The organism is Bradyrhizobium sp. USDA 4449, assembly GCF_054056275.1.
The window spans coordinates 6,353,859-6,409,531 of record NZ_JBSRYD010000001.1; the positions used below are offsets into that span (position 1 = coordinate 6,353,859).

Consider the following 55,673-nt stretch of genomic DNA (forward strand, 5'->3'; position numbering starts at 1 on the left):
TCAAGGTGCCCCGCGAGATGTTGCACCGGAGGCTGGGCGGCACCGAGACGCTCACAGCGATCACCTTCGGGACCGACGCGCCGCTGGAGCGGCTCGCCTATGACTTCATCGTCAGGCTTTGCCAGAGCGCGGACCGGCTGGCGCCCAACAGCGCCGCGGCCCTGTCGGAGCAGGCCGTCGACTTGCTGGCGATGGCGTTGAGCGAACGACTCGGCGGGACGTCGCTGCCGACCTCGACCCATCGCTCCGCCCTGCTGTACCGGCTAAAAGCCCACATCCGCAGTCACCTCGCCGATCCCGATCTCTCGCTTACAGAAGCCGCCGCCGCGCTCGGAATCTCCTCACGCTACGTCAACGATCTCCTCGCCGACGAGGGCACCTCGTTCCAGCGCCATGTGCTTGCCGAGCGTCTCGCCCAATGCAAACGCGACCTCGCCTCGCCCATGCTCGCCCATCGCCACATCAGCGAGATCGCGTTTGCCTGGGGCTTTAACGACCTCTCGCATTTCGGCCGCGTCTTCCGCGAGCATTTCGGGATGTCGCCGCGCGACTTCAGGCAGAGCCGGTTGCGGCACTGACCGCCATTCCACTCAGCCATCATCACGAGCCTTCGTCCTAGGCGAAGGCACGGCTCGCCAATTCCAGATTGTCAGGTGCTGCGACCTGGATCAGGCTGAGAGGTATGAGGACTCGTGGGACGATAGGTGGCTCAGAGCTGCTGCTCAGTGTGATCGCGATCCAGCTCGCCGCGCTGGTCCTGGCGGGCTGGAGCCTGACGCTCCTGCCGCGGCACGCCAACGAACCCGTCTGCATCCCTTCGTCTGCCGCAAGGATCGAAACGCAAGCTGCTGCGGTGACGGTCGGTTCGCGGGTCGCAGATGCGGCCTTCGATGACATGCGATTGCACGACTAGGCGATTCCGAAGCAAGGCGGGTATGTCAGCGCGCGATAGGACGGCGCGCCTGCTTGCATTACCATTCGCCTCCAAGGCGGCGCCAATCAATCAGCAGCCGTGAGGGAGAGCAGTTCGATGGAATACCGACGCTTGGGCCGGTCCGGCCTCATGGTACCCGCTTTGAGCCTTGGCACGGGCACGTTCGGCGGCGTCGGCCGTCTCGCGGCATGGGGGACGACCGACGCCACGGAAGCGCGGCGCCTGCTGGACATTTGCCTCGAAGCCGGCGTGTCGATGTTCGACACAGCCGACGTCTATTCGCTCGGTGAATCCGAACGCGTCCTCGGCGAAGCCATCAAAGGCCGCCGCGACAAGGTGCTGGTCTCGACCAAGGCCACCTTCCGTTTCGGCGACGGCCCCAACGACGTCGGCTCGTCGCGGCAGCATCTGCTTGCCGCCATCGACAGCTCGCTCAGCCGGCTCGGCACCGACCATATCGACCTTTTCCAGCTCCATGGCTTCGATGCCTTCACCCCGCCGGAAGAGGTGCTCAGTACGCTCGATGTGCTCGTGCGTGCCGGGAAGATCCGCTACGTCGGCGTCTCGAATTTTTCGGGCTGGCACTTGATGAAGTCGCTCGGCGTTGCCGACAGGCACGGCTTTCCGCGTTACGTCGCCAACCAGACTTATTATTCGCTGGTCGGGCGCGACTATGAGTGGGAGCTGATGCCGCTTGGTCTCGACCAGGGGCTCGGCGCCGTGGTCTGGTCGCCGCTCGGATGGGGCCGCCTGACGGGAAAGATCCGCCGCGGCCAGCCAAGGCCTGACGTGAGCCGCCTGCCGCAGACTGCCGATTTCGGGCCGCCCGTGCCCGACGAACAGGTCTATCGCGTCGTCGATGCAATCGACGAGGTCGCCAAGGAGACCGGCAAGACCGTGGCGCAAATTGCATTGAACTGGCTGCTGCAGCGTCCGACCGTTTCGACGCTGATCATCGGCGCGCGCAACGAAGCGCAGCTGCGCGAAAATCTCGGTGCGATCGGTTGGTCGCTGACGAAGGACCAGATCGACAGGCTCGATGCGGCGAGCAAGGTGACGCTGCCCTATCCGTATTGGCACCAGCGCGGGACCTTCTCCGACCGCAATCCGCCGCCGGTGTAAGCTCGCGCTGGTGAGCTGCGAAGAGCGTGCTGATCCATGCCCGGAGCGCCGGGAGGCCTGCTTCCGGCACAGGAACCGCCCGCGTCCTGCCGGGTTGCGATCAGCAGCGCAATTTCCTAATCGAGGGGACGCTCACGGCTCGACTCAAGCACGCCTACACGATGTCGTCTATCCCGATCGAGCATGCCGACGGCCTGCCGCAACCACAGCGCAATCAGGCGATCCTGACCATTGCGCTCGGCATCCTCATGGCCGTGGTCGACAGCGCCATCGCCAATGTCGCCCTGCCGACCATCGCAATCGACCTGAATGCGAGCCCGGCCTTCTCGATCTGGATCGTCAACGGCTATCAGCTTGCGATCACGATCTCACTGTTGCCACTGGCTTCACTCGGCGAGATCGTCGGCTATCGCCGCGTCTACCTGGTCGGGCTCGTGTTGTTCACGCTGGCATCGGCCCTCTGCGCGCTGGCGCATACGCTGCCGCTGCTGACGATCGCGCGCATCATCCAGGGGTTCGGCGCGGCCGGAATTATGAGCGTCAACTCGGCGCTGGTCCGTTTCACCTATCCGCGCAGCCTGCTTGGACGCGGCATCGGGCTCAACGCTCTGGTCGTCGCCTTCTCCGCGGCCGTCGGCCCGACACTCGCCGCCGGCATCCTCGCGGTCGGAAGCTGGCCCTGGCTATTCGCCATCAATGTCCCGCTCGGCGCGGTCACGCTCCTGGTCGGCCTGCGCAGCCTGCCGCATACGAGGCCGGCAAGCCATTCCTTCGACTGGCAGAGCGCGGGACTTTCGGCGATCACCTTCGGCGTCGGCATCGCCGCGATCGACAGCGTCGGTCACGGCGAGGCGACGATGACCTGCCTCGTCCAATTCGCCATCGCGATCACGGCCGGCGCGTTGCTGATCTATCGCGAAACGCACATGAAGTCGCCGCTGCTGCCGGTCGACCTGTTGCGCATCCCGGTGTTCGGGCTCTCGATTGCGACCTCGATCGCCTCGTTTTGCGGGCAAATGCTGGCCTTCGTCGCGATCCCCTTCTACCTCCAGAGCCGCTTCGGTTATTCGGCGGTGCATATGGGCTTGCTGATCACGCCATGGCCGATCGCGGTGGCATTCGCAGCCCCTCTGGCCGGCCGCCTGGTCGAGCATTATCCAGCAGGCCTGCTCGGCGGCATCGGGCTGACGCTGTTCGGCGGTGGCCTCGCCGCGCTCGCTATCCTGCCTGTGAACCCGACGCCGCTTGACGTGGTCTGGCGGATGGCGCTGGCGGGCTTCGGCTTCGGCCTGTTCCAGACGCCAAACAACCGCACCATGATCGCCGCCGCGCCGCGCGAGCGCTCCGGCGGCGCCAGCGGCATGCTGGGCACAGCCCGTCTGCTTGGCCAGACCACGGGAGCTGCGCTGGTGGCCTTGTTCCTCGGGCGCTATCCGGTCGAGGGAACCCGGATTGCTCTTCTGACCGGTGTGGGATTTGCCCTCTGCGGCGCGATGCTGAGCATGCTGCGGCTCTCGCCAGCGGGGGCGCGCGGGGCCGAACAGGTTCGCGTTCAGGACGACCAGCGCTTGAGGGGCGAGTAGCGCCCCACGATTATGATACGGGCAAACAAAAACGGCCGGCTCTTCAGCCGGCCTTCTTGTTTCATGATGCGCCGATCAAACCTTGACCAGCGGCCCCTTCGAGGTCGGCCCCTTGGAGCCGCCGGGGCCGCCCGGCTTGTTGGGCTTACCCGGTGGGCGCTTGCGGGCGCCGGGCAGCTTCTCCTGCTTCGGCGTAACCGGGCCCTCGACGAACTCGAAGCCGATCTTCTCCTTGGTCTCGTCGGCCTCGTCCTTGACCAGAACGACGCGGACATGACCACCGCCCTTGAGCTTGCCGAACAGCACCTCGTCAGCCAGCGGCTTCTTGATGTGCTCCTGGATCACCCGAGCCATCGGCCGCGCGCCCATCTGCTCGTCATAGCCATGCTGGATCAGCCAGGTCTTGGCCGGCTCGGAGAGTTCGATGGTGACGTCACGGTCGCCGAGTTGCGCCTCGAGCTGAAGCACGAACTTCTCAACCACGGTGCCGATCACCTCGACGCTCAGATGGCCGAACGAGACGATGGCGTCGAGGCGGTTGCGGAATTCCGGCGCGAACTGCCGGTTGATCGCCTCGTGGTCGTCGCCTTCCCGCTTCGAGCGCGTGAAGCCGAACGCCTGCTTGGCGAGATCCGAAGCGCCGGCGTTCGTGGTCATGATCAGGATCACGTTACGGAAGTTGACCTGCTTGCCGTTGTGGTCGGTGAGCCGGCCGTGGTCCATGATCTGGAGCAGCACGTTGTAGAGATCGGGATGCGCTTTCTCGATTTCGTCGAGCAGGACCACGCAATGCGGATGCTGGTCGACGCCGTCGGTCAACAGGCCGCCCTGGTCGAAGCCGACATAGCCGGGAGGCGCGCCGATCAGGCGCGACACGGTGTGGCGCTCCATGTACTCGGACATGTCGAAGCGCAGGAGTTCGACGCCCAGCGTCGCCGCCAGCTGCTTCGCAACCTCAGTCTTGCCGACGCCGGTCGGACCCGAGAACAGGTAGCAGCCGATCGGCTTCTCCGGTTCGCGCAGGCCCGCACGGGCGAGCTTGATCGAAGCGGCGAGCGACTCGATCGCCTTGTCCTGGCCGAACACGGTGCGCTTCAGGGTCTGCTCGAGATGCTTGAGCACCTCGGCATCATCCTTCGACACGCTCTTCGGCGGAATCCGCGCCATCGAAGCAATCGTGGTCTCGATCTCCTTGATGCCGATCGTCTTCTTGCGCTTGTTCTCGGCGACCAGCATCTGCGCCGCACCGGACTCGTCGATCACGTCGATCGCCTTGTCGGGCAGCTTGCGGTCGTGAATGTAGCGCGAAGACAGCTGCACCGCCGCCTCGATCGCCTCATTGGTGTACTTCAGCCGGTGGTAGTCCTCGAAATAAGGCTTGAGGCCCTTGAGGATCGCGATGGCGTCCTCGACGGTCGGCTCGTTGATGTCGATCTTCTGGAAGCGCCGCACCAGCGCGCGGTCCTTCTCGAAGTGCTGGCGATATTCCTTGTAGGTCGTCGAGCCCATGCAGCGGATCGTGCCCGAAGCGAGCGCGGGCTTGAGCAGGTTCGACGCATCCATCGCACCACCCGACGTTGCGCCCGCACCGATCACGGTGTGGATCTCGTCGATGAACAGGATGGCGTTGGGATGGGCCTCGAGTTCCTTCAGCACCTGCTTGAGACGCTCCTCGAAGTCGCCGCGATAGCGCGTACCCGCGAGCAGCGTGCCCATGTCGAGCGAGAACACGGTCGCAGCCGCCAGAACCTCCGGCACCTCGCTGTCGACGATGCGCTTGGCCAGGCCCTCCGCGATCGCGGTCTTGCCAACGCCGGCCTCGCCCACGAACAGCGGGTTGTTCTTTTGGCGGCGACACAGCACCTGGATCGCGCGGTTGATTTCGGAATTGCGTCCGATCACCGGATCGATCTTGCCGTCACGCGCCTTCTTGTTGAGGTTGACGCAATAAGTCTCGAGCGCCTCGCCCTTCTTCTTGCCGTCATCGCTGCCCTTGGTCTCGGTCTCCTCGTCGACGCCGCGAACGGGCCGCGCTTCGGAGACGCCCGGCCGCTTGGCAATGCCGTGGCTGATGTAGTTGACGGCGTCATACCGCGTCATGTCCTGCTCCTGCAGGAAATAGGCGGCATGGCTCTCGCGCTCGGCGAAGATTGCGATCAGCACGTTCGCACCGGTCACCTCTTCGCGACCGGATGACTGCACATGGATCACCGCACGCTGGATCACGCGCTGGAAACCGGCGGTCGGCTTGGCGTCGTCGGCGCCATCCGTCACCAGATTTTCGAATTCGGTTTCAAGATAGTTGACGAGGCTCGTTCGCAGCTTGTCGAGATCGACGCTGCAGGCCCGCATGACGGCAGCCGCATCGGAGTCGTCAATCAGCGAAAGCAGGAGATGCTCAAGCGTCGCATATTGGTGATGACGCTCATTGGCGATCGCCAGTGCACGATGCAGGGATTGTTCAAGGCTTTGGGAAAAAGTCGGCATTAGCGTCCTCTATGGCCCCCACCATCATGATCGCCATCGCCGGGTCAGGCAACAACAACCTTTGTCACATATAGTTATACAAGACCGCGGCAAAAGACCGGTTCCGCGACTCGATGAGCATTGCGCGCCTCACCGCATTCTCGATGCAAAACCCGTTCCGGTTTGGGCAAAACTACCCATTTGGGCAGGATTGGCGGCGGCGGCCGACGTCTGCGGATCATGCGGCGGTATGCGCTGACATCACACAGCGCGCGAACAGCACCAATCTCACGAACTGCTAAGTCGGACGCGGAGTTACTTCTTTTCCATCACGCATTGCAGCGGGTGCTGGTGCTTGCGGGCGAAATCCATCACCTGCGTCACCTTCGTCTCGGCAATCTCGTAGGTGAATACGCCGCACTCGCCGATGCCGTGATGGTGGACATGCAGCATGATCTTGGTCGCAGCTTCGGCGTCCTTCTGGAAAAACTTCTCCAGCACGTGGACGACGAATTCCATCGGCGTGTAGTCGTCGTTGAGGATCAGCACACGATAGAGGTTCGGCCGCTTGGTTTTGGGTTTGACCTTGGTGATGACGGACGTGTTCGGACCCGCCGGACCACCCGAACGGTTCTCGTCGTTGCTCATCCGGAGAGCGTGGGCGGCAGTCGCCGCGGACAGGTCAAATCTGGAAGTCAGTTGCGGCATGGCTCAGGCGTTCAATTCCCCACGGAAGCGTAGAAGGTAGGCCTCGCCCTTTCGGAGCTTGGGACAGGCGCGCCACCTTGTTGGATCGCCGCTTCCAACCGGTCCGGTCAGGCCCGGATCAATTGTGGGGAATATGGGCCTGCCCCCGGCTCCCTGCAAGCGTGCAACCATCCTGCCGATATGGCCAAGGCAACCCGATTCCCGGTCCAACAATCCTATCGAAGGTTAGTCAATCCGAACCGGTTTGACAAAAATTTCCGGCTGGGCCGTTTAGAAACAACCGATCAGGAACCTGCCGTCGGCGGTTGCGGCGGACATCTCCGGGTTTCTACGGTCCTATGAACTTTGTCGACCCAGTCCCAGGAGACGCCTTTGTACCAGCAAAGCTTGCATGTCGATCGCGGACCTTGGCCACCGACGGCTTTCGAGCACTGACGAAATGGTCTCAGCAAAACAAAAAAAGCCCGGCTGTTCAGCCGGGCTTTTTGATTCCAGGAGTTCAGAAAATTACTGAGCGGCCGGGGTGAACTTCGACACGACCGTCTCGACCGGCTTGAACGCCTGCTTGGCGAGGTCGCCGTAGAGGCCCGCGATCTTCTGCGATTCCGCGACGAAGGTCTCGTAAGCGGAACGGGCGAAATCGGTCTGCGCTTCCATCGCCTTGTCCAGCGACTTCACGCCGGACAGTTTCTCGACGAAGGACTTCGTGTCTTCGAACGACTTCTTGGTGTAGTCGCCATAGGCGCTGGCGATCGCCTGAAGGCCGTGCTGCACCGAGGTGGCGGAGGCAACGCACGTCTCGAAATGCTCTTTCCCGTAGTTCTGAAAGTCTTCAACCTTGAACATCTTGGAATCCTTTTCCCTGGGTCGCGTCCGGAAGCCCGGCTCCCTGACTCTGCCCACAAATAGTGCAACGCACAAAAAAGTCAATAATCTTGTGCGACGCACAAAAATCGATCCAATTTGCAGAAATTCCCCGGGTTTCCCGCAAGGGTTCTTTAAGCTTTTGGAAACCGCAGGCCCCTACCCTGATTCCCTGGACGTGTTCACCATCCGCAGACGGTCAGAAGCCGTTTGAGAACATCACCTTAGCCAGAACAGCGGCTCAGGCCCAAACGTCCCCCGCAGTGAGCACCAGCGGAGGGGCAGCCTAAGCAGGTAGTGATCCCGGGTCCGCAGGGCACAATTTCGCCTCACGAGCCGGTGATCAAGTCACAAACGGGGACGGGGTTCCATGCTTCGTAACAACTGGTCTTCTTCGCGCTTGGCGCGGGTTGGCGTTTTCGGACTTCTCACGGTCACCACGGCCGTCATCTTCACGACCGACGCCGCCGACGCACGGCACTACCGGCGTCACTCCGCGCATCACCGCGTGCATCGCGAGGCCTCCGAGAGCTACAGCCCGCAATTCGCGTCGATCATCGTCGACGGCAATTCCGGGGCAGTGCTCCAGTCGACCAGCCCCGACGGACTTCGCCATCCCGCCTCGCTCACCAAGATCATGACGCTGTATCTGCTGTTCGAGCGTCTCGAGTCCGGCAAGATGAAGCTCGATACCGAGATGCCGGTATCGCAGCACGCCGCCGACCAGGATCCGACCAAGCTCAACCTGCGGGCCGGCCAGACCATCCGCGTCGAGGACGCGATCAAGGGTCTCGTCACCCGCTCGGCCAATGACGCTGCCGTTGTGATCGCTGAGGCCATCGCCGGTGACGAGGACGATTTCGCCGCGATGATGACGCGCAAGGCGCATGCGCTCGGCATGTCGAAGACGATCTACCGCAACGCCAACGGCCTTCCCAACGACGAGCAGGTTACCACCGCGCGCGACCAGGCCACGCTCGGCCGCGCCATCCAGGAACGCTTCCCGCGCTACTATCGCTATTTCTCGACCACTTCGTTCACCTGGCGCGGCGAGCAGATCCGCAACCACAATCACCTGCTCGGCAGCGTCGAAGGCGTCGACGGCATCAAGACCGGTTACACGCGCGCCTCGGGCTTCAACCTCGTCACCTCGATTCGCCGCGGCAACCGTCATCTGATCGGCGTGGTGCTTGGCGGACGTAGCGGCGGCTCGCGCGACGCCATCATGCGCAACTTGCTCGCGGAGAACCTCGATAAGGCCGCGACCACCCACACCGTTGCCGCCGTGACCGAGCGCAATGGCGCAGAGCCCAGCATCGACGTCGCGGATGCATCTGATTCCCCGCCCCGCCCCGCCCAACAAGTTCAGGTCGCTGCCGCTCCTGCCCCCGAGGCGCCCGCGCCACGTCCCGCCTCGCGCCTGTCGACGCTTGCAGCTGCGACCGCGGCAATGCCGCCGGCTCAGCCCAAGCCTGAAGCCAGGCCCATGGAGTCCAAGATCGAGCCCGCGCCGCTCACCAATGGTGTGATCGCGAGCCAGCCGCTCTCGCTGATCCCGGGTTCCTCCGAGCCGATGAAGCCGGTGCGGGTCAAGACGGTTCAGGTCAAGGCCGGCGCTGTGAAGGTTGCGTCCGCCGCGCCGACGCAGGTCGCGCCACAGGTCACCAACACGATTTCGCCCCGCAGCGACGTCGCGGAGACATCCGGCGCCGTGGTCGCCAGGGCCGACACCATCAACAAGCCGGAGCCCAACCATGCCGAGCTGCCGCAGCAGCCGGCGGGCTTCGGCACCGGTAACGGTATCCTCGGCGTGCTGCCAGCGGCTAGCACCGCTGCCCCGGCGGCCGCCCCCGTCGCCAAGCTTGCCTCCGCCGATCCGGCACCGCAGCCGATCCAGATGGGCGCAACGACCAAGCCGGCCGTCTCCCACACCGGTTGGATCGTTCAGGTCGGTGCGCTCGAGAGCGAGAGCGAAGCCCAGCAGCGGATTGAAGCGGCTCGCAACTCGGCCCGCGGCCTGCTCAGCAAGGCTGATCCGTTCACCGAGCCAGTCGTCGCCAGGGACAACCGCAAGCTCTATCGCGCCCGCTTCGCAGGGCTCGAGCGCGACCAGGCCGAAGCGGTGTGCCGGGCGCTGAAGCACGCCGACATCTCCTGCATGACCGTGCGCAACTGAGCTCACTTACCCTTTCAAGCAAAATGCCCGCGCCTTGCGCGGGCATTTTTATTTTTGGGACGCGTTGGCGCTGGAAGCTGTTCCGCGACAACCTCTCGTCAAGAATTTACGGTTAAAACTTTGCTCAAGAGATCGACCACGCCGGCAATGGCGGGCATCGGGGCGACGGCAAACAGAGCAAGCAGAGCTCGCGCGGTACGGGCGTTTGTGGCGTGGTGCCGGAGTTAGCCGTTATGCGTACGAAGCAGAGTATCCTTGGCCTCGTTTACCCGGGCAGCGAGGTACGTCGAGCCCCCCTGGTCGGGATGCAGTTTCTTCATGAGGGACTTGTGCGCTCGGCTGATGTCGTCGCGCCCCGCCCCCGGCTGCAGGCCAAGGATCTGATAGGCCTCCTCCGCCGTCATTTTGCCGCTCGCCGCCGTGCGGCGCTGCCCCCCTGCCGCGTCGCCTTGCGCGTTCTGACGCCAAGCGGGAAACCTGCGGTCCAGATAGCTTTCAAGTAAGGCCACGCTCTCGGCGTCGAAGGCCGGGACCATCGCCAGCAGGCTTGCCAGATCGAACTCGTCGAGATTACGCCCGGCGTGAGGCCCGGCGACGATCTGTCCCGCAAGCTGGCCGGAATCGTGATCGAGCCGCATATCCAGGAATTGCGAGCGCACGCGTGAACCCTGGCCGGACGAGCGCGCCGCACCACCGCCGAACAGTCCACCGATATTGCCAAAGCCGGCATTCGCAAGCGGTGTCCAGCCGAGCAATCCAGCGCCGAATATTCCAAGCGGGATCGCCACCGCCAGTTCGCCCCTCAAGCCTATGAAGGCCGCCGCCGCGAGCGCGACCACGCCTCCGCCGAACTTGATGGCCCGCGCCAGCACCGCCGGATTGGCCGATCGGAACATCTGGAGCAACAGATAGAGCGTGATAACGGCGACAAGGCCGGCGATGAGAGTCATGGCGGGACTATAGTCGCCCTCTGGTCAAAAAGCATGGCGTCCTTCGCGCCCCGCGATTGGCACGCGAATTGAGTGAAGCGCGGCCGGGCTTGACCTGCTATTTCATTTGCCCGATCAGCTGCGCCGCACCGCTTGCTGTCTTCGCCAACTTCAGCAGCGCCTCGCGGCCGCCGGCCGCATAGGCCGCAGCAGCCCGCAGCAGTTCGCGCAGCTGCGCCGCCGCGCCAGGATCGAACCGGCACCAGGCTCCACCCGTCAGCCGCGCGATCTCGCGAAACGCCTGCTCGGCGCCCGCATCATGGCCTTCCTGAAACAGGAAGACCGGCACTTTCAACATACCGAGCTCGCCGGCCTTGGCGCACAACGCGTCGACTTTCTCCTCCATGGCATCGCCGACGAAGACCACGGCGCGCACGCCTGATGCAACAGCCTCGCGCCGCGCATCGGTCAGCACCCTGCCGATCTGGGTGTCGCCGCCGCGGCAATCGATCTTGCTCATCAGCGTCGCAAGCTTGCTGCTCTCGGAAATCCACCCGGTGGCGCGACATTCGTTGAAACCGCGATAGTAGACAAGCCGGATGTCGAGGCTGCCGAGCGCTGCAGCCTCGCGAAACATGTCCGCCTGAAGTGCGCAGGCCATGTCCCAGGTCGGCTGCCGGCTCATCGTCGCATCCAGTGCGAAGATCAGCCGGCCCTTCGCGCCGGGCGCATGCGGCGACAGCGCGCGCGCCTTGGCGACGAAGGCGGCGACGTCCTCCGACGTCGAGGTTTTTGCCTGCGGCAATGCGCCGTTGCTTTCGGCTTTGGCCGACAAGGCGTCGCTACTGCGCGGTTTGATGGAGTCGCCGGACATCTGAGGCCGCACTTCGTCTCACTCGACCAATGTGGATAGCGTGCCCGGCCCGGTCAATGAGCAAAGCCTCCGCGGGCGGGAGCCGGCGGAGGCTTTCGGGACTCGTTTCGAACGATCAACGCTTTCCGATCAGCTCTTGGCCGGTGCCATCAGAGCGACCGGACCGGGCTCCAGGACCTTGGGCGGAGCCGAACGGGTGTCGACCGGCGCGATCACGCTGTCGGTGTCGCTGAGGAACTTATCGAGCATGCCCTGGATCGAGTTCTTGGCGTCATCCGGACCGGTGTCGCGCATGTCGTTGTGCTGGAAGTCGGTCTTCACGACCTGAATTCCGTCCTTCTCACATTCCTCTTCGGTCGGGATCACGCCCGGATCGGTCTTGAACTGCGGATCATGAGAACGGAACGACAGGATCTTGAACTTGCCCCCGGTCACAAAAGGCACGCGGAGATTGTCCAGCGTCACGACCTTCTTGACCTCGTCCGGATACTGCTTGGCGAAATACATCGTGATGTCGCCGCCCATGGAATGACCGACCATCGTCACTTTGGCGTAGTCGGCATTGGGCTGAACCTTCTTCATTTCCTGCATCGCCAGATGGATATTGGCGACGCCGCGCAGGATCTGCGGCAGGCGGCCGACGTAAAGCTCGCCGGGCTTGGTCACCATCGGCGGATCGGTCGGCAAATCGTGCTGCGGGCTGACGACGAGATAGCCGCGCGCCGCAAAGATGTTGGCGAGGAATCCGTATTCGGTGTTCTTGACGGTGTTGCCGTGATTGATGACCGCAACCGGCAAGGTGATCATGCCGGCGTTGGCCTGCATTTCCTTATCGCGTCGGATCGCGATGTCGACAGGCACGGGACGGTTATCGCGCGAAGCGTCGTAGAAGGTGATGGTCTCGTGCTTGATGGCCCACTTGCTCGCCGTGAAATAGGCAACGCCGAAGAGGGCTCCGACAGAAACCAGAACGGCAATTCCACGCTTCATTTTCGTCCTCAGCCTCAGGCTCTTGCGGCCTGATCCCTGTTGAAAATCGTGTTGTTCGAGGAGCTCTTCGGCTCCCTTCGCGCCTATTCCCTAATATATGTCACAGGCGCGTGACAGAAAGGCTAAATATTGTGGTCCGGCAGCCCTTTCATTGTGCGACGCACACGTTTGGTAGGCACCCTGCTCTGCAACCGCTACAAAGGGGTGCAGATGACCATCCGACGCGACCCCTCACGATAGGGTTCAGTTTCACGGTGAATGCGCAGTGAAAACGCCCTGGGCCGTGGCGGGTTCCCGCGGGAACTCGCCGTCGTGGTCCACTGGAAGTAGCAGCGTACCGCCTAGGCCTCGAGGATGTCGTGAACCTCGAGCGGTTTGTCGATCTGGCTGAACCACTCGGCGCGATTTGCCGCACGCCGGCGGCCGCGCTCATCAAGCGGCAGCTTGAGCTGGCGGAGCAGGCTCGTGACCTCCTCCCGAGCCGTGAGATGGCCGAGATTGGGCCGCATCCCAAGCGTCGCCTCGTCGATCTCGTCCAGAGCGGTCAGCCCGCGCGGGAAGAACTCGCGATAGACGACGCGCTCGGCGAAACCGTCGACGTAGCGGAAGCCGAGCCGCAGCGACAAATCCTTCAGCCCGTCGGCGACGAGCTGCTTGTTACGCGAGCCGAGCATCGACAGTCGGTTGCGCACCACGATCCAGTCCGTGGTCGAGCCATCGAGCTGGCGGCGCTTGCGCCTGACGTCGCGCACCATCTCCGCGTAGTGGCTTTCTCCTGTTACCGCGTAAGTGGTGGGATCGACGGTGCCGAGGACGTCGAAGTCGAGGAAGCTGTCGTTGATCGGCGTGACCAGCGTATCGGCCATCGAATGGGCCAGCCGCATCAGATAGCTGTCGGTGCCGGGCGTATCGATGACGATGAAATCGAAGCTGCTCTCGACCGTCGAGACCGCCTCCATAAACTGCTGGAACTCGGAATTCTCGTTCTCGGCGATCTGCATGGTCTCGCCGAGCCTGATACAGCGATGCACCGGCAGCTCGAGCTCGAGCTTGGTGCGGCGCGCCCAGCCGGCGCGGTTGTTGATGTAGCGGGTGAAGCTTTGCTGGCGGCAGTCGAGGTCAATGGTGGCGACTCTCTGGCCGGCCTTCAGGAGAGCAACTGCGATGTGCAGGGCGGTGGTCGATTTGCCGGAGCCGCCCTTTTCATTGCCGAGCACGACGACATGCGCCGAGCCGGTTTGGCTTTGGCTAGCCTGCACAAGCATGGCGATCCTCAACACCCCTGAACAATATCTTCGAGTTGGCCGCGTCCGCGGTCAAGTGAAATGCGTGACAGGATGACGAAATCACGGTGCGCCGAATGGTCATCGTGAATCGCGTGCGGTGTCGCGTTTGCGATCCATCCCGCGATGACGCGACATCGGCGCAGCAGACGATGCTGTGCCTGATGCCGATGCATGGCGTCCAGGCCCCGCGCTTGTTAAGGTTAGCCCGCTGCGCGGTCAGCGGCGCCCACCCCCAACCCTTCCCGAGTTCTGATGTCACGAAGCCCCTTGATCACCCGCACGGTGCCCGCCCTGCGACGCGCTGTCGATCATCTTCGCGAGCGAAAGGTCACCATTGCGCTGGTGCCGACCATGGGGGCACTCCATGACGGGCATGTGTCGCTGGTGCGCCTGGCCAAACGGCGCGCTGATCGCGTCGTGGTGTCGATCTTCGTCAACCCGACGCAGTTCGCTCCATCAGAGGATTTCGGTGCCTATCCGCGGACCTGGAAGGCCGACATCGCCAAGCTCGCGGCGGAGAATGTCGACATCGTCTGGCATCCCGGCGTCGAAGCGATGTATCCGGACGGCTTTGCGACGCGCATCGTCCCGGAGGGACCGGCGCGGGCCGGCCTGGAGGACCGCTTCCGGCCGCACTTCTTCGGCGGCGTCGCAACCGTTGTCGGCAAGCTGTTCACGCAATGCCGGCCTGATGTCGCGATCTTCGGCGAGAAGGACTTTCAGCAATTGCGCGTGGTGACGCAGATGGCGCGGGATCTCGACCTCGGCGTCAAGGTGATCGGCTCCCGCACCATACGCGAGCGGGACGGGCTGGCGATGTCCTCGCGCAACGTCTACCTCTCCCCCCAGGAGCGGCAGACGGCCACCACTCTCTACCGCGTGATGAAGGACAGCGCTCGCCGGATCCAGGCCGGCGAAACCATCACGAGGACGATGACGCGCGGCGCCGGGACGATCAACGCGGCAGGCTTCGCGCTCGACTATTTCGAGCTCCGCCATGCCGAAACGCTGGCGCCGGTCACCTCGCGCAGCGACGGGCCGCTGCGGATCCTGGTCGCAGCCAAGCTCGGCAGAACGCGGCTGATCGACAATATCGCGGTCTGAAGCGCGATGAAGTCATCGCGCTTCAGTGTGTTGTTCGAGCATGATCGCTCCGGAAAACCGCACAGTTTTCCGGATCATGCTCAGAGCAATCCGAGATCGCGTAGCTCGCGCCGCATCGGCTCCGGCATCGCCGCGATGGTGCCGGCGGCGGACTTGCCGAGATCCGGCGGCACGGAATCGTCGGTGAGATAGCGCCAGCCCTGGAACGGCCGCATCGGCCGCGGCGACACCGAGACGATCTTCGGCTGCATCACGATCCGGCAGCGCCCAATGCCGTCCTTGTCGCGGAACGGCTCGATGCCGATGATCTTTTCGCGTGCGGCGATCTCGCCCTTGATGACCCAATAGAGCGATCCGCCCGCCAGAATCTCGGCGTCCCGCTTGGGCACCATGCGGGTGATGTGGATGTGGTGTTGCGGCAGGCCTTTTTTCCTGGCCGTCTGCATCCGTTCGGCGACCCACCCCTTCAATTCTTTGACGGAGTCGCAGCCGACGGCAAGCTTGATCAGATGGAGTGGCATGAGCCAGCATTAGCGGGCCGGCGATGGGTTTTCAAAGCCGAACTAGTTGTTATCCGCAGCTGCGGGAGCCGGGCTCGGCGGCGGCGCCAGCGGAACCGGTGCCGCGGCCGGCGCGCGCGCGGCCTTTGGCGCGGGCGGCCTCTTCGCAGCCGGTGGCGCAGGCGCTGTCGCCTGTGCCGCGCGTGGCGCAGCTACCGGAGTTGCGGCCGGGTTGGCGGGCGGCGCCTGACGCGCGGCCGGCTCCGGATTCATGATACTCACCGGCGGAATCGACGACGCGCTCGGGAACTCCGCATTGGTCGGCTTGCCCGTGGGCATCGACGGCGCGAGCCCGGCAATCGCACCCGTCGTCGGCGGCACCGCCGCCGGCGACGTCCAGGTCGGCGCGTAGCGCGCAACCAGGGTGTCGTAGAGATGGGAATCCATGTTGGCGGCGACCTGCTGCTGATCCGTCAGCGACCGGAACGCCGGGCAATCGAACCGCGTGCAGCCATCGCGCGCCACCAGCACCTGCGCAACGAGACCGTAGCGATCGTGCTCCAACGATCTCCTGAGAACCTTGACCTCGAGCGTCGGGCTCTTGTCTGCGGTCGCAGCATCGCCGAGCGCAGTCAGCCGGTCGATCCGAGCGGCAGTATAGGCGACAGCCGCAGCCGCCGCATCCGGCGCACCGAACAACGCCTTCTCGCAACCGATCGCCACGGCATCGCCGGCGAGGTCGTCGAGGCAGGCGAGCGCCGGAAGGGCTGCGGTCACCGTGGCTTGCGTGCGGGCTTCCGCCGTCGCGCTTTCGTGCGCCAATGGCCCATAGATTCGCATGGTGGCGGCCACCGCAATGATGCCGATCGAGAGCAGCGTGATGATGCTCAGCGCGCCGTTGGCGACCGATCTCTCGGCACGCAGCAGCGTGATCAGCAGGACCAGTCCAAAGAAGCCGCTTGCCGCCAGCGTCATCCACATGGGAGCGTCCGGCGAGCGCCAGATTTGGTCGAGCGACGAGGCCCCTACCCAGTCCATGCGCGATGTCCCCTCACGCGAGCAAAGAGCTGATGGTCAAGCGAGCACCGCGAACCGGCTACTGCCCCCGCCACCTTGTCGAGGTGAAGCGGGCTTTTTACGGCGGCGGAGCAAATTCGGCTGTGATGTCAGTGCGAGGTGCCGTCAGCGCGTTACGACAGCGCGAGCTGGCTTTCCTTGGCGACCCGTTCGAAGGCTTCGGTTGAGCTCTTGATCCGGTATTGGCAGTCGTCGCCTTCCGTCGGGAGCAGGCGGATGATCTCGTAGGAGCCGCTGGCAGCCGGGCGCGCGACGTTGCTGGCCGTGAACAATACGCGCGTTCCAATCGGGAATTTGTGCTTCAACACCCTCTCCATCACTCAAACAACGCCTGCCTCGCCCGTGGTCCCACTGCGAGGCCGGCAGGAAGCCCAGCGCGGTATATAGCACGCATGCGGCGTTTTTGACCAGTCTCATGCGAGGCTGGGAACTGCACAAATTTTGAAGTCTTTTCAGGACGATAAAGGGAACACTTGCCGGCCCGGACTACCGCTGGAACCAGGCCTCAGGCGCCATGGGGAAGATGGCCGTCGGGACTCGCCTGATCCACAGCCTTAGGTAGCTCCTGGGCCAGGATCTCGCTAAGCTGGTCGACCGGAATGTTGTAACGGGCAGCGAGCTGGCGGACCGTATCGTTGCCGAGCACGGAGCGGAGCTGGTCGGCCGAGATCGGCAGATTCTGGCCATTTCCCAGCCAGGACTTTACCTGGTCGCCGAAGCCCGCCTGCTGGAGCTTTGCGACGATCGCACCCAAGCCGCCCTGGTTGTTGCTCCCGAGCACCTCGCTCAGCACGGCCGGAAGGAGGGTCGCCCCGATTTGACCGAGCGCGCTACGCAGTGCCGGGTTGTTCTCCAGCGAATCCAGAATTCCCATGGCCGTGCCCTCTTCGTTGGTCGCTGCGATTGAGCGCCGCAAGCCAGCATGCCGTCAAGCGGCGCCAAATCACATTTTAGGCGAGCATGATCTTGTCGGAAAACCGGGTGCCCGCTTGTCCGGATCATGCTCCTGATTCAGGCAGTCTCGAACTTTTCGATGACAAGCGTTTCGGCGAGGCCATCACGGGTCCATTCCTGAAACGCCGGCATCCCCATCATCGTGTCCATATAGGCGCTGGTCTCCTGCGTCACCTCGATGGCGTAGGTCCGGAAGCGATGCACGACCGGGGCGTACATCGCATCAGCCGCGCCGAAGCGGCCAAACAGGAACGGCCCGCCGGCGCCGTAGCGGGTCCGGCATTCGCGCCAGATCTGCTGCACGCGTGCGACGTTGGCCTTGGCGTCCGCCGACAGCGTCACGGCGCGCACGGGACGGTGCAGGTTCATGCCGCATTCGTTGCGCAGAGCCATGAAGCCGGAATGCATCTCGGCGCACACCGAGCGGGCAAATGCGCGGGCCGCGGCGTCGTCGGGCCACAGCTTCTTCTCGGGGTAGCGCTCGGCGATGTATTCGATGATGGCAAGCGAATCCCACACCGTGATGTCGCCGTCGACAAGCACCGGCACCTTGCCGGCGCGGCTGAACGACAGGATCCGCTCCTTGTCGGCGGGATTGTCGGTATAGAGCGGGATCACGGTCTCCACGAACGGGATGTCGTTGGCGCGCAATGCGAGCCAGGGCCGCATCGACCATGACGAGTAGTTCTTGTTGCCGATCGCGAGCTCGAGCGCTGCCATGCCGCTGGTCCTTCCGTAGGTCTTGTCGATGCGGCTGCTTTTAACGCCATCGCCTGCCGCCAATCAATCGTTGCCGCACGCGTGCATGCATGGCAATCGTGTCGGCCGCGAGGAGACAGACATGAGCAGGCATTGGGTCGACATCACCGCCGTCGGCTTCTTCATCGTCGAATGGCTGGTCTATGCCGCCACGCTCGAGCATTCCGCCTACGGCCGCGACAGCCTGTCGGCACGGATGAACCGCTACCGCGAGGTCTGGGTTCGCCGCCTGCTCGACCGCGAGGCGCGCATGGTCGACATGCAGATCATGGCTTCGCTGCAGAACGGCACCGCCTTCTTCGCCTCCACCAGCCTGTTCGCGCTCGGCGGCGCGCTGGCGTTGCTGCATGCGACCAACGACGCCATCGCCATTCTCGCCAAGCTGCCGATCGACCTCAGCTACTCGCCCGCCCTCTGGGAGCTGAAATGCGTCGGCCTGGTGCTGATCTGCGTCTACGCTTTCTTCAAATTCGCCTGGGCCTATCGGCTCTTCAACTATGTCGCGATCCTGTTCGGCGGCATGCCGCCGGCTTCCATGCGCGACACCCCCGAGGCCGAGGCCCATGTCATCCGCACCTCGCGTGTGTTCGAATCCGCCGGCCGCCACTTCAACCGCGGCCAGCGCGCCTTCTTCTTCGCGCTCGGCTATCTCGGCTGGTTCGTGAGCCCCTGGGTGCTGTTCGCGACCACCGCCGCCGTTGTGATCGTGACATGGCGCCGGCAATTCGCCTCGCATGCATGGGCGGCGATGGCGCCGGACGGGGCGGTGGATGATGAGGGGCTGAAGCGCGGTCGTTGAGAAATCTCGTGTCCCGGACGCGCTGCCGCCTGCAGCGCAGCTGCGAAGGCAGGCCGACCCGCGCTGCATCTTGCCCGTCGACCCCCGCGGCCCGGCTACGACCTGAAATCCTGCGGCGTGAATGAAAGGTCCATGATCTTCCATTCCTCGTACTTGTCGGGCGGCAGCATCTGGTAAGGCTGACAGGCCTGCACCGCGCTCATCGCTGATTTCACGATGGCAACGCCCTTCGCGGACGGCGGCGCCTCGATCAGGATCGGCTCGCGCGCAAGCGTGCCGTCGGTGGCCAACACTACGCGCAGCCTGATGCGCACGGCATCGGTCGGCGCGACCTCCGCGGGCAGTTTCGAACAGCTCCGCAGGTGGCGGCGAAGCTCGGCGACGACCTCTGGCGGCAGCCTGGCTGCGATCGAATCCTTGGCACCGCCGCCATCATCCTTGGGGACGTCTATGGGCGTGGGCGGCAATGCAGGCGGCAGGCCCAGCACCACGTGGTATTTGACCGTGACATCCGGTTCCGGGGGCTTGTAGGCCGGAGATGCCGCCTGGGGTTGCGGCGTCGCGGCCGGCGGCTTCTGTTGCGCTTGGGATTGCTGAGGTTGTGGCTGCGCGTTGGCCTCTTGCTGCTTCGCCTCCGGCGGCTGAGGCTGCTGCTTCTGTGGCGGTGCCGCCTTCTCCGTTTCGTTCTCCGTTGCCTTCTCTTGGGCGGGCGCCGGCTTGGGCGCGGCGTCCTTCTTGTCCTTGTCGGTGAAATCCAGCTTCGGCAGTTTGAATTCGGGGAGCGGGTCCGGCGGCTTCGCTGCCTGCTCCTTTGCCTTCTCTTCCGCCTTGGCTTCCTCCTGCTTCACCTGCTCCGGCGTGACGATGTCGATCGCAACCGTCTCGGGCGGCGCAGAATGAAACGGATGGACTTCGCTGATCACGATGATCAGCGCGACCAGCGTCAAATGCGCAATCGCCGACGCCGCAATGTCCGTCCGTATGATCTTCCGCGGTTCCATCGGCCAATCTTGGGTTGCCGCTTTGCTCCTAGCACACCCAAGTCCCCCCTCAATCCCATTTCGGGGCGAAGGCGAAATCGGTCAGGCGGCCGTCCGGACTCGCCAGCGCGGCGATCCGGGCCATCTCGTCATCCGAGAGCTCGAAATCGAAGATCTCGATGTTTTCCGACAGGCGGTCGACGCGCGACGTTCTGGGAATTGCGGACACATTCTGTTGCACCAGCCAGCGCAGGCAGATCTGCGCCGGCGTCTTGCGATGGGCGCGACCGATGGCGGCGAGCGTCTGGTCGGCCTTGATGCGGCCCTTGGCGATCGGGCTGTAGGCAACGAGCGCCATCCCGTGCCGGTCGCAGGCCGCTCTCACCTTCGCCTGATCGAGGTAGGGGTGATATTCGACCTGGTTGCAGACGAGCGGCTCGTTCGAGAGGGAGACCGCCTGCTCGATCAGCGCCACCGTGAAATTGGATACGCCGATGTGGCGCGCGAGGCCCATCCGCTTGGCATGCGCCAGCGCACCCATTGTCTCCGCCAGCGGCACATGCGGATTGGGCCAGTGCAGCAGCACGAGGTCGACGGCGGGAAGCCTCAAGCGCACCAGACTCTCCTTGATCGAGCGCTCGAGGTCGTGGGGCGCAAAATGATTGGTCCAGACCTTGGTGGTGACGAAGACGTCGTCGCGGCGCACGCCGGAGGCCCGCAGCCCGTCGCCGACCGCGCGCTCATTGTCATAGACCTGGGCGGTGTCGATGTGGCGGTAGCCGAGCCGGAGCGCCTGCTCCACCACACGGGCGCAGGTCCGTCCGCTCAACTCCCAGGTCCCAAGCCCGATCGCCGGAATTCTTGCGCCATTGGCCTCGACGAACAGCATGAGGAATCCTCTCTGTTGCGGCAGTCCCTGACGTCATTATGGGCCCGGCCCGCCGGAGTGCAACGGACGCCGCGTCTGATCGTCGGCGCGATGCAACGGCAGGTTGGATCAGACCTTGGCGAGCGCCTGGAACACCGTATCGGGCGCATGCGCGATCACGGCGAGCAACGCACGGGCGGGACCGCGCGGGGCCCGCTTGCCCTGCTCCCAATTGCGGATGGTCTCGACCGGCACGCCAAGCTTGGCGGCGAATTCCATCTGGGTCAGACAGGCACGCCGGCGCAAGTCGCGCACCCCGGGCGAGCCGACCTCCGCTCGGGCGGTCCCGGCCGCCGCCTCGGCCGGAGACGGCCGGACCGGAAACTCCTGGCCGTCCCGCAACTCAACGACCCGTCCATCCGCCTTCAGCCGCAACCGCATGCTCATTCCCCCAAGCGCGGTCGATCATGCGGCAGCACGCTTAAGGTCGGATTAAAAATGGTTTCGTGCCCCCGCCCCCCGGCCCGTCATTGCGAACGCAGCGAAGCAATCCAGAGTCCCTCCACGGCGGCAGTCTGGATTGCTTCAGCGCAAGAGTTCCTCGCGATGACGAGGAGAGCTGCCCCCAAGAGCTCTACCTACTTCAACCCGAACCACAGCGTCGCGATGCCGAGGAAGGAGAAGAAGCCGACCACGTCGGTCACGGTCGTGACGAACGTGCCCGACGCCACCGCCGGATCGGCCCTGACACGTTCGAGCGCCATCGGAATCAGGATGCCGCCGAGCGCGCCGGCGATGAGATTGCAGATCATCGCGAGCCCGATGACGATGCCGAGACCCGGGATCTTGAACCAGGCCACCGCGGCGATGCCGGTAATCACGGCAAAGCCGACGCCGTTGACGAGACCGACCATCGTCTCGCGGATCACCACGCGCCAGGCGTTGGAGGAGCCGAGCTCGCGGGTCGCAAGCGCCCTCACCGCAACCGTCATGGTCTGGGTCGCGGCATTGCCGCCCTGGCTCGCGACGATCGGCGCCAGCACCGCGAGCGCCACCATCTGTTCGAGCTGGCCCTCGAACAGGCCGAGCACGGATGACGCCAGGAAGGCGGTGGCGAGATTGACCAGCAGCCAGTTGAAACGGCCACGCGCAATGGTGAGAAACGTGTCCGACAATTCTTCGTCGCTGGTGACGCCGCCGAGCGCCTTGAGGTCCTCGTCCGCCTCTTCCTCGATAACGTCGACGACGTCGTCGACGGTGATGACGCCGACGAGGCGGTCCTGGGTATCGAGCACGGGTGCCGCGACGAGGTTGTACTTGCCGAACATGCGCGCCACCTCCTCCTGGTCCTCCAGGACGGAGACGCGGCGGCGATCCTCGTCGGTCAGCTCGGTCAGCGGCACCGGACGTCGCGCGCGCAACAGCACGTCGAGCGGAACCGCGCCCTGCCAGTGCTGGTCCTTGTCGACGACGTAGATCTCGTAGAAGCGCTCGGGCAGATCGGGCGTATCGCGCATGTAGTCGATCGCCTGCCCGACGGTGAAGTCCTGCGGCACCGCGATGAACTCGGTCTGCATGCGCCGGCCCGCGGAGTTTTCCGGATAGAGCAGGCTGCGCTCGAGCGCGACGCGCTCCTGGAGCGGCAGCTTCTCGAGAATCTCCTCCTGCTCCTCCTCATCGAGGGTTTCGAGCAGCTCGACCGCGTCGTCGGATTCCAGCTCGCGGACGCCCTCGGCCACCGTCTCGGGCGGCAGCTCGTCGAGGATCTCATCGCGGACGGTCTCGTCGACCTCGTTCAGTGCGGAAAAGTCGAAGTCGGTTCCGGTCAACTCGACCAGGCGGACACGATCGTCGGGCGCGAGCGCCGCAATGAGATCGCCGAGATCGGCCTCGTGCAGATCGGCAACGCAGGCGCGCAAGGCGGCGCTGTCTGCGGCCTCGATCGCATGGGCGATTTCCTCGACGAATTCCTGCCTGATTTCGCCGTCTTCATTGCGCATCGGGACGTGGTCGAGTACCGATGTGTCGGCGGAAGCGGCGTCATCCATCCGTTCATCCATGGTGCGCCTCGCCGTTTGACAGGTTGATGGTTTGGGCTGACAGTCAGGCAATACCCGCAAGGCAATCTGGAGCGCAATGGCAAAGATAAAGCGGCCAAAATGGACCTCGATCACATGGGGCCTGGCTCTCGCCGCCCTCACCGCGATCGGCTCGGTGAAGGCTGCGGACTGCCCGCGGGAGGATGCGCTCGGCACCTCGCGGATCCTGAGCGTCGATGCCAAGACCACGCCGCGCGTCGGCCTGAAGAGCTTTCCGCAGACACTGCCGCTCGCCGATCATGAGGTGGTGCTGACATTCGACGACGGCCCCCGTCCGAAGACGACCTCGAAGGTGCTGGAGGCGCTGGCGCAGGAATGCGTGCGCGCAACCTTCTTCCTGGTGGGCCGGAGCGCCGCCGAACATCCTGAGATGGTCAGGCGCATCGCCCGAGAGGGCCACACCATCGGCCATCACACCTGGTCGCATCCGTACATGGCGCGGATCCCGGCCGATGCGGCGAGGTACGAGATCGACCACGGCATCGCGTCCGACGAGATGGCGCTGCACGGGGTCTCGACCTCGACGCCGTCGACGCCGTTCTTCCGCTTCCCCTATTTCGAATCCACGCCGGCCCAGCTCGACCTGCTCCAGGAGCGCGGCATCGTCGTGTTCGGCGCCGATCTCTGGGCGAGCGACTGGAACGACATGACGCCGGAACAGGAATTGAAGCTCATCACCGAGCGGATCACCGCCGCCGGCAAGGGCATCATACTGTTCCACGACGCCCAAGCGCGCACAGCGGCCATGATGCCGGCTTTCCTGCGGTTTTTGCGGGAGAACGGCTTCCACATCGTCCATATCGTGCCGGCGGACACATCACAAAAGGACGCCCAGGCGCGTTGATGCCGGAATGTCACGCGGGCGCAAAATGGGGTGATTTGAGCCCTATTAACACTCTGTTCATGCTACGCCATGCAATGATCGAGGGGCGGGAAAGGTCTTTGCGCCTGAACCGTTTCCGGGCAATTCCGAGCTACGGATATTGCAGCCGACGCAGATGAGGCACACGGAGTTCATGATCGGAAGTAGCGTTGTTTTTCGGACGCGATCGTGGGCCGTCCTGCTGACCGTCCTGCTCCCTGGGTTTGTGACCACGGCAGCCTTCGCGGCCGACTGCCCGGGACATCCTGATGCCCTCGGCACTTCCCGCACCCTCGTCGTCGATCCGCGCGAGCATCCGCGCGTCGGAACCATGCAGTACCGCGAGACCTTGCCGCTGAAGGACCACGAGGTCGTCCTCACCTTCGACGACGGTCCGCTGCCGAAATATTCCAACCAGGTGCTGCAGATTCTCGCCGACGAGTGCATCAAGGCGACCTTCTTCATCATTGGCCAGCAGGCCAAGGCGAACCCGGAAGGCGTCCGCAAGCTGGTCGCGGCGGGCCACACCGTCGGCACGCACAGCATGACCCATCCGCTGACGATGAACCGGATGCCGATCGAGAAGGCCGAGGCCGAGATCAACGGCGGCATCGAGTGGACCACAGCGGCGATGACGGATCCATCCAAGCTGGCGCCGTTCTTCCGCATCCCCGGCCTGATGCGCGCCGACGGCGTTGAAAATCTGCTGATCTCCCGCGGCATTCAGGTGTGGAGCGCCGACTTCCCGGCCGACGACTGGCGCCACATCTCGCCGGATCGCGTCTACCAGCTCGCGATCCAGCGGCTGGAGGCCAAGGGCAAGGGCATCCTGCTGCTGCATGACATCCAGGCGCGCACGGTGGCAGCGCTGCCGAAGATCATCCGCGACCTCAAGGCACGCGGCTATCGTATCGTGCATGTCGTGCCCGCGACCGCCGACCGGCCGGCGACGCCGACCACGCCGGTGGAGTGGCTACTGCATCCGCCGACAGAGACGACGCCGATCGCGCGCTGGCCTGCCGTGCCGAATTTCGTGTTCACGCAGACCGCGACGCTGCCGGCGCCCGGTCTTGCCGACCTCAACGCGCAGACGGCGCACCAGCCGCTGCTGCTGCCGCGCAAGACCATGGCGCAGTCGGATGTCGCGGCCACCCTGCCCGCACCCGGTCGCGATCTGTTCGCGATCCCGGAGGGCTCGGTCGAGGTGCTGCTGTCGACGACCTTGTCGCGGCGCGCCGCGACGAGACTCGCGATGGCGGCCGAGGCGCCGCCTGCCCGCAAGGGCAAGGCTGGAAAGGTGAGGACTGGGCAAAGCGCCCATACTGCGCATGCCGCACCGAAGCACGCTGCTCAAGCCAAGACCGCGGCGCCCCGCCCGACCCGCGTCGCCACCAGTGTGAAAAAACGCGCCTGAGTAAAGCCGTTACTGCCGCATGATGGCGGCGACGCAGAGCAGCACGATCAGCGCCAGGAAGAACAGGTCCATATAAGACTTGAGCTCGCCGTCGCGGCGTAGCCGCGCGACATCGACGACGAGCTGCTTGCGCCCGGCGGTTCCGCCGGCGCCGTCGTTGATCGGCGCTTGCAGGCGACGCGCCTCGGCTTCAAGTTTCTCGATCTTCTGGAAGAAGTAGAAGGCACGCAGCGTCGAGGCCGCGCGCATGCCGGTGTAAACAAGCACGAGGATCGCCAGGCCCGCCCGGTGCTCGTATTTCTCCACGTAGTTCAGGCTGAAATAGACCATCGCCAGAAACAGGAAATTGGTCAGGAAGCGGTAGACGAAGCTTAGAAAGACCATGCTGGCTCCAGCCGCGAGAGGTCGCGCAAGTCCCGTCTACGCCAACTTTGTTTCAACAGCGATATCGTCGCCCGCGCGCCGCCGCCTTTTAGCCGCACTCCGTCATAATGCAAGCGAGAGCGCGAAACTGCCCGGCGTTGTGCGAGCCACCACGCCGCGTGGAGATTTGAGTGAAGCTACGGTAGACTGGCTGCCACCGCCAGAGGTGTGCGGACTGGGATCTGCCGATGCCGAAAAAGGGAATCACGGGCCACGACGACTGGGTCCTGACCGAGGCGCTCGCGACGGCACTGGTCGCGCTGGAGCAGCTGGAGGAGAAGCACCAGCCGAGCGCGCATATGGACGACATCCGCAAGCTGCTGTCGAACGGCAAGGAGCCGGCGGCCGTGAGCCTGCACCTCGCGCAGGCCAAATGCCGCCTGTTCCCCGATCTCGACCCGCTCGAAATCTACCGGGAATACGGTATCGGCGAGGAATATGGCTAGGCACCGGCGTGCTTTGCGCGACAATCGCAAGAAGCGCTTCCTGCCCGCACTCGCCCCTGGCTACCCCGGTTCCGACGGCAATATCGCCCGCGGTTCGAGCAGACCGGACGATGAGCATAGGGATCAACGCCATCAGCTCAGTCGACGACCTCGGGCACCGAACCGATGCCCGGGCTAAGCCGGGTTCTGGTGAAACATGTCGGGTGCAGGCTTCTAATTCCGGCGAGATGTTCCAAATCGCCGCTCCGCGGTTGAGGCCGGATGACCAGGCTCTCGGCCGGCAGACGCTCAGCCGGCCGAGGCGCTGCGGGTTTCGCGCCACTTGCCTCAACCTGAGGCAACGGCGCAGTCATTGACCAGATGCTCTTGAGCATCGTTCTGTTCACCGACCACGCGATGAGACCTTTCTCCTTCAGGCGACCGACGGTAAAGAGCTTGCGGATCAACAGGTCTCGTTCAAGCGACTGAGGCAATTTGAACTGCAGCCCGGCGAGCTGGCCTCTTTGTTGCACGATCATCGCGTCGATCCAGCCCACTTGCATGATGTGTACGCGCAGTTCCTTGCTGCGAGGACAGTCGACGCTGGAATGGAGCAGGACGCCAGCGCCGGAAAGGGAAATGTTGCTCATGCGCCCGGAAAGCAGCTCACCGGTCTCAGTCTGGATCAAGACCGATTCGTCGACATCGAAGCGTTCCTCGGAGCGTCCCATCCGCGCCTGTAGCGAGGTCATGCAGACGAAGAACAGCACGACGATGTTCACAACCGACCAGAAGGCAACCATCGGCAAGGCGGCCGGATGATCGATGATGCGCCATTCCGGGATGGTGTTCAGAACGAGGCCGACGACTGTCAGCCCCATCAGGGCCGCCGAAAGCCAGAATATCTCGGCAGCATAGCTTGCGCACCGCGCGGCGGCTCCCTTGGGCGTCACCCTGAACGCATGTCCCTTCGGCTTGACGAGAGTCCCGAGCACCGTGGGTAGAATCTTGAAGCTCTGGATGGTCGCCGACACCTGAGCAGCGAGTGGAAAATGCGCGTGCGGCGCGAACCACGAGATACCCCCGTTGAGCGCCAGGATCGCGGGAAACAAATAATAGAAGACCGATTCGGGGGTGACGTCGACGACAGGCGCGAGACCGGTCCACATGAATACGATCGGAACCAGCACGACCATGAGCGCCCTCAAGCCCAATGAGAGCCAATGCGTCGGAAAGAAGAGGAGCCGATGCATCAAGCTCAGTCCGGGGCCGAGCGGGCCGGCGGCGAGATAGAGAGTCTGGATCGCGCCACGCGCCCAGCGTTGCCGTTGCACAAAAAAGGCGCCAAGGCTTTCCGGCGCCAATCCAATTGCCAGCGGTTCGCAGAGATAACGGGTGACGTAGCCTTGGCGCAGCAGGACCAGCGTCAGCAGGATGTCTTCAGTAATGGACTGGGTCGGCAAGGAATCGCCCACCGCGCGGAGTGCGGCACGACGCGTGACCGAGTTGGACCCGCAACAAAAGGCACCATCCCAGCCGTCCCGCGCGGGCATGATGGAATCGAAGAAGAAGCGTTGTTCGTCCGGCAGTCCCCTGTGCAGGCCTAGATTCGCCTGCATCGGGTCCTCATTATAGAAGGCGTGCGGGATCTGAACGATTCCGATCTTCGGATCGGCGAAGAAGCCCATTGTGCGCATCAGGAAATTGCGCTGCGGCACGAAGTCCGCGTCGAAGATCGCGAAGAACTCGCCACCGGTCATCGTCAACGCATGATTGATGTTGCCGGCTTTCGCATTCAAATTGTCGGAACGGGTGAGATACCCGGCACCCTTGTGCTCGCAGAGTTGCTTGAGCCAGGGCCTGCGACCATCATCCAGGACCCAGACCTGGAAATTCGGATAGTCCAGGCAGAGTGCACCCGTGATCGTCTTTTCCAGCACCTCGAACGGCTCGTCATAGGTTGGAATGAAGACGTCGACCGAGGGCAACTCATCATCCCGCAGGCCGCGAAGCCGACGTTCGTGCTGATCTGCCTCGCTGCGGCGATCGGTCCTGCGAAGAAAGGTCAGATAGAGAATGAACTGATCCGTGAAGGTCAGGAGCTCAACGAAGAGACAGAACCAGATCCAGCCGACCTGATACCAGGTCCCGCTTGCCGGCAGCACGGTGGTGAAGATCCGCCATTCGAGATAGCGGGCAACGACGAGCCAAACCGCGGCAAAAACGGCGACACGCGCCCAAAGGCGCGCGACTGCAAACGTCGGCGCCAACAGGTACATCGCCGCGAAGACGCCCAGCATCGGCGCGAACAGCTGGGCGAGAGACAGAGTCACGAGCTGCACGGAATCTCTCGCTCACAGGGATGACTGGTCGAGGTCCAGCCGCGCGGTCAGCCATATCAGCTTCGAGCTGACCAATCGAAGCAGCCCGTCGGCTCTGCGCTCGAAGCGTACTTCGGCCAACCGTCCGATGTCGCAGGAGCCGTTGTGGTCAGCCGCCGTCTCGTTTGGTGGCAACGAGATCTCAACAGTAATATTGCCCGGATCAGGCCGCGGCACCCGAGCCGCGAGCAGGCGATCGTCCGCGTACGCCGCCGAGCCGCGAACTTGCCGGATCTGGCCGGTCTTCCACTCTCGACTCCCGATCAGGCGGACAGTCGCCGCATCTCCGGGCTTGATCTTCTCGAAATCGCGCTCGGGCAGTTCAACGACGATGAAGCGGCGTTCGCAATCTGCAAAATCAAAGACCGATTGCCCTTCCGTGACCATCGAGCCCGGGCTGGCCGCGACCGACCAGACCACGTGAGCTGCAGGCAGCGACAGATCGTAGTGATCAAGGCGATCAAGGCGAGCGCGCTCCGCTGCGATTTCTGCGGCCAGCTGCGCGGAACGTGAGCTGTTTTGCAACAGGTCCGTCTCAAGCTCCTGGCGACGGAGAACAAGCCGCTCGCGCTGCTGTTGAGAATAGGGCACGTCATTGGCATCGCCACGAAGATAAATGCCCTTCTCGGCCGCCGCCAACTCGGTCTTGAAGCGCTGCAGGCGTTCATCGGCCATCTGGCACCGCGTTACGGTTGCCTCCTCAGAAGCTTGCGCCTCGGCAGAACGCATCTGTGAACTGATGCCGAGCTTAACGAGCTTCTCCATCCGGCCCGCGACTTCGTTCCGCTGCCGCGCCTCGGCGAGACAGCCGCCTCTTTCAGCCTCCGTTTCCCCGATCTCGTGGCTCAGGCGCGCTATCGCCCCCAAACGATAATCCTCGCTGCGCTCGCGGAGCTTGCGATCGAGCTCGGCGATTTCCCCAAGTTGCCGACGTACGAGCTCGGCGCGTTTGGTGGACATGGCGAGCTGCTGATCGAGGTCAATGAGGTGCCGGCGATCCGGCGAACGTGCCTCGACCAGCGACACGACCCGGCTGCGCTGAAAATATTCACCTTTGCGTGGAAGATCAGAGGCGAGCTGACCTGCGATCGGTGCAGTCACTCGCATGAGCTCGGCGTTGACAAAGGCGGAGGGAGCAATTCTGTAGGTCACATACGGCAACAGGGCCCATCCGCTCAGAGCGATGATGCCGAGCGCGAGGGATCGTCGGACAATTCGGCTACGAATGAAGCGTTCGACATGCAATCGTACCACGGCTGGATCTCCAATGGGCTTTGGTCGCTGCACTCGCCTCGAAGGCTATCAATCGCCGCGGCCCGCCTGGCATTGTCATGAAGTCTGCATCTGAGGCGCTGAGCAGATCCGGCAACGTTGCTGCCAACCGAAATCGGGTTCGTCGCAATCGCAGACTCGTTTGCAACCAAGAGAAGTGTATTTAGGTTTCACCACATTAGGTTAACTTGTGTCAAAACCGGAAGATTACGGCCCCGAACAAAAATCGGGATGTGAACCTATTCCGGCTTGACGTCGGCGCGACATTGGCAGCGATCTTCTCCGCTTGGAGACGCGCGAAGCCGGACGTGCTGAGCCACCCCATTCCGGCGAACGCAGGGGATGTGCGTTGTCGGTGCAGTCGCGGATGCAAACGTCCCGCCGCGATCACGCAGCAGCCGCACGCAGTCCGCGCGATTGCGCCAAGCCACGTGTGGTGCCGTTCGCCGCGAGGACCTGTCGCCGCGGGCGTCGCTCAAGTCGGGATGTGCATCGAGCAATCGGCCGAGCTCATCGGCACGGTCCTTCGCCACGGTGTCCGGATGGCCTTGACCGCCCGTTCCACCGCGATCGGACGATCGCGGCTCGGCAGGAAATCGCAAGCAGGAGACGATCGCCTCGCTGCCGCCGGCCGTGCCGGCGAAGGCTCGTTTGCGGGTAACCTCGTCGACATGGGTCTATGCGCGCCAGCTCGCAAAGCCGTAGTTGCGCGCGCCTGCGGGCTCGGCCTCAGCGAGCTGCAGGTGAATGAGAGCCCGCCGATTACGACGCTCGCCTACGCAACTGCCCTCTCACGAGCAAGTCAGGTTCTTCCTCAGCGAGGAGCTGGCACAATGAAGACACGACCAACCAAGGGAGTTAGCGCTGGAACGAGACCCGCAAGATCGAGAACCGAAGGATTGCGCCGGAAAGGCAATACATGCCCATTCAGTAACAATGCGGGAACAGAAAGCCGCGAAATCTCTGCTCTAACAAAGACTTATTACTTGGTGCGCTCGGAGGGACTCGAACCCCCACGATTTTACTCACTGCCACCTCAAGGCAGCGCGTCTACCAGTTCCGCCACGAGCGCTGGGAATGCCGGCTGAAGGCTTGAGGCCTGCCGCATCAACGGCGCCGATCTAACAAATCCATCAGTGGGGTACAAGCCTGCCGAGGCCCTGAATTCCACAAGCTTGGCAGGAAATTTTTGGCCCTGGCCAACGGGCTGCCGGGTCCCCGGGCCTGCCGGTCCCCGGACCGCTACCGCGCGCCCAGGCCGCTACCGCGTGCCCGGCGTCCGGGGCAGCATCTGCTTGACCTCGACGGCGATCCGGTTGCGATCGACCAGGACGACTCCGGATGCCACGGGCAGATTGTTGGCGAGAACCTTGACCTCGTCGGCCTCGGTTGCGTCCAGCTCGATGATGGCGCCGCGGGAAAGACGTAATACTTGATGGATCGGCATGGTGGTCGTCCCGAGGACAACCGTGAGATCCACGGTGACTTTATCGAGTGTGGGCACTGTCAGGACCGCCGCAACTTGGGACTAAGAAGAAACCGAGACTAAGAGACTTGGGATCAAGAGACTTGGCATTTGCGCCTGTGATCATCACCCCGTTATGGTTAGCCAATGGTTAATTCGCCGCAAAACCCTCGCCAGAACCAGCGTCAAGAGCTCGATTTGACGTCGTTTTCCGCCGCCGGCGGCGAGCCTGTCGAATGGCTGATCTCGGACGCGCCGGTGCCTTATCCGCAAGCCGTGGCGGCCATGGAGGCGCGAGTCGCCGCGATCGCGGCCGGCGAAGCGGCGGAACTGGTCTGGCTGCTCGAGCACCCCTCGCTCTACACCTCCGGCACCTCAGGCAAGGAAAGCGACCTGATCGATCCCCGTTTCCCGACTTTCTCGACCGGACGCGGCGGCCAGCTCACCTATCACGGCCCCGGCCAGCGGGTGGCCTACATCATGCTCGACCTCAAGCGCCGCCGGCCTGACGTCCGGGCCTATGTCGCGAGCCTTGAGGAACTGATTCTGAAAACGCTCGCCGCCTTCAACGTGCGCGGCGAGCGGCGCGAGGACCGGGTCGGCGTCTGGGTGAAGCGGCCGGACAAGGGAGCCGAGCACGAGGACAAGATCGCGGCAATCGGCGTGCGGCTGAAGCGCTGGGTCTCGTTCCATGGCATCGCCATCAATGTCGAGCCGGAGCTGGAGCACTTTGCCGGGATCGTGCCCTGCGGCGTCGCTGATCCCCGCTACGGCGTCACATCGCTGGTCGATCTCGGCCAGCTCGTGACCATGGAAGACGTCGATGTCGCGCTTCGACAAGCGTTTGAAGAGCTGTTCGGGCCGACCCGCGCGCTGCTGCCGGAAGCCGCCGCCTGACATTCCTGTCGGAGGCGCGCTACGCGCGTTCTCCGCCGGCAGGGAATCGGGTACGCTTGTTTAAGGTGCCGCCTACGCCTCCCCCCTCCGCCGGGAAAGTACAGATCATACCGGGCGACTAAACCATCGGCCGACTGTTCGAGCGCCACGCATAAGGAGGGATTGCGCTTTCTGCTCGCATCAGGAGGTTTGACGATGAAATTGTCTGCGCCGATCTATCATCTCAAGCGAAAAGCCAAGCGCCTGTCCCGCGAGAAAGGCATTCCGCTGCACGATGCGCTCGACCGCGTCGCGACGACGCAAGGCTTTTCCGCCTGGAGCATGCTGGCAGCAAAGGCCGCAGCGCTGACGCCGGCGAGCAAGCTGTTTCCGCATTTTGCGCCCGGCGACCTCGTGCTGGTCGGCGCCCGGCCCGGTCAGGGCAAGACGCTGATGAGTCTCGAGCTTGCCGTGGAGGCCATGAAATCAGGCCATCGCGCCACATTCTTCTCGCTCGAATACAGCGAGAAGGACGTGATCGATCGCTTGCATGCGATCGGCGCGCCCCCCGCGCAGTTCGACAAGCTATTCGAGATCGACTGCTCTGACGCGATCAGCGCCGATTACATCGTCAAGCAGATGGCCGCGGCGCCACGCGGCACCGTCCTCGTGATCGACTATCTGCAGCTGCTCGACCAGCGGAGGGCGAACCCTGACCTCACGGTCCAGGTGCGCGCGCTAAAATCCTTCGCGCGCGACAAGGGGCTGATCGTCGTCTTCATCTCGCAGATCGACCGCTCCTATGATCCCGCGATCAAGCCCTGCCCTGATCTCGGTGACGTCAGGCTTCCGAACCCGCTCGACCTGAAACTGTTCGACAAGACCTGCTTCCTGAACAAGTCCGTCGTTCAGTTCCGAGCAGCAAGCTGACGAACGGGCCGCGCGCGGGATCGCTCACCCGCGGCTTGCATCATCACGCCGCCTTCAGCGACGCCTCGAGCTTGCCGGCGATGTAGCGCCGCTCCTGGGTCACGCCGCCGAAGCCGTAGGCGTCGCCCTTGACCTCGTCGACATGCAGATACGTCTCGGGATGCAGCGGGCCCAAAATCTCGGCCATGCGCTTGAACATCGCGGCGAGGTAGGCTGCCTTCTCGTCCTTGGTGTTGGTACCTTCCGTGACGTGGATGTCGATCCAGTAGCTGGCGAGCTTCTGCTCGGCGAGTGACTTCCCGCCGGCGAACCAGTCATCTGCATCGACCGACTTCACGATGACGGCGGTCACCTTGGGGTCCTTGTGCAGGATTTTTGCGGTGAGCTCCGACACGGCGCTCGCGATGTCGGACTTCAGCGAGGGCGACTGGCGGGACGAGCTGTAGGACACGGTGATCAGCGGCATTGTCGTTCTCCTCAGGATGTCGCGCTGTTTGCGCGGCGTTGATGAGAAGCTAGACCTTCCCGCATCATTTTGGTATCTTATCTCTATAGATAGCAGTGATAAAACATCATAATGAAAGCCACACTCGATATTGCGACGGTCCAGGCCTTTCTGCTGGTCGCCGACCTCCAGAGCTTCACCCGCGCCGCGGAGGCGCTCGGCACGACGCAGGCAGCCGTCAGCCTCAAGCTACAGAGACTGGAAGCGCTGCTGGGCAAACGTCTCGTCGAGCGCTCGCCCCGGGCCGTCGGTCTCACCGCCGACGGCGCGGGCTTCCTCGAGCGCGCCCGCGCTCTGATGGCGGCGCATGATCGCGCGCTCTCGGGCGAGGCCACGGCCGCGCAGTCGCTCTCGCTCGGCATCTCCGACCATGCGGCAGGCCCTGAACTGGTGCCGCTGCTGGAACGGCTGCACACGATGTCGTCAGACCTGACGCTTGCCGTCACCATCGGCTTCTCGCGCCAGATGCAGGATGCCTATGATGCGGGCGAGCTGGATGCGGTGATCGTGCGCCAGGAAGGCAGCCGTCGCGGTGGCGAAAAACTAACCGAGGATGAGTTCGGCTGGTTCGCGTCGCGCCGCTTCACGCTGCCGAAGGGCGAGCCACTGCCGCTGGCAACACTCGCCCCACCCTGCGGCGTTCGCGCGATTGCCGTACGTGCGCTCGACAAGGCCGGCGTCACCTGGCGTGAGCGCTTCGTCGGCGGCGGGGTGACGGCGGTCGTTGCCGCTGCGCTTGCTGGGCTCGCGGTCGCACCGCTGGCGCGGCGGATCGCAGCTCCCGGGCTGATCGACGTCGGACCTGCGCACAAGCTGCCCAAGCTCGGCAGCTCGAAGGTGATGCTGCATTCGAAGGTCAGCGCCCCCGCCAAGCTCGCCGCCCTGCGTGCGGTGGCAGCGACGTTCCGGAGTGCAGCCTCCACCTGACACCTCACAGAATCGCCTCGAACGCGCTGCGCAGCGTCTCGTGCCGGAAGACAAAACCGCGGCTCAACGCCTTGTTCGGCAGCACGCGCTGACCGCCGAGCAGCAGCTCGTCGGCAAAGCCGCCGCCGATCCGGCGCAAGATGCCTCCGGGGATGCGGAACACCGCGGGCCGGTGCAGCCGGCGGCCGAGCTCCTCGGTGAATTTTGCGTTGGTCACGGGGATCGGCGCAGTCGCATTGACCGGGCCTGTGAGATCGGGCGTCGCCATCACATAGGCGATCAGCCGGATCAAATCGTCGCGCTCGATCCAGGACATCCACTGCCGCCCGGTGCCGATGGGACCACCGAGCCCGAACTCGAACGGCGTCAGCATGCGCGTGATGAAGCCGCCCTCGGTGCCCAACACGAGCCCGATACGCAAGAAGACTACGCGGACGCCAAGCTCTTCCGCCGGCCGTGCCGCCTTCTCCCAGGCCGCGCACAGTTCGTGGCTGAAGCAGGCGTGCGACTTGGCAGATTCGGTCAGCACCTGGTCGGCCCACAACCCATACCAGCCGATCGCGGAGCCGCTGACCAGCACCTCGGGCTTGCGCGCGAGCCGCGCGATCAGCTTGACGACCTCGCCTGTCATCTCGACGCGCGAGCCGATGATCTTCGCGCGTTTGGTCTCGGTCCACAGCCCATTGCCGATCGGCTCGCCGGCGAGATTGACGATGGCGTCGATAGGTGTGTCCGCGGCGAGCTGATCAAGACTGGTGATCAGCGTCACCGGCGGCGGCAGCATCTCCGCCTTCGCGGGGTTGCGGATCAGCGCGATGACGTGGTGCCCTGCTCCGCTGAGGCTCGCCGCAAGGCGGCTGCCGATGAAGCCGGTCGCGCCTGTGATCAGCACGGTGTTGCGGCCGGAGATCTTCTCGACAAGTTCTTCCGCGGGAACAGTCTTCATGCGGCCGAGCCGGCGCATCGCCGCAAAATCCCTGATGCCGCAGAGTGCCGCGCCGACCGCGCAGGCGCTCGCGGCGATGCTGAGCAGGCCCTGATAGACGACCCTCATGCCGAACGGCTGCATCGCCCAATCGATCAGCACGGGCAGCAGCAGCACCAGAATGGCGCCGTAGTTGATCGCCAGCAGCGTGTGGTTGATCCGCTCGCTCGCCGGCAGCTTCCGGCTCAGATCCTCCTCGACGAAATCCATCAGCGTGATGACGATCTCGGCGACGAGAACCGCGACGATCAGCAACGCCGGCACGCCATGGACCTCTAACCAGCCGAGCAGCAGGAACAGCAGGGCATAGAGCATGTTGCGGATGCCATGCAGCTTCAGCTCGAAGCGCTGCGACGGTCGCCAGGCCAGGCGCTCGGTGAATTCGTGATGATAGAAGGTGTCGAACACGCCCATCACGATCTGGATGGCGATGAGCGTCCACAAGAGCGGGGTCATGACACGGCCTCCCTGAACACGGCGGACTGGTGGATCAGCGCGCCGTAACGCGGATGGATGACGTCGAGAGTGAAACGGAATGCGCCCTCGCCGAGATCGCTGTGCGTCACCGTGAGATCGCCCGGCGTGAGCCATTGCGGCAGCGGGATCCAGAGGCGCCCGAACTGCAGGCCATAGGCGGCACTGCGGAAGGTCAACGTCTCGCCTTCGACCGCGATACGGAGCGCCATCGAGACGCCGAAGCCGACATATTCCTCGAGCCCGGTCGGGCCAGCAAAGCGTTTTGCCGAGTGGATCACCTGCGGAAAGCCGCGCTTGCGCGCGCAGATGCGGGTCCAGGTCTGGCCGCCGGTCGCACCGTCCTCGGTGACGGTGACGATCATGGGCACGCCTGTGTCGCGCCCCGTGGGCAGCGGGCCCCCAATCAGGCGCGCGGCTTGCGCAAACCACCAGCCGATATCGCTGAACGAGAGCTCGTCGACGATTCCGACATAGACCACGCTGTCGCCGTCGGCGACACGCTTGGAGAAGCGCCGCCACGTTGCGAGCGGCAGGCGGCCCCAATCCTCATCCGACAGCAATGCGCGAAAGCGGCGGTCGTCGAGCAGCTTGATGTGAGCGGTGGTTGGTGCGTTGGAGCCTGATAATCTCGCCGACGTCATCACAACCTCCTCAGAACTATTTGGCCTTGCCGAGCGGCAACAGGTTGCCGATCTTCTCGCCAAGCCGCATCAAGGCGACGAGGCGCGGCCGCGGCACTTTCAGCATCTGCATGAACCAGTGGTCGGCGAGCTCGGTGAAGGCGAGCATCTCCTTGAGACGTTTGCTCGCGACCGGATTGATCGTCGGATCGTCGGCGGCGTCGGTCACGCAGGCCCTGAGCGCGGTGATCGCAGGATCGAGCTCGCGCTCCTTGCGCCTTGCTGCGATCCGCGCTGCGACCTCCCAGATGTCGGTCTCGGCCTCGTAATGATCGCGGCGGTCGCCGAGGATCGGCACTCGCCGGATCAAATTCCAGGCCAGCAGCTCCTTCAGCGAGTTGGAGACGTTGGAGCGGGCCATGCCGAGCGTGTCGGCGATGTCCTCGGCCGTCATCGGTGCCTCGGCCAGATACAAGAGCCCGTGGATCTGGCTGACCGAGCGGTTGACGCCCCACTGGTCCCCCATGTCGCCCCAATGCAGGATGAAGCGCTCGACGGCGGCAGGGAGTTTCTTCTTTCCTGTTATTTCTGTCATAACAGAAATATCTGACAGATGCGACTGCCTGTCAAGGGACGTTTGGCGGCGTCGCGTGCTTGCACACCGGCCCCTCGATTTGCCTTAAAACATCCCAGCGAACGGGAACCAAACGCCCCCTGAGACGTTTGTCCCGGTCGAGGCGGGGTTAGGAATGGTCAAAAAGTCCAGTCAACAGAGAGACTTATTCGAAAGTGAACGAAGCTTTCGGCTGTTGGTTGAGGGAGTTGCGGACTACGCGCTCTATATGCTCGATCCCAATGGGATCATCACCAGCTGGAATATCGGCGGCGAGCGGATCAAGGGCTATTCGCCCCAGGAGATCCTCGGCCAGCATTTTTCGCGCTTCTACACCGAGACCGATCGCACCAACGGCAAGCCTGCGCGCGCGCTCGGCATCGCCAGGGAGCAGGGCCGCTACGAGGAGGAAGGCTGGCGCGTCCGCAAGGACGGCACCTTCTTCTGGGCGAGCGTCGTCATCGACCCGATCTACGAGGACGGTAACCTCGTCGGCTTCGCCAAGATCACCCGCGACATCACCGAGCGCCGCGAGACGCAGCTGAAGCTCGAGGCGATGCAGACGCAGCTTGCGGAGTCGCAGAAGTTCGATGCGCTCGGCCAGCTCACCGGCGGAGTAGCGCACGACTTCAACAACCTCCTGATGATCATCAGCGGCAGCCTCCATATCCTCAGGAAGGGCGCCCCCGACGATTCGAAGTTTCAGCGCGCCATCCTGGCGATCGACACGGCCACGAGACGCGGCGCTGCGCTGACGGGACAGCTCTTGAGCTTCGCGCGGCGGCAGAGCGTCAATCCGCAGCCGATCCGGTTCGGCGACCGCGTGGAGGCGATCCGCGAGGTGCTTCACGCGGGCGTCGGCAGCGCCGTTCGTCTCGCCTTCGAGATCGAGCGTGACCTCTGGCCGGTCAGGGCTGACGTCTCCGAGCTCGAGACGGGGCTGCTCAACCTGGTCATCAATGCGCGTGACGCCATGCCCGACGGCGGCACGGTGACGATCGGCGCGCACAACATCGTCCTGAATGATCCCCTTCATAGCGGCGAATACGTCGCGATCACCGTCGCCGACACCGGGCTCGGCATTCCCTCCGACGTCGTCGACAAGATTTTCGAACCGTTCTTCACGACGAAGCCGGTCGGCAAAGGCACCGGGCTCGGTCTGTCGCAGGTGCACGGCTTTGCGCATCAGGCCGGCGGCACGGTCAAGGTCGCAAGCGAGCTCGGCAAGGGCACGACCTTCACGATCCTGCTGCCGCGTGAAACCGCGACAGCACCGGTCGAAGCGCTCGAACCGGGGCCGGTGCGCGGCAGCGGCACGGTGCTGCTGGTCGAGGACAATCCCGACGTAGCCCTCGTCAGCATCGGCCTGCTGGAGCAGCTCGGCTACCGCGTGCATCGGGTTGCAGATGCCGAATCCGCGTTGCGGGAGATCGAGACCAACGGTGTCGACTTCGTGTTCTCCGACATCGTGATGCCCGGCAAAATGGACGGGCTCGGCCTCGCTCACCGCCTTCGCCAGATCCGCCCCAACCTGCCGGTGCTGCTCGCCACCGGCTATAGCGAAGCCGCCGCCGGTGTCCGCGGCGATTTTCCGATCCTGCGCAAGCCGTATGAGATCCACGAGCTGAGCGAGGCGATTTCGAAGCTGCCGCGGTGATGGTTTCTTCACCTCTCCCGAAGGGAGAGTGACACTGCGATCGCCGATCGTGCCCCTAAACCGTCGGCAACACCGAGAACGCCTCCCCTGGCCGGCGCAGGTTCAACTCATCCACGCTCGCCGTTTCGCTGGTCACGTTGTCGACATGCGAGGACGGCGGGCCGTGGCGGCACAGCGCGACCATGTCCGCAACGAGTTTCGGCGGACCTGCGAACAGCGCTTCGACGCTGCCGTCGCGGCGGTTGCGCACCCAGCCTTCGAGGCCGCTCGCGGTCGCCTGATGCTCGACCCAGGCCCGGTAACCGACGCCCTGGACGCGGCCGCGGATCATCAGCTGAAGGATTGCCCGGCTCATTTTTTCAGTCCGAGAAAGTCAGCGCTGCGCTCTTTTACCTCGGCATCGCGCATGACGCGGCTGGTCAACTCCGCCGGCGGCAATCCCTTCAGCGCTGTCGGCGACGCCCCCTCTCGCAACGCCTTCTGCACCTCGTACACCGCCCGCGTGGCCGCCGCGATCGGCGCATGGCCCTGAAGCGCGATGCGGACGCGCTGGTTCGCCAGGTAATCGGTCGCATTCAATTCGTCCGGCGCACCACCAAGCACGATCGGCAGATGGGTTGCGCTCACGATCGCCTCGAGCTCTGCCCGCGACCTGACGCCGGTGAAGAACAGCGCATCGACTCCGGCGGCCTCATAAGCCTTGGCACGCCTGATCGCGTCCTCGATCGCAGTGATCGAGGCCGCGCCGGTGCGGCCCATGATGACCAGCGCGGGATCGCCGCGGGCGTCGAGCGCGGCTTTCATCTTGCCGACGCCCTCGTCCAGCGAGATCAGCTGCGTTCTTGCCTCGCCAAAAGCGGCCGGCAGCAGCGTGTCCTCGATGGTCAGGCCGGCAGCACCCGCCGTCTCCAGCTCCTGCACCGTGCGGCGCACGTTGAGCGCATTGCCATAGCCGTGATCAGCGTCGACCAGCACCGGCAGGCTTGCCGCGCGCGACATCCGCCGCATCTGCTCGGCGAGCTCGGTGAGCGTGATCAGGGTGACGTCAGGATCGCCGAGCACGGCGAGTGAGGCCACAGAGCCGCCGAACATGCCGAGTGGAAAGCCGAGATCCTCGGCAATGCGGATCGAGATCGCGTCATAGACCGAGCCGGGATGGACGCAAGCGTGGCCCGACAAAATCGATCGGAGTTTTTCGCGGCGGGAACGAAAGGCCATGGTGCCCTCTCAACTGTTGCGACGCAGCCGCAACATACTCCGTCATTGCGAGCGTAGCGAAGCAATCCAGAATCTTTCCGCGGAGGCAGTCTGGATTGCTTCGCTGCGCTCGCAATGACGATGTCGTGGGGCCCGGCTAAGGGCCCCAAGTGCACGCTTTACGCAAACTCCAGGATCAGCGCGTCCACCGCCAGCGTCGCGCCGGCGCTGGCGTGGACCTTCTTCACGGTGCCGTCCTGTTCGGCACGCAGCACGTTCTGCATCTTCATGGCTTCGACCACGGCCAGCGTCTCGCCGGCCTTGACCTCCTGCCCTTCGGTCACGGCGATCGAGACGATGAGGCCGGGCATCGGGCACAGCAATTTCTTGCCGCTGTCGGAAGCGGTCGTCACCGGCATCAGCCGCGCGGAGGCCGCTTCCGCTTCCGTCCAGACATAGACCGGCACCTCGACGCCCTGATGCGCCAGACGGATGCCGTTGGCGATCGGGCGCGCCTGCACCGCGATGAAGTGACCGTCGATCGTGCCCTGCCAGACCGGATCGCCCGGCTTCCATGCGGACTGCAACAGATGCGCGTTTCCGGCCTTGCCCTCGGCATCGATGAACCGGATCGCGATCGCCTCACCCTCGCGACTGACCTCCAGCAAAATCTCCTGGCGATCGAGCCACACCGCGCGGCGGCGCTCGCGCTGCACCACGCGGCCGCCCAGCTGGCCCGAGATCTGCCGCTTGCGTTCGCCGAGCACATGATCAACTGCCGCACCGACCGCTGCGATCCGCCGCGCGACCTCGCCCTCGGGCACGCGCGCGGCAAATCCCTTGGGGAATTCCTCGGCGATGAAACCGGTCGACAGATTTCCCTCGCGCCAGCGCGGATGATGCATCAGTGCCGACAGGAACGGGATGTTGTGCCTGATCCCGTCGACATAGAACGAGTCGAGCGCGGTCGCCTGCGCCTCGATCGCCGCGGCGCGCGACGGCGCGTGTGTGACGAGCTTGGCGATCATCGGATCGTAATGGATCGAGATCTCGCCGCCCTCCTGCACGCCGGTGTCGTTGCGCACGGTGATGCCATCCTGGCTCACTTCCGCGGGCGGGCGATACTTCACGAGGCGACCGATCGATGGCAGGAAGTTGCGGAACGGGTCCTCCGCATAGAGACGCGATTCCACCGCCCAGCCGGTCAGCGTGACGTCCTTCTGAGTCAGCGCCAGCTTCTCGCCCGCAGCCACGCGGATCATCTGCTCGACGAGGTCGACGCCGGTGACGAGCTCGGTGACGGGATGCTCGACCTGGAGGCGCGTGTTCATCTCCAGGAAGTAGAAGCTCTTGTCCTGGCCAGCGACGAACTCGACGGTGCCGGCGGAATCGTAGTTCACGGCCTTGGCCAGCGCGACGGCCTGCTCACCCATCTTGCGGCGGGTGGCTTCATCGAGCAGCGGCGATGGCGCCTCTTCGATGACCTTCTGATTGCGGCGCTGGATCGAGCATTCGCGCTCGCCGAGATAGATCACGTTGCCATGCTTGTCGCCGAGCACCTGGATCTCGATATGGCGGGGATCGACGATGAATTTTTCGACGAAGACGCGGTCGTCGCCGAACGAGGCCTTGGCTTCGGCCTTGGCGAGATTGAAGCCCTCGGCGACCTCGGCTTTGGAATGCGCAATGCGCATGCCCTTGCCGCCACCGCCGGCCGAGGCCTTGATCATCACGGGATAGCCGATCTCGTCGGCGATCCTCACCGCGTGCTTGTCGTCCTCGATGACGCCGAGATAGCCCGGCACGGTCGAGACCTTGGCTTTGGCCGCCGCCTTCTTGGATTCGATCTTGTCGCCCATCGCGGCGATCGCGCCGGGGTTGGGACCGATGAAGACGATGCCGGCTGCTTCCAGCGCCCGCGGAAACGCCTCGCGCTCGGACAGGAAGCCGTAGCCGGGATGGACCGCCTCGGCGCCGGTTTTTCTACATGCTTCGACGATCTTCTCGATCACCAGATAGCTCTCGGCCGCAGCAGGCGGGCCGATCAGGACGGCCTCGTCGGCCATCTCGACATGGAGAGCGTCGCGGTCGGCCTCGGAATACACGGCAACCGTCTGAATTCCCATCTTGCGGGCGGACTTGATGACCCGGCAGGCGATTTCGCCGCGGTTGGCGATCAGGATGCGTTTGAACATGTTTTTCTTGAGCTTCGTCCCTTGGGCGGGACCCCTCCCGGGCCGGCGGTAGGCCGAGCGGACGGGGCCGTACCCTGTCGTGGTACAGCAAAATCGGCCGGAGGCAACGGTCTAAATCCGCCATGCCTCTGGCGTACCAGCGCAAGACCTGATCGGGCCAGGTGAGCCGCTGGAGGGCCTATGGCTTCGGGGCCTTGATCGTGTCCGTGGTGGTATCCTTGGCCACGTCCCGGACGAGGCCATGAATGAAGCCCAACTTGGTGACGACGGCCGGCGACAGGATGAAGGGGTAGAGGTCGCGCAGACCCATGGCGCGGTTGACGCTGTTCATCGCGAAGGTGAAGGGCAGCCATGCGTTGACGATCGCCTCGACGTCCCTTGCCTCGTAGGGGTTGAACCGAATCCGTGTCGACAACTCCCCGTCGCGATCGACCTTGGGACGAACCTCCATGCCGAACTCGCCTGCCATCTCCAGAGTATCGACGATGTGGAGATAGTGCGCCCAGGTCTCGGCGAAGTCCTCCCAAGGATGCGTTGTCGCATAGGCCGAGACGTAATTCTGCTGCCAGTCCAGCGGCGCGCCATCGGCATAATGGCGTCGCAGGGCCTCGCCGTAATCGGTGGAATCGTCGCCGAACACGGCGCGGCATTCGTCCAGTCTGCCGCCGTCGCGCACCAGCACGTCCCAAAAGTAATGTCCGACCTCGTGGCGGAAATGCCCGAGCAGCGTGCGATACGGCTCGCCCATTTCGAGCCTGCGCCGCTCGCGCTCGATGGCATCGGTCTCGGTCAGCGCGATCGTGATCAGGCCGTTGTCATGGCCGGTCATGATCCTCTCGCCACTGTTCGGATCGTCGGCGAGGAAATTGAAGAGCAGGCCGTGCTCCGGGTCGTCCTGCCGGGTCTGGACCGGCAGCTTCCAGCGGATCAGGGAATAGAACAGCCGGTGCTTCGCCACCTCCAGCTCGCGCCAACCGGCGAGCTGCGCGGGGTCGGAGAGATCGGGCACGATGCCGTTGTGGCGGCAGGCACGGCAATAGCCGGTGGTATCGCCGGCATCCGTCAGCCAGTTGCAAGCATCATACTCGGCATTGCGGCACAGCATCCGCCCCTTGCCCTTGTCGGCCAGCGTGGCCCAGCCCTCCCCATCCGGCTCGATCGCCGACATTGTCTCCTTCTCCGGCAGGAAGGCGACCCTGTGACCGCAGCGCTCGCAAGCGCGGTTCTCGAAATAGAGAATGTTGCCGCAGTCCTGGCAGACGAAGAGCTTCAAGATTTAGCCTCTCGGGGGGAATTCTTATCACTATCGGATATGGCGCTTAGCAGATACGCGCGCCGACGGCTCGTCGTTCCAAAGTTTGGAACAAATTGCCAGACCCGACGTTCGTTCATGCCCGCCACCCCTGCGTATTCCCTTTGAGCAATGGATATCACGCTTTGTCTGTGTGAATATCGGACCGGGACGTCTGCTCCCGCATCACAACGGCCGACGCCTTGAACGATCCAGCGCCCGAAACCACCGCCGCCGAGCGGCTGCGCCAGCACCTCGAAGAGATCGCGCGCGAGCGCGACAATGCCTATCATGCGCTCCAGGAGCGCGAGGCGGAGCTCGCACGCATCCAGCGCATCGGCAAGGTCGGCGGCCTCGAGGTCGACTTCCGCGAAGGTTTCAAGAACCGCCGTTCGCCGGAATATCTGATGATCCATGGGCTGCCGCCCGAGGCCGTCGACGAGACGCATGAGGACTGGGTCAGCCGTATCCATCCTGACGACCGCCACGCCACGGTCAAACACTTCTTCGATGCGTTGGCCGCAACCGGCGAGGACTACACCGCCGAGTACCGCATCATCCGCCCGAGCGACCGCGAGACGCGCTGGATCCGGGTCGTCGCCAAGATCGAGCGCGACAGCGACGGCCGCGCCGTCCGCCTCGTCGGCGCCCATATCGACATCACCGACCAGGCGCTGGCGCGCGAGACGCTGCGGGAGAGCGAGGAGCGGTTTCGGCTGATCGCCGACAGCGCGCCGGTGCCGATCTGGGTGACGAAGCTCGACCGCACGCGCTCCTTCGCCAATCAGGCCTATGTCGACTTCGTCGGGCTGCCCTACGAGCAGGCCATCGCCTTCGACTGGCGCAAGGTGCTGCATCCCGACGACCTGCCCCGCGTGCTGCAGCAATCCGTCCAGGGCGAGGCCTCGCTCAAACCGTTCGTGCTGGAGGCGCGCTACAGGGATGCTTCTGGCGAATGGCGCTGGCTGCGCTCGGAATCGCAGCCGCGCTGGGATCCGACCGGCAAGCATATCGGCTTCATCGGCGTCGCCCACGACATCACCGCCGCCAAGCAGGCCGAGATTGAGCTGCGCAGACTCAACGAGACGCTGGAAGAGCGCATCGCCGAGCGCACTGCCGAGCTTGAATCCAACGAATCCCGGCTGCGCGCCATCCTGGCGACCAGCAACCAATATCAGGGCCTGGTCGACCTCAAGGGCGAACTGCTCTACGCCAACAACACTGCGCTCGACGGCATCAAGGCCCGCAGTGAGGATGTGATCGGCAGGCCGTTCTGGGAAACGCCGTGGTTCACCGGCACACACGGTATGAGTGCCGCCGTGCACGAGGCCTTCGAGAGCGTGTTGAAAGGCCAGGCGGTGCGGATGGAGATGCGGCTGCGCCTCCCGGTCGGCGAGCGCGACTTCGATTTCGGCATGCGGCCCGTGCTCGACCGCCATGGCAACATCACCGGCGCAGTGCCGGAGGCGGTCGACATCACCGAGCGACGTCGCGGCGAGGAAGCGCTGCGGCAGTCGCAGAAGATGGAGGCGATCGGCCAGCTCACCGGCGGCGTCGCACATGACTTCAATAATCTGCTCACGATCATCCGCTCGGCGACCGACTTCCTGCGCCGGCGCGAGCTGCCGGAGGAGCGCCGCCGCCGCTATGTCGATGCCATCTCCGACACCGTCGAGCGCGCCTCCAAGCTGACCGCGCAGCTCCTCGCCTTTGCGCGGCGGCAGCCGCTGAAGCCGCAGATCTTCAATGTCGGCAGCCAGGTCGAAGGCGTGGCGCAGCTGGTCCGACCGCTGGTCGGCGGTCGCATCGAAATCGCCGTCCAGATCGACGATTCCGATTGCTTTACCGTGGCCGACGTCGCCCAGTTCGAGACCGCGCTGATCAACCTCGCCATCAACGCCCGCGACGCCATGGACGGCGAAGGCCGCCTCACCATCGCCGTGCGCAAGGTTCAGGGCATTCCGAACCTGCGTGCGCAATCGGCGCGCGGCGGCGACTATGTCGCAATCTCCGTGGCGGACACCGGCAGCGGCATCGCACCCGAGAACATCGACGCCATCTTCGAGCCGTTCTTCACCACCAAGGAGGTCGGCAAAGGTACCGGGCTCGGCCTCAGTCAGGCGTTCGGCTTCGCCAAGCAGTCCGAGGGTGACATCGCGGTGACGAGCACGCACGGACAGGGCGCGACCTTCACGATCTATTTGCCGCAGGCGCAGAGCCCCGCGACCGAAAAGGAAGCCACATCGCTGACCAGCGAAAGCGCGACCACCGGGCGCGGTTACCGCGTCCTCGTGGTCGAGGACAATGACGATGTCGGCCAGTTCTCGACTGAGCTCCTGGAGGATCTCGGCTACGTCACCCGCCGCGTCGCCAACGCCAGTGCAGCACTCGCCATTCTCGCGGAGAACGAATTCGCCGTCGACCTCGTGTTCTCCGACGTCATCATGCCCGGCATGAACGGCGTCGAGCTCGCCGGCATCATCCGCGAGCGCTATCCGGGCCTGCCGGTGGTGCTCACCTCTGGCTACAGCAACGTGCTCGCCGAAAACGCCCACCGCGGGTTCGAATTGATTCAGAAGCCGTATTCGGTGGAGTCGCTGTCGCGCATCCTGCGCAAGGCCATTACCGAGAAGCTGTCGGTGGCAAGGTAGACATGAGCGCAGGAAGCCACCACAAACGACGCTGGCGCGTCGTCCAACGGATATCGATGACATGAAACCCGCTTTCTTCTCCGCCTGGCAGACCTGGGCGCTGCTGTCCGCCTGCTTTGCCGCATTGACTGCGATCTTCGCCAAGATCGGCGTCGAGAACATCAATCCTGATTTCGCGACATTCATCCGCACGATCGTGGTGCTGCTGGCTTTCTCGGTGCTGTTGTTCTTCACCGGGCAGTTCGCGGTGCCCTCGGCGGTCTCGTCGCGGACGTGGCTGTTCCTGGTGCTGTCGGGCCTCGCCACCGGCGCGTCTTGGCTGTGTTACTTCCGAGCGCTGAAGCTCGGACCCGCCACGCTGGTCGCACCGATTGACAAGCTCAGCGTCGTGCTGGTTGCCGTTTTCGCTTTCGCCTTTCTCGGTGAGCGTCCGACGGCGCAAGGCTGGGTCGGGATCACGATGATTGGCGCCGGCGCGGTTCTCCTGGCTGTGAAGTTCTAGGTCGGGAACAAAGTTGGCGGGAGTTCGGTTTCTGCCGGGGCGCTTCCCTGCCTCGATCGAGACACCGATGTCGAGCGAACACCGCAGTCAGGCAAGGCAGGCCGGCCACGCGCTGGATGCAGCGAATTTCTTCCTCGCCGACGTCCGTGACGGGCTCGGCCCCTATCTTGCCGTCTACCTCCTCACCGAGCAGCACTGGGACGAAGCGCGCATCGGCCTCGTGATGTCGATGGCAACCATCGCCGGCATCGTGGCGCAGACGCCGGCCGGCGCTCTGGTCGATGCGACGCGCGCGAAGCGGACCGCGATGGCGGCCGCCGCCATCATGGTGACCATCGCCTCGCTGTCCGTGCCGCTGTTTCCAAGCTTCTTGCCGGTCGCGATCTCCCAAGGTATCGCGCAAGCCGCCGCCGTGGTCTTCCCGCCGGCAATCGCGGCCGTCTCGCTCGGCATCTTCGGCCGTGCCGCCTTCACTCGGCGGATCGGCCGCAACGAGACCTTTAATCACGCCGGCAACGCGGTCGCGGCCGGGCTCGCAGGCGTGTCCGCTTACTGGTTCGGCCCGACAGTCGTGTTCTGCCTTCTCGGCGCCATGGCCCTCGCGAGCCTCGTCAGCATCCTCGCGATCCCGGAACGCGCCATCGACCACGAGCTTGCCCGCGGCCTGCACGAAACCGCTCCGGATGGGCAGCACGAACCGCCGTCCGGGCTCGGCGTGCTGCTCACGTGTCGGCCCCTGCTCGCCTTCGCGATCTGCGTCCTGCTCTTTCACCTCTCCAACGCCGCGATGCTGCCGTTGGTCGGGCAAAAGCTCGCGCTTCAAGACAAGAAGCTGGGCACCAGCCTGATGTCCGCCTGCATCGTGGCGGCGCAGATCGTGATGGTGCCGTTCGCCATCCTGGTCGGCGCCCGGGCCGACCGCTGGGGCCACAAGCGCTTCTTCCTTGCCGCGCTCCTGATCCTCCCAATTCGAGGCGCGCTCTACACCTTCTCCGACAATCCATCCTGGCTGGTCGGCGTGCAGCTGCTGGACGGCGTCGGTGCCGGCATCTTTGGCGCGATCTTCCCCGTCATCGTTGCCGATCTGATGCGTAACAGCGGCCGCTTCAACGTCGCGCAGGGCGTTGTCATCACAGCCCAGAGCATCGGAGCTGCGCTGTCGACGACGCTCGCCGGTTTCGTCGTGGTCGAAGCTGGCTACAGCGCAGCCTTCATGACCCTCGGCGCGATCGCCGCGATCGGCGTCGTCATCTGCCTCCTCGCCCTGCCCGAGACGCGGCAAATCGTCGATGTCGGTCCGCGCCCGCGGGGGAAGACAGCGGCGCGAGCTTCCGCTATCGCTGCGAAATGAATCCATTGCACAAGGATTGAACGTGCCGTCTCACGCCATCTGGGCCTGGAGCATCATCGTCGCCGCGACCGCTTGCGTCATCATCCGCCCTTTCCGCCTGCCCGAGGCGATCTGGGCCGTGCTCGGCGCCGGCGCTCTGGTGCTGCTCGGCTTCCTGCCGTGGCAGGACGCGCTTCTCGGCATCGAGAAAGGCGTCGACGTCTACCTCTTCCTGATCGGCATGATGCTGATCGCCGAGCTCGCCCGGCTCGAAGGCCTGTTCGACTATCTTGCAGCGCTTGCGGTGGAATATGCCGCCGGCTCGCCGCGGCGGCTGTTCCTGTTGATCTACATCGTCGGCACGGTCGTCACCGTGCTGCTCTCGAACGACGCCACCGCCATCGTGCTGACGCCCGCAGTCTACGCCGCAACGCGCGCAGCCGGCGCCAAACCGCTGCCTTATCTGTTCGTCTGCGCCTTCATCGCCAATGCCGCGAGCTTCGTGCTGCCGATCTCAAACCCCGCCAACCTCGTCGTGTTCGGCGCGCGCATGCCGCAGCTGACGGAATGGCTGCGCCTCTTCGCCCTGCCCTCGATAGCCTCGATCGTGCTGACCTATGTCGTGCTGCGCCTCACCCAGCGTCGCGCGCTGAAGGAGGACAAGATCGCACCCAGCGTACCGCATCCAAAGCTCGGCCGCGGCGGCAAGCTCACGGCGGTCGGCATCGTCGCCATCGGCGTCGTGCTGGTCACGGCGTCGGCGCTCGACAAGCAGCTCGGATTGCCGACCTTCATCTGCGGCGTCGTGACCGCCGCGATCGTGCTGCTGATCAGCCGGCAATCGCCTCTCCCCGTGCTGAAGGGCGTCTCCTGGAGCGTGCTGCCGCTCGTCGGCGGGCTCTTCGTCATGGTGGAGACGCTGATCAAGACGGGCGTGATCGGCCAGCTCAGCGCGCTCTTGCATGAAGCCGTCGCGCAATCCGTGACACAGGCCGCCTGGAGCGTCGGCATCGCGACCGGGGTCGCGACCAACGTCGCCAACAATCTGCCGGTCGGCCTTGTCGCCGGGTCGGTCGCCGCGAGCGATCATCTGCCCGCGCCGGTTCTCAGCGCTATCCTGATCGGCGTCGATCTCGGGCCCAACCTGTCAGTCACGGGCTCGCTGGCCACCATCCTCTGGCTCGTCGCGCTGCGGCGGGAGAAGATCGAGGTCGGCGCCTGGCCCTTCCTCAAGCTCGGCCTGCTGGTGACGCCGCCGGCCCTGATCGCGGCACTGGCCGCCGCGATCAGGTAGTTCGTATCCTCAGTCGTTCTCGTAACCGTAGACCTCCGGCAGGATGAAGAGCGCGGCGAGCAATCCGATCAGCGGGAAGATCGCGACCATCAGCGTGGCATTCGCCTGCCCGACCGCAGCGAACACCGTCGGGAACAGGAAGATGGCCAGGAACGACGGCAGCTTCACGAACATGTAGGCGAAGCCGCTCGCCGTGCCGCGGTACTTCGGCTTGGCGACCATGGTCGGGATCGTCATGCAGTTCGACGCATCCCAATAATGGCCCCACAACATGGCAGCCGCCGCAAACGGCAGCAGGATCTTGTTGTCGGTGTAGAGCGCGAAAGCGGCGACCAGCAGCGAAGCCAGCACGATCGCAAAGCCGGCGATCGCGATGCCGCGGTGGCCGATCTTCGGCGTCAGCAGCGGGCCGACCCAGCCGGACAGAGCCGCGAAGCAGAACAGCGCCATGGTCACCAGGTTGATACCGAGCACGCTCGACACGCCGACCATCACGAACAGCACCGGCAAGTAGAACGCGAAGGTCGAGAACTCGCTGCCTTGCGCGAAGCAGGCGATCCAGCCGTAGATCGTCGCGCGCCAGCGGATCGGATCCTTCCTGAGGTCGGCGAGGAAGGCGCGGGTCGAGACCTTCGGCACCACCACATCCCTGTCCGGCAGCATGGCGAGATCGTCGTTGAACATCTCGCGCGCGACCTGCTTGGCTTCGCGATAACGTCCCTTCTGCACCAGCCACACCGCCGTCTCCGGCACGTCGTGGCGCAACAGCAGGATGATCAGCGCGGGCACCGCGCCGAGACCGAGCGTCACGCGCCACAGCATCTCGTGCTGGATATCCAGCAGCAGGAAGATCACGATGACGCCGATGGTCAGCACTTCGCCGACGGCGAACATGAACTGCCAGCGATTACCCATGACCTCGCGCTCACCCTTGGCCATGGATTCCATGATGTAGGTGTAGCCGGTCGAGATGTCGGAGCCGAGCGGAATGCCGAGAAAGAAGCGGACGACGACGAGCCAGAAGACGCTGGGCACGAAGGCCTGCGCCAGCGCCAGCACGATGAACATCACCATCGTGACCAGGAACATGACGCGGCGGCCGATCATGTCGGACAGCCAGCCGCCGAGCAGCGCACCGATCAGCGCGCCGCCTTGCGTGCCGGCTGCGGCGAGACCGAGCATCAGCGGATCGGGATTGTACTGCTCCTTGATGAAGATCAGGACGAAGGCGATCGAATAGAGATCCCAGGCCTCGACCAGGATCGAGGCCATCATCAGCCAGCCGACCTTGTTGCCCTTGGGACTGTAATTGGTAATGAGGTAGCGGACCGCGGCTTCGCTCGTGGTCGGTTGTGGCACGGCCATCGTTGACATGTTTGATCCTCTTTTCAAAACTCTTTCAGGCGCCGAGCAGAGGCTCGATGCTGCAATCGAGCAGGCGCGGGTCGATCCCCGTCTCCATGCCCGTGAACATCTGGCCCATGTAGTCGATCAAGGCATCGCTCGCCTTGACGGCCTCCTCGACACGGCGGTTCGCAATCGCATTGAGAATACCAAGGTGATGGTCGATCGTTCCTGAAAGATCGGCCTGTCCCGGCATGAAGCGGTGATGGATGTAGCCGATGCGGCGATACAGCGTGTGCAGCGGCCGCAGCGTATGCACCAGGAAGGGCTCACCCGCCGCGTCCAAGACCAGCGCGTCGATGCGCCGGTCGATGCTGTTGAATTCATCGAGGGTCAGCGTGGCGCGGCGCTCGCGCAGCACGCGCTCGATATGCAGCGCCTGATTGCGATGCGAGAGGCTGGCGCGATCGGCCGCAAGCCGGATCACGAAGCGCTCCATGTCGCGGCGCAAGGCCAACAGCATGCGCTCACGCGCGAGATCGATCGGGGCGATGTGCAGGCCGTGGCGCGGACGGATGATGATGAGCGTGTCGGCGGAGAGCCTGTTGACGGCGTGATGCACCGGCGTACGGCCGAAGCCGGTGATGTGCTGCAATTCCAGCATGGTCATGAACTGGCCGGGCTTGAGCTCGCAATGAACGAGGAGCTCCTCGATCTTCTGGTAGGCCAGCTCGAAGAAATTGAGACGGTTGCGCCGCGAGGGCCTGCCCTCGCGGTCGCCCTCCGATCTCACCACCTCGAGCGCGCGTTTGCGCCGTGCCATGTTTGCCTCCCGTCGGCCCGCGCGTTCGCTTGCAGGTCGGCGCCTTGTTTGTGGCACCCTTAAAACATGTTGTGATATATTACAAGCAGGCGTAAGACTTCGATCAATTCGCCGCATGCTGCAATGCGGAATGAAAATACCCGGCGAGAGGCGCCTGTTAGGGGAGGAGAGTTGCCGTGAAGATCACGTCGATCGAGACGCTGCGCACCGAGGAATTCTCCAACGTCATCTGGGTCCGCGTCCACACCGACGCGGGCGTGATCGGTCTCGGCGAAACCTTCTACGGCGCAGGTGCAGTCGAAGCGCAGATCCACGACACCTTTGCCGGCCGCCTGCTCGGCCGCGATCCCCTGCACATCGAAGCGATCCACCGCGACATGCTGAACCTGCCGATGGCGCAGTCGTCGACCGGCGTCGAATATCGCGCGGCATCCGCGATCGACATCGCGCTGTGGGATTTGTTCGGCAAGGTCTGCGATCAACCGGTGCATCAGATGCTCGGCGGGCTCTGCCGCGACAAGCAGCGCATCTACAACACCTGCGCCGGCACGCAATATGTCCGCTCCACGAATATCAGCCCGGTCGCAAACTGGAATCTCGGTGCGAACAAAGGTCCCTATGAGGACCTCGACGGCTTCATGAACCGCGCCGATGCGCTGGCCGAAAACCTGCTGGAGAGCGGCATTTCGGCAATGAAGATCTGGCCGTTCGATCCGGCGGCGCAGGAGAACAAGGGTCTCTACATCACCGCTGCGCAGATGAAGCAGGCGACCGAGCCGTTCGAGAAAATCCGCAAAGCCGTCGGCGACAAGATGGAGATCATGGTCGAGCTCCACTCGCTGTGGAATCTGCCGACCGCCAAACAGATCGCCCGCGCGCTCGAGCCCTACAAGCCGACCTGGTACGAAGACCCGATCCGCATGAACTCGCCGCAGGCGCTGGCCGAATACGCCCGCTCGACCGACGTCTGGGTCTGCGCCAGCGAGACGCTGGGCTCGCGCTTCCCCTACAAGGACATGCTCGACCGCGACGCCATGCATGTGGTGATGGCGGACCTGTGCTGGACCGGCGGCCTCACCGAAGGTCGCAAGATCGCAGCGATGGCCGAGACCTATCACCGTCCCTTTGCGCCGCATGATTGCATCGGCCCGATCGGCTTCATCGCCGCCATCCACATGTCGTTCAGCCAGCCCAACACGCTGATTCAGGAATCCGTGCGCGCTTTCTACAGGGGCTGGTACAATGAGCTCGTCACCACGATGCCCACCATCAAGGACGGCTATGTCTTCCCGATGGAAGGCCCCGGCCTCGGTGTCGACCTTCTGCCTGCCGTTTTCGACCGCTCCGATCTGACCGTGCGCCGCTCCAACGTCTGAGGATTCCAGGATGAGCACCGCCCTCTTCGACCTTTCCGGCCGCACCGCGCTCGTGACCGGCTCCTCGCGCGGGCTCGGGCGCGCCATTGCCGAGGGCATGGCCAAGGCCGGCGCCAAAATCATCGTCAACGGCGTCGATGCCGAGCGCGTGGAGCAGGCGGTGGCCGAATTTCGCGCCGCCGGCCATCCGGCCGAAGGCGCGGCGTTCAACGTCACCGACGAGCCCGCGATCGTCGCGGCCTTCAACGACTTCGACAACAAGGGCATTGCCGTCGACATCGTGGTCAACAATGCCGGCATCCAGCATCGCAAGCCGCTGGTCGAGTTCACAACGGACGAATGGCGCAAGGTGATCGAGACCAACCTCACCAGCGCCTTCGTGATCGGCCGCGAGGCGGCCAAGCGCATGATTGCGCGCAAGCACGGCAAGATCATCAACATCGGCTCGCTCGCCAGCGAGCTGGCGCGTCCCACCATCGCGCCCTACACCGCGGCCAAGGGCGGCATCAAGAACCTGACCCGCTCGATGGCGGTGGAATGGGCCCAGCACGGCATCCAGGCCAATGCGATCGGCCCCGGCTACATGCTGACTGACATGAACGAGGCGCTGGTCAACAACACCGATTTCAACACCTGGCTCATGGGCCGCATCCCCTCCAGGCGCTGGGGCAAGCCGGACGAGCTGGTGGGCGCGGCGATCTTCCTGGCTTCAAACGCTTCCACCTATGTCAACGGCCAGATCATCTACGTCGATGGCGGCATGATCGCCGCGATGTAATCGCGAAAAGAGGAACGAGACCATGCGCGCAGTCGTCATTCACGCCCCCAAGGATCTGCGGATCGACACCTATCCCGACACGGCCCCCGGCCCGGGTGAGGTCCGCGTCAAGATTGCCAATGGCGGGATCTGCGGCTCCGACCTGCACTACTACCATCACGGCGGCTTCGGCGTCGTCCGCATCCGGCAGCCGATGGCGCTGGGGCACGAGATCGCCGGTGTGGTCGCGGCGGTCGGCGACGGCGTGACCGCGGTCAAGGCCGGCACGCGCGTCGCGGTCAATCCGAGCAAGCCGTGTGGCCAGTGCCTGCACTGCCGGGAAGGCATGCGCAACCAGTGCCTCGACATGCGCTTCCTCGGCAGCGCGATGCGCTTCCCGCATGTGCAGGGCGGCTTTCGCGAGTTCATCACGATCGATGCCACGCAGGCCGTGCCGATCGCAGACAAGCTCTCGCTGGCGGAAGCCGCGGTCGCCGAGCCGCTCGCGGTGTGCCTGCATGCCGGCAAGCAGGCCGGCCCCCTGCTCGGCAAGCGCGTGCTGATCACCGGCTGCGGCCCGATCGGCGCTCTGATGATTCTGGTCGCGCGCTTCGGCGGCGCCTCTGAAATCGCCGTGACCGATGTGGCCGACGCGCCGCTCGCGGTCGCCAGGAAGCTCGGCGCCACGCACGCCATCAATGTCGCGACCGATGCCACCGCGCTCGATCCCTGGCGCGCCGGCAAGGGCGTGTTCGACACGCTGTTCGAGGCCTCCGGCAACCAGGCCGCGCTGCGCACCGCGCTCGACGTGCTCCGGCCCGGTGCGACGCTGGTGCAGCTTGGGCTCGGCGGCGAGATGACGCTGCCGATCAACGCGATCGTCGCCAAGGAATTGCAGCTTCGCGGCACCTTCCGCTTCGATCCCGAGTTCGAGCTGGCGGTGCGGCTGATGGGCGAAGGCCTGATCGACGTCAAGCCGCTGATCACGGCGACCATGCCGTTCGAGAACGCAGTCGCAGCCTTTGAACTGGCCAGCGATCGCTCGCAATCGATGAAGGTGCAGCTGACGTTCTGAGGTCGGCCGGCCTCACAGCGGGGCGAAAGCCGTCATGACCTCGCGGGAGACGAAGATCTCGACGCGCTCCCGGCTCCGACATCGAACTGGTCCGCCGGGCGCTGAGCCAGGGAATTTGACGCAGCTCGATCTCGCCGACGCGTGAGCGTCAGGCGAGATAGCGCGTGAGATAGCCTTCCATCGCATAGAGCGCGCAGAGCGCGAGGCTCGACCACACGGCGGCGCTGAAGTACAGGAACATCCAGGTCAGCTCGCCCTTCCAATGCGCGATGTCGTGGGTCACCACCCAGCGCGTCGAGACGTCATGCAGGCCCTCGAGCAAGCCGAGGAACCTGCCGCCCTCTTGATGCCCTGCCCGCCAGCGGCTGAGATACATCGGCACGTCGACGGTGACGAGGAAGGCGAGGAAGCAGGCGATGCCGACGATTCCCGCGATCAGCGCCCAGCGCACCGGCCCCTGGAATTCCGGCATCAGCCGGCACAGCGCGATGCCGGCGAGGAAGAAGGTCACCGCCCACAGGGAGTTCTCGATCGCGTTGAACAGGAAGTTGGTGGTCACCACCGCGTACCAGGAGAAACACTCCGCGATGATGATGACAGGCACGATCACGAGCGCGATGTTCACCGCGGTCTCCGCGCCCGCCATGCGGCCGAGCTGATGCAGGATGATCGCCCATTGCGCGGCGAAGCAGACCTCGGCCACGGTCGCGACGGTGCGGCCGATGAACACGCTCGACAACCAGGTGTCGAACAGGCAAATGCGCTGCACGTCGGCGCGCGGCAGCACCGAACGGAAGGCGCAGCCGAACACATAGCCCGCGCACAGCAGGAACATCAGCCCGATATCCGAACCGCCGCCGACACTGCCGGCCACGCTCGGATAGAACTCGCGGTACAGCATGAACCAGACGAGGATATTCGCCGCACTGACAAG

Annotated in this window: 53 protein-coding genes and 1 tRNA gene (2 of these 54 cut by a window edge); 22 read left to right on the plus strand and 32 right to left on the minus strand. The window is 64.3% G+C overall.

The features are described 5' to 3' along the window. The 4 genes from ACVIIW_RS29775 to ACVIIW_RS29790 all read left to right on the plus strand — a co-directional run. Positions 1-578 carry the 3' portion of an AraC-like ligand-binding domain-containing protein gene (locus tag ACVIIW_RS29775; RefSeq protein ID WP_456703976.1) on the plus strand. It extends 379 nt beyond the left edge of the window, so 578 of the gene's 957 nt are visible here — the last part of the coding sequence; the start codon falls outside the window, past its left edge; its stop codon occupies positions 576-578. 104 nt (positions 579-682) lie between these two features. After that, positions 683-913, plus strand: a complete 231-nt coding sequence (locus ACVIIW_RS29780) for a hypothetical protein (RefSeq protein ID WP_456703977.1) — start codon at positions 683-685, stop codon at positions 911-913. A gap of 117 nt (positions 914-1,030) precedes the next feature. Then, positions 1,031-2,056 carry an aldo/keto reductase gene (locus ACVIIW_RS29785; protein WP_456703978.1) on the plus strand — a complete coding sequence of 342 codons (1,026 nt, stop codon included), beginning with the start codon at positions 1,031-1,033 and terminating at the stop codon, positions 2,054-2,056. A gap of 161 nt (positions 2,057-2,217) precedes the next feature. Further along, entirely contained in the window at positions 2,218-3,639 is a 1,422-nt protein-coding gene (locus ACVIIW_RS29790; RefSeq protein ID WP_456703979.1) for an MFS transporter, read from the plus strand. Between the two features lie 75 nt (positions 3,640-3,714). On the opposite strand, the gene clpA is transcribed toward ACVIIW_RS29790, so the two are convergent. From clpA to ACVIIW_RS29805, 3 genes are all read right to left on the minus strand, one after another. Next, on the minus strand, positions 3,715-6,126 hold the full coding sequence (gene clpA / locus ACVIIW_RS29795; protein WP_456703980.1) for an ATP-dependent Clp protease ATP-binding subunit ClpA: 2,412 nt from the start codon (positions 6,124-6,126) through the stop codon (positions 3,715-3,717). Between the two features lie 294 nt (positions 6,127-6,420). Further along, on the minus strand, positions 6,421-6,753 hold the full coding sequence (gene clpS / locus ACVIIW_RS29800; RefSeq protein ID WP_177243545.1) for an ATP-dependent Clp protease adapter ClpS: 333 nt from the start codon (positions 6,751-6,753) through the stop codon (positions 6,421-6,423). A 567-nt stretch (positions 6,754-7,320) separates the two neighbouring features. Then, positions 7,321-7,659: a phasin family protein gene (locus ACVIIW_RS29805; protein WP_456703981.1), complete on the minus strand. Its 339-nt coding sequence runs from the start codon at positions 7,657-7,659 to the stop codon at positions 7,321-7,323. 388 nt (positions 7,660-8,047) lie between these two features. Between ACVIIW_RS29805 and ACVIIW_RS29810 the strand changes: the two genes are divergently transcribed. Next, entirely contained in the window at positions 8,048-9,853 is a 1,806-nt protein-coding gene (locus tag ACVIIW_RS29810; protein ID WP_456703982.1) for a serine hydrolase, read from the plus strand. A gap of 224 nt (positions 9,854-10,077) precedes the next feature. On the opposite strand, the gene ACVIIW_RS29815 is transcribed toward ACVIIW_RS29810, so the two are convergent. From ACVIIW_RS29815 to ACVIIW_RS29830, 4 genes are all read right to left on the minus strand, one after another. Then, positions 10,078-10,803 carry a DnaJ domain-containing protein gene (locus tag ACVIIW_RS29815; protein ID WP_456703983.1) on the minus strand — a complete coding sequence of 242 codons (726 nt, stop codon included), beginning with the start codon at positions 10,801-10,803 and terminating at the stop codon, positions 10,078-10,080. Between the two features lie 97 nt (positions 10,804-10,900). Further along, positions 10,901-11,656 carry a VWA domain-containing protein gene (locus ACVIIW_RS29820; protein WP_456703984.1) on the minus strand — a complete coding sequence of 252 codons (756 nt, stop codon included), beginning with the start codon at positions 11,654-11,656 and terminating at the stop codon, positions 10,901-10,903. A 129-nt stretch (positions 11,657-11,785) separates the two neighbouring features. Further along, complete coding sequence (locus tag ACVIIW_RS29825) at positions 11,786-12,646, minus strand: alpha/beta fold hydrolase (RefSeq protein WP_456703985.1); 861 nt, start codon at positions 12,644-12,646, stop codon at positions 11,786-11,788. Positions 12,647-12,987: 341 nt separating this feature from the next. Continuing rightward, positions 12,988-13,911 (minus strand): division plane positioning ATPase MipZ, encoded by a 924-nt coding sequence (locus ACVIIW_RS29830; RefSeq protein ID WP_456703986.1) that lies wholly within the window; start codon positions 13,909-13,911, stop codon positions 12,988-12,990. Positions 13,912-14,184: 273 nt separating this feature from the next. Here ACVIIW_RS29830 and panC point away from each other — a divergent pair, with 273 nt between their 5' ends. Next, a complete protein-coding gene (panC, locus tag ACVIIW_RS29835) occupies positions 14,185-15,036 on the plus strand; it encodes a pantoate--beta-alanine ligase (protein WP_456703987.1) in 852 nt (283 codons plus the stop codon). Between the two features lie 80 nt (positions 15,037-15,116). Here the strand turns inward: panC and ACVIIW_RS29840 are convergent, their stop codons facing one another. The 5 genes from ACVIIW_RS29840 to ACVIIW_RS29860 all read right to left on the minus strand — a co-directional run bounded on the left by ACVIIW_RS29840 (position 15,117) and on the right by ACVIIW_RS29860 (position 18,287). Further along, positions 15,117-15,557 carry a DUF1489 family protein gene (locus ACVIIW_RS29840; RefSeq protein WP_456703988.1) on the minus strand — a complete coding sequence of 147 codons (441 nt, stop codon included), beginning with the start codon at positions 15,555-15,557 and terminating at the stop codon, positions 15,117-15,119. Positions 15,558-15,599: 42 nt separating this feature from the next. After that, positions 15,600-16,574 (minus strand): hypothetical protein, encoded by a 975-nt coding sequence (locus ACVIIW_RS29845; protein WP_456703989.1) that lies wholly within the window; start codon positions 16,572-16,574, stop codon positions 15,600-15,602. Between the two features lie 152 nt (positions 16,575-16,726). Beyond that, positions 16,727-16,930: a hypothetical protein gene (locus tag ACVIIW_RS29850; protein ID WP_195804664.1), complete on the minus strand. Its 204-nt coding sequence runs from the start codon at positions 16,928-16,930 to the stop codon at positions 16,727-16,729. A gap of 188 nt (positions 16,931-17,118) precedes the next feature. Beyond that, positions 17,119-17,517 (minus strand): YidB family protein, encoded by a 399-nt coding sequence (locus tag ACVIIW_RS29855; protein ID WP_456705309.1) that lies wholly within the window; start codon positions 17,515-17,517, stop codon positions 17,119-17,121. 107 nt (positions 17,518-17,624) lie between these two features. Next, the gene (locus tag ACVIIW_RS29860) at positions 17,625-18,287 is read right to left on the minus strand and encodes a glutathione S-transferase family protein (protein WP_456703990.1); all 663 of its coding nucleotides are present in this window, start codon (positions 18,285-18,287) and stop codon (positions 17,625-17,627) included. Between the two features lie 121 nt (positions 18,288-18,408). On the opposite strand from ACVIIW_RS29860, the gene ACVIIW_RS29865 reads away from it, so the two are divergent. Next, positions 18,409-19,125, plus strand: coding sequence for a DUF599 domain-containing protein (locus tag ACVIIW_RS29865; RefSeq protein WP_456703991.1), 717 nt, complete (start codon positions 18,409-18,411; stop codon positions 19,123-19,125). 95 nt (positions 19,126-19,220) lie between these two features. On the opposite strand, the gene ACVIIW_RS29870 is transcribed toward ACVIIW_RS29865, so the two are convergent. The 4 genes from ACVIIW_RS29870 to mgtE all read right to left on the minus strand — a co-directional run bounded on the left by ACVIIW_RS29870 (position 19,221) and on the right by mgtE (position 23,033). Then, positions 19,221-20,126, minus strand: a complete 906-nt coding sequence (locus ACVIIW_RS29870) for a hypothetical protein (RefSeq protein WP_456703992.1) — start codon at positions 20,124-20,126, stop codon at positions 19,221-19,223. Between the two features lie 49 nt (positions 20,127-20,175). After that, complete coding sequence (locus tag ACVIIW_RS29875) at positions 20,176-20,994, minus strand: aldo/keto reductase (protein WP_456703993.1); 819 nt, start codon at positions 20,992-20,994, stop codon at positions 20,176-20,178. Positions 20,995-21,102: 108 nt separating this feature from the next. Then, entirely contained in the window at positions 21,103-21,420 is a 318-nt protein-coding gene (locus ACVIIW_RS29880; RefSeq protein WP_456703994.1) for a helix-turn-helix domain-containing protein, read from the minus strand. A gap of 191 nt (positions 21,421-21,611) precedes the next feature. After that, positions 21,612-23,033: a magnesium transporter gene (gene mgtE, locus ACVIIW_RS29885; protein WP_456703995.1), complete on the minus strand. Its 1,422-nt coding sequence runs from the start codon at positions 23,031-23,033 to the stop codon at positions 21,612-21,614. Positions 23,034-23,109: 76 nt separating this feature from the next. Between mgtE and ACVIIW_RS29890 the strand changes: the two genes are divergently transcribed. Further along, on the plus strand, positions 23,110-23,916 hold the full coding sequence (locus ACVIIW_RS29890) for a polysaccharide deacetylase family protein (protein WP_456703996.1): 807 nt from the start codon (positions 23,110-23,112) through the stop codon (positions 23,914-23,916). Between the two features lie 172 nt (positions 23,917-24,088). Next, entirely contained in the window at positions 24,089-25,348 is a 1,260-nt protein-coding gene (locus ACVIIW_RS29895) for a polysaccharide deacetylase family protein (protein ID WP_456703997.1), read from the plus strand. 9 nt (positions 25,349-25,357) lie between these two features. On the opposite strand, the gene ACVIIW_RS29900 is transcribed toward ACVIIW_RS29895, so the two are convergent. After that, positions 25,358-25,732 (minus strand): hypothetical protein, encoded by a 375-nt coding sequence (locus ACVIIW_RS29900; protein WP_456703998.1) that lies wholly within the window; start codon positions 25,730-25,732, stop codon positions 25,358-25,360. A 227-nt stretch (positions 25,733-25,959) separates the two neighbouring features. Between ACVIIW_RS29900 and ACVIIW_RS29905 the strand changes: the two genes are divergently transcribed. Next, positions 25,960-26,217, plus strand: coding sequence for a hypothetical protein (locus ACVIIW_RS29905; RefSeq protein ID WP_177243547.1), 258 nt, complete (start codon positions 25,960-25,962; stop codon positions 26,215-26,217). 137 nt (positions 26,218-26,354) lie between these two features. Here ACVIIW_RS29905 and ACVIIW_RS29910 read toward each other — a convergent pair whose 3' ends face one another. Beyond that, on the minus strand, positions 26,355-28,184 hold the full coding sequence (locus ACVIIW_RS29910; protein WP_456703999.1) for a glycosyltransferase: 1,830 nt from the start codon (positions 28,182-28,184) through the stop codon (positions 26,355-26,357). A 33-nt stretch (positions 28,185-28,217) separates the two neighbouring features. Between ACVIIW_RS29910 and ACVIIW_RS29915 the strand changes: the two genes are divergently transcribed. Further along, the gene (locus ACVIIW_RS29915; RefSeq protein ID WP_456704000.1) at positions 28,218-28,562 is read left to right on the plus strand and encodes a hypothetical protein; all 345 of its coding nucleotides are present in this window, start codon (positions 28,218-28,220) and stop codon (positions 28,560-28,562) included. Here ACVIIW_RS29915 and ACVIIW_RS29920 read toward each other — a convergent pair. From ACVIIW_RS29920 to ACVIIW_RS29930, 3 genes are all read right to left on the minus strand, one after another. Beyond that, positions 28,551-29,831: an HlyD family efflux transporter periplasmic adaptor subunit gene (locus tag ACVIIW_RS29920; protein WP_456704001.1), complete on the minus strand. Its 1,281-nt coding sequence runs from the start codon at positions 29,829-29,831 to the stop codon at positions 28,551-28,553. The genes ACVIIW_RS29915 and ACVIIW_RS29920 overlap by 12 nt on opposite strands. A 1,005-nt stretch (positions 29,832-30,836) precedes the next feature. Further along, a tRNA-Leu gene (locus ACVIIW_RS29925) sits at positions 30,837-30,921 on the minus strand. A gap of 189 nt (positions 30,922-31,110) precedes the next feature. Beyond that, positions 31,111-31,353, minus strand: coding sequence for a FliM/FliN family flagellar motor switch protein (locus tag ACVIIW_RS29930; RefSeq protein ID WP_456704002.1), 243 nt, complete (start codon positions 31,351-31,353; stop codon positions 31,111-31,113). 108 nt (positions 31,354-31,461) lie between these two features. On the opposite strand from ACVIIW_RS29930, the gene lipB reads away from it, so the two are divergent. Both lipB and ACVIIW_RS29940 read left to right on the plus strand, forming a co-directional pair. After that, the gene (gene lipB / locus ACVIIW_RS29935) at positions 31,462-32,211 is read left to right on the plus strand and encodes a lipoyl(octanoyl) transferase LipB (protein ID WP_456704003.1); all 750 of its coding nucleotides are present in this window, start codon (positions 31,462-31,464) and stop codon (positions 32,209-32,211) included. A 195-nt stretch (positions 32,212-32,406) separates the two neighbouring features. Further along, the gene (locus tag ACVIIW_RS29940; RefSeq protein ID WP_456704004.1) at positions 32,407-33,120 is read left to right on the plus strand and encodes a DNA helicase; all 714 of its coding nucleotides are present in this window, start codon (positions 32,407-32,409) and stop codon (positions 33,118-33,120) included. Positions 33,121-33,163: 43 nt separating this feature from the next. Here ACVIIW_RS29940 and ACVIIW_RS29945 read toward each other — a convergent pair whose 3' ends face one another. Further along, positions 33,164-33,586 carry a tautomerase family protein gene (locus ACVIIW_RS29945; protein ID WP_456704005.1) on the minus strand — a complete coding sequence of 141 codons (423 nt, stop codon included), beginning with the start codon at positions 33,584-33,586 and terminating at the stop codon, positions 33,164-33,166. Between the two features lie 111 nt (positions 33,587-33,697). Here ACVIIW_RS29945 and ACVIIW_RS29950 point away from each other — a divergent pair, with 111 nt between their 5' ends. Beyond that, positions 33,698-34,552, plus strand: a complete 855-nt coding sequence (locus ACVIIW_RS29950; RefSeq protein WP_456704006.1) for a LysR family transcriptional regulator — start codon at positions 33,698-33,700, stop codon at positions 34,550-34,552. 4 nt (positions 34,553-34,556) lie between these two features. On the opposite strand, the gene ACVIIW_RS29955 is transcribed toward ACVIIW_RS29950, so the two are convergent. The 3 genes from ACVIIW_RS29955 to ACVIIW_RS29965 are packed head-to-tail and all read right to left on the minus strand — an operon-like array spanning position 34,557 to position 37,229. Beyond that, complete coding sequence (locus ACVIIW_RS29955; RefSeq protein WP_456704007.1) at positions 34,557-35,993, minus strand: TIGR01777 family oxidoreductase; 1,437 nt, start codon at positions 35,991-35,993, stop codon at positions 34,557-34,559. Further along, positions 35,990-36,655 (minus strand): DUF4166 domain-containing protein, encoded by a 666-nt coding sequence (locus ACVIIW_RS29960; RefSeq protein ID WP_456704008.1) that lies wholly within the window; start codon positions 36,653-36,655, stop codon positions 35,990-35,992. Before ACVIIW_RS29960 ends, ACVIIW_RS29955 begins: the two co-directional genes overlap by 4 nt. 16 nt (positions 36,656-36,671) lie before the next feature. Then, on the minus strand, positions 36,672-37,229 hold the full coding sequence (locus tag ACVIIW_RS29965) for a GbsR/MarR family transcriptional regulator (RefSeq protein ID WP_456704009.1): 558 nt from the start codon (positions 37,227-37,229) through the stop codon (positions 36,672-36,674). A gap of 154 nt (positions 37,230-37,383) precedes the next feature. Between ACVIIW_RS29965 and ACVIIW_RS29970 the strand changes: the two genes are divergently transcribed. Beyond that, entirely contained in the window at positions 37,384-38,904 is a 1,521-nt protein-coding gene (locus ACVIIW_RS29970; RefSeq protein WP_456704010.1) for an ATP-binding protein, read from the plus strand. Positions 38,905-38,959: 55 nt separating this feature from the next. Here ACVIIW_RS29970 and ACVIIW_RS29975 read toward each other — a convergent pair whose 3' ends face one another. The 4 genes from ACVIIW_RS29975 to ACVIIW_RS29990 all read right to left on the minus strand — a co-directional run bounded on the left by ACVIIW_RS29975 (position 38,960) and on the right by ACVIIW_RS29990 (position 43,569). Continuing rightward, on the minus strand, positions 38,960-39,259 hold the full coding sequence (locus tag ACVIIW_RS29975; RefSeq protein ID WP_456704011.1) for an acylphosphatase: 300 nt from the start codon (positions 39,257-39,259) through the stop codon (positions 38,960-38,962). After that, on the minus strand, positions 39,256-40,122 hold the full coding sequence (locus tag ACVIIW_RS29980; RefSeq protein ID WP_456704012.1) for an isocitrate lyase/PEP mutase family protein: 867 nt from the start codon (positions 40,120-40,122) through the stop codon (positions 39,256-39,258). Before ACVIIW_RS29980 ends, ACVIIW_RS29975 begins: the two co-directional genes overlap by 4 nt. 158 nt (positions 40,123-40,280) lie before the next feature. Beyond that, positions 40,281-42,296 (minus strand): acetyl-CoA carboxylase biotin carboxylase subunit, encoded by a 2,016-nt coding sequence (locus ACVIIW_RS29985; RefSeq protein ID WP_456704013.1) that lies wholly within the window; start codon positions 42,294-42,296, stop codon positions 40,281-40,283. A gap of 178 nt (positions 42,297-42,474) precedes the next feature. After that, positions 42,475-43,569, minus strand: a complete 1,095-nt coding sequence (locus ACVIIW_RS29990; protein ID WP_456704014.1) for a zinc-binding metallopeptidase family protein — start codon at positions 43,567-43,569, stop codon at positions 42,475-42,477. Positions 43,570-43,772: 203 nt separating this feature from the next. Here ACVIIW_RS29990 and ACVIIW_RS29995 point away from each other — a divergent pair, with 203 nt between their 5' ends. The 4 genes from ACVIIW_RS29995 to ACVIIW_RS30010 all read left to right on the plus strand — a co-directional run bounded on the left by ACVIIW_RS29995 (position 43,773) and on the right by ACVIIW_RS30010 (position 49,364). Further along, positions 43,773-46,238 carry a PAS domain S-box protein gene (locus tag ACVIIW_RS29995; RefSeq protein WP_456705310.1) on the plus strand — a complete coding sequence of 822 codons (2,466 nt, stop codon included), beginning with the start codon at positions 43,773-43,775 and terminating at the stop codon, positions 46,236-46,238. Positions 46,239-46,299: 61 nt separating this feature from the next. After that, positions 46,300-46,740 (plus strand): EamA family transporter, encoded by a 441-nt coding sequence (locus ACVIIW_RS30000; RefSeq protein ID WP_456704015.1) that lies wholly within the window; start codon positions 46,300-46,302, stop codon positions 46,738-46,740. Positions 46,741-46,807: 67 nt separating this feature from the next. Next, positions 46,808-48,091: an MFS transporter gene (locus ACVIIW_RS30005; protein WP_456704016.1), complete on the plus strand. Its 1,284-nt coding sequence runs from the start codon at positions 46,808-46,810 to the stop codon at positions 48,089-48,091. Between the two features lie 22 nt (positions 48,092-48,113). Continuing rightward, positions 48,114-49,364 (plus strand): arsenic transporter, encoded by a 1,251-nt coding sequence (locus tag ACVIIW_RS30010; RefSeq protein ID WP_456704017.1) that lies wholly within the window; start codon positions 48,114-48,116, stop codon positions 49,362-49,364. Between the two features lie 9 nt (positions 49,365-49,373). Here the strand turns inward: ACVIIW_RS30010 and ACVIIW_RS30015 are convergent, their stop codons facing one another. Both ACVIIW_RS30015 and ACVIIW_RS30020 read right to left on the minus strand, forming a co-directional pair. Beyond that, a complete protein-coding gene (locus ACVIIW_RS30015) occupies positions 49,374-50,738 on the minus strand; it encodes an MFS transporter (protein WP_456704018.1) in 1,365 nt (454 codons plus the stop codon). 25 nt (positions 50,739-50,763) lie between these two features. Continuing rightward, on the minus strand, positions 50,764-51,531 hold the full coding sequence (locus ACVIIW_RS30020; RefSeq protein WP_456704019.1) for a GntR family transcriptional regulator: 768 nt from the start codon (positions 51,529-51,531) through the stop codon (positions 50,764-50,766). A 176-nt stretch (positions 51,532-51,707) separates the two neighbouring features. Here ACVIIW_RS30020 and ACVIIW_RS30025 point away from each other — a divergent pair, with 176 nt between their 5' ends. Genes ACVIIW_RS30025 through ACVIIW_RS30035 form a run of 3 tightly spaced genes read left to right on the plus strand, consistent with a single transcriptional unit; the run spans position 51,708 to position 54,739 of the window. Next, positions 51,708-52,907: a mandelate racemase/muconate lactonizing enzyme family protein gene (locus tag ACVIIW_RS30025; RefSeq protein WP_456704020.1), complete on the plus strand. Its 1,200-nt coding sequence runs from the start codon at positions 51,708-51,710 to the stop codon at positions 52,905-52,907. Positions 52,908-52,917: 10 nt separating this feature from the next. Beyond that, entirely contained in the window at positions 52,918-53,685 is a 768-nt protein-coding gene (locus ACVIIW_RS30030; protein ID WP_456704021.1) for an SDR family oxidoreductase, read from the plus strand. Positions 53,686-53,707: 22 nt separating this feature from the next. Next, positions 53,708-54,739, plus strand: coding sequence for an L-idonate 5-dehydrogenase (locus ACVIIW_RS30035; protein ID WP_456704022.1), 1,032 nt, complete (start codon positions 53,708-53,710; stop codon positions 54,737-54,739). A gap of 148 nt (positions 54,740-54,887) precedes the next feature. Here the strand turns inward: ACVIIW_RS30035 and ACVIIW_RS30040 are convergent, their stop codons facing one another. After that, a protein-coding gene (locus tag ACVIIW_RS30040; protein ID WP_456705311.1) for a hypothetical protein crosses the window boundary here: on the minus strand, positions 54,888-55,673 show its 3' portion. The gene runs 57 nt beyond the window's last position; 786 of the gene's 843 nt are visible here — the last part of the coding sequence; the start codon falls outside the window, past its right edge — the gene reads right to left on this strand; its stop codon occupies positions 54,888-54,890.

Bases quoted from the DNA above. Each gene is read 5' to 3' on its own strand.
- ACVIIW_RS29780 (WP_456703977.1), top strand. From the start codon at position 683: ATGAGGACTCGTGGGACGATAGGTGGCTCAGAGCTGCTGCTCAGTGTG.
- ACVIIW_RS29785 (WP_456703978.1), top strand. From the start codon at position 1,031: ATGGAATACCGACGCTTGGGCCGGTCCGGCCTCATGGTACCCGCTTTG.
- ACVIIW_RS29790 (WP_456703979.1), top strand. From the start codon at position 2,218: ATGTCGTCTATCCCGATCGAGCATGCCGACGGCCTGCCGCAACCACAG.
- clpA (WP_456703980.1), bottom strand. From the start codon at position 6,126: ATGCCGACTTTTTCCCAAAGCCTTGAACAATCCCTGCATCGTGCACTG.
- clpS (WP_177243545.1), bottom strand. From the start codon at position 6,753: ATGAGCAACGACGAGAACCGTTCGGGTGGTCCGGCGGGTCCGAACACG.
- ACVIIW_RS29805 (WP_456703981.1), bottom strand. From the start codon at position 7,659: ATGTTCAAGGTTGAAGACTTTCAGAACTACGGGAAAGAGCATTTCGAG.
- ACVIIW_RS29810 (WP_456703982.1), top strand. From the start codon at position 8,048: ATGCTTCGTAACAACTGGTCTTCTTCGCGCTTGGCGCGGGTTGGCGTT.
- ACVIIW_RS29815 (WP_456703983.1), bottom strand. From the start codon at position 10,803: ATGACTCTCATCGCCGGCCTTGTCGCCGTTATCACGCTCTATCTGTTG.
- ACVIIW_RS29820 (WP_456703984.1), bottom strand. From the start codon at position 11,656: ATGTCCGGCGACTCCATCAAACCGCGCAGTAGCGACGCCTTGTCGGCC.
- ACVIIW_RS29825 (WP_456703985.1), bottom strand. From the start codon at position 12,646: ATGAAGCGTGGAATTGCCGTTCTGGTTTCTGTCGGAGCCCTCTTCGGC.
- ACVIIW_RS29830 (WP_456703986.1), bottom strand. From the start codon at position 13,911: ATGCTTGTGCAGGCTAGCCAAAGCCAAACCGGCTCGGCGCATGTCGTC.
- panC (WP_456703987.1), top strand. From the start codon at position 14,185: ATGTCACGAAGCCCCTTGATCACCCGCACGGTGCCCGCCCTGCGACGC.
- ACVIIW_RS29840 (WP_456703988.1), bottom strand. From the start codon at position 15,557: ATGCCACTCCATCTGATCAAGCTTGCCGTCGGCTGCGACTCCGTCAAA.
- ACVIIW_RS29845 (WP_456703989.1), bottom strand. From the start codon at position 16,574: ATGGACTGGGTAGGGGCCTCGTCGCTCGACCAAATCTGGCGCTCGCCG.
- ACVIIW_RS29850 (WP_195804664.1), bottom strand. From the start codon at position 16,930: ATGGAGAGGGTGTTGAAGCACAAATTCCCGATTGGAACGCGCGTATTG.
- ACVIIW_RS29860 (WP_456703990.1), bottom strand. From the start codon at position 18,287: ATGGCAGCGCTCGAGCTCGCGATCGGCAACAAGAACTACTCGTCATGG.
- ACVIIW_RS29865 (WP_456703991.1), top strand. From the start codon at position 18,409: ATGAGCAGGCATTGGGTCGACATCACCGCCGTCGGCTTCTTCATCGTC.
- ACVIIW_RS29870 (WP_456703992.1), bottom strand. From the start codon at position 20,126: ATGGAACCGCGGAAGATCATACGGACGGACATTGCGGCGTCGGCGATT.
- ACVIIW_RS29875 (WP_456703993.1), bottom strand. From the start codon at position 20,994: ATGCTGTTCGTCGAGGCCAATGGCGCAAGAATTCCGGCGATCGGGCTT.
- ACVIIW_RS29880 (WP_456703994.1), bottom strand. From the start codon at position 21,420: ATGAGCATGCGGTTGCGGCTGAAGGCGGATGGACGGGTCGTTGAGTTG.
- mgtE (WP_456703995.1), bottom strand. From the start codon at position 23,033: ATGGATGAACGGATGGATGACGCCGCTTCCGCCGACACATCGGTACTC.
- ACVIIW_RS29890 (WP_456703996.1), top strand. From the start codon at position 23,110: ATGGCAAAGATAAAGCGGCCAAAATGGACCTCGATCACATGGGGCCTG.
- ACVIIW_RS29895 (WP_456703997.1), top strand. From the start codon at position 24,089: ATGATCGGAAGTAGCGTTGTTTTTCGGACGCGATCGTGGGCCGTCCTG.
- ACVIIW_RS29900 (WP_456703998.1), bottom strand. From the start codon at position 25,732: ATGGTCTTTCTAAGCTTCGTCTACCGCTTCCTGACCAATTTCCTGTTT.
- ACVIIW_RS29905 (WP_177243547.1), top strand. From the start codon at position 25,960: ATGCCGAAAAAGGGAATCACGGGCCACGACGACTGGGTCCTGACCGAG.
- lipB (WP_456704003.1), top strand. From the start codon at position 31,462: ATGGTTAATTCGCCGCAAAACCCTCGCCAGAACCAGCGTCAAGAGCTC.
- ACVIIW_RS29940 (WP_456704004.1), top strand. From the start codon at position 32,407: ATGAAATTGTCTGCGCCGATCTATCATCTCAAGCGAAAAGCCAAGCGC.
- ACVIIW_RS29945 (WP_456704005.1), bottom strand. From the start codon at position 33,586: ATGCCGCTGATCACCGTGTCCTACAGCTCGTCCCGCCAGTCGCCCTCG.
- ACVIIW_RS29950 (WP_456704006.1), top strand. From the start codon at position 33,698: ATGAAAGCCACACTCGATATTGCGACGGTCCAGGCCTTTCTGCTGGTC.
- ACVIIW_RS29955 (WP_456704007.1), bottom strand. From the start codon at position 35,993: ATGACCCCGCTCTTGTGGACGCTCATCGCCATCCAGATCGTGATGGGC.
- ACVIIW_RS29960 (WP_456704008.1), bottom strand. From the start codon at position 36,655: ATGACGTCGGCGAGATTATCAGGCTCCAACGCACCAACCACCGCTCAC.
- ACVIIW_RS29965 (WP_456704009.1), bottom strand. From the start codon at position 37,229: ATGACAGAAATAACAGGAAAGAAGAAACTCCCTGCCGCCGTCGAGCGC.
- ACVIIW_RS29970 (WP_456704010.1), top strand. From the start codon at position 37,384: ATGGTCAAAAAGTCCAGTCAACAGAGAGACTTATTCGAAAGTGAACGA.
- ACVIIW_RS29975 (WP_456704011.1), bottom strand. From the start codon at position 39,259: ATGAGCCGGGCAATCCTTCAGCTGATGATCCGCGGCCGCGTCCAGGGC.
- ACVIIW_RS29980 (WP_456704012.1), bottom strand. From the start codon at position 40,122: ATGGCCTTTCGTTCCCGCCGCGAAAAACTCCGATCGATTTTGTCGGGC.
- ACVIIW_RS29985 (WP_456704013.1), bottom strand. From the start codon at position 42,296: ATGTTCAAACGCATCCTGATCGCCAACCGCGGCGAAATCGCCTGCCGG.
- ACVIIW_RS30000 (WP_456704015.1), top strand. From the start codon at position 46,300: ATGAAACCCGCTTTCTTCTCCGCCTGGCAGACCTGGGCGCTGCTGTCC.
- ACVIIW_RS30005 (WP_456704016.1), top strand. From the start codon at position 46,808: ATGTCGAGCGAACACCGCAGTCAGGCAAGGCAGGCCGGCCACGCGCTG.
- ACVIIW_RS30015 (WP_456704018.1), bottom strand. From the start codon at position 50,738: ATGTCAACGATGGCCGTGCCACAACCGACCACGAGCGAAGCCGCGGTC.
- ACVIIW_RS30020 (WP_456704019.1), bottom strand. From the start codon at position 51,531: ATGGCACGGCGCAAACGCGCGCTCGAGGTGGTGAGATCGGAGGGCGAC.
- ACVIIW_RS30030 (WP_456704021.1), top strand. From the start codon at position 52,918: ATGAGCACCGCCCTCTTCGACCTTTCCGGCCGCACCGCGCTCGTGACC.
- ACVIIW_RS30035 (WP_456704022.1), top strand. From the start codon at position 53,708: ATGCGCGCAGTCGTCATTCACGCCCCCAAGGATCTGCGGATCGACACC.